This window comes from Cellulomonas sp. NPDC089187 (genome assembly GCF_040685135.1).
In the GTDB taxonomy this organism is placed as follows: domain Bacteria; phylum Actinomycetota; class Actinomycetes; order Actinomycetales; family Cellulomonadaceae; genus Cellulomonas.
The window spans coordinates 454,251-510,794 of record NZ_JBFBHI010000001.1 but is presented as its reverse complement, the minus strand read 5'-3'; the positions used below and the strand labels follow the sequence as shown (position 1 = coordinate 510,794).

At 71.0% G+C, this 56,544-nt stretch carries 53 protein-coding genes (1 of these 53 cut by a window edge); 27 read left to right on the top strand and 26 right to left on the bottom strand.

The genetic code is table 11. The annotated features are described in order from the left end of the window. The first annotated feature begins 129 nt into the window (after positions 1 to 129). Entirely contained in the window at positions 130 to 528 is a 399-nt protein-coding gene (locus AB0N78_RS02455; RefSeq protein ID WP_363385376.1) for a universal stress protein, read from the top strand. A gap of 210 nt (positions 529 to 738) precedes the next feature. After that, positions 739 to 2,319 (top strand): RNA polymerase sigma factor, encoded by a 1,581-nt coding sequence (locus AB0N78_RS02450; protein WP_363385373.1) that lies wholly within the window; start codon positions 739 to 741, stop codon positions 2,317 to 2,319. Between the two features lie 60 nt (positions 2,320 to 2,379). Here AB0N78_RS02450 and AB0N78_RS02445 read toward each other — a convergent pair whose 3' ends face one another. After that, a complete protein-coding gene (locus AB0N78_RS02445; RefSeq protein ID WP_363385371.1) occupies positions 2,380 to 3,018 on the bottom strand; it encodes a TetR/AcrR family transcriptional regulator C-terminal domain-containing protein in 639 nt (212 codons plus the stop codon). A gap of 76 nt (positions 3,019 to 3,094) precedes the next feature. On the opposite strand from AB0N78_RS02445, the gene AB0N78_RS02440 reads away from it, so the two are divergent. Beyond that, positions 3,095 to 3,739 (top strand): DUF4386 domain-containing protein, encoded by a 645-nt coding sequence (locus AB0N78_RS02440; RefSeq protein WP_363385368.1) that lies wholly within the window; start codon positions 3,095 to 3,097, stop codon positions 3,737 to 3,739. A gap of 70 nt (positions 3,740 to 3,809) precedes the next feature. On the opposite strand, the gene AB0N78_RS02435 is transcribed toward AB0N78_RS02440, so the two are convergent. Next, positions 3,810 to 4,559: an SDR family oxidoreductase gene (locus tag AB0N78_RS02435; RefSeq protein ID WP_363385366.1), complete on the bottom strand. Its 750-nt coding sequence runs from the start codon at positions 4,557 to 4,559 to the stop codon at positions 3,810 to 3,812. Between the two features lie 246 nt (positions 4,560 to 4,805). Then, on the bottom strand, positions 4,806 to 5,030 hold the full coding sequence (locus tag AB0N78_RS02430) for a hypothetical protein (RefSeq protein ID WP_168630516.1): 225 nt from the start codon (positions 5,028 to 5,030) through the stop codon (positions 4,806 to 4,808). Between the two features lie 141 nt (positions 5,031 to 5,171). On the opposite strand from AB0N78_RS02430, the gene AB0N78_RS02425 reads away from it, so the two are divergent. From AB0N78_RS02425 to AB0N78_RS02415, 3 genes are read left to right on the top strand one after another with little or no spacing between them, the layout of a single operon-like run. Beyond that, the gene (locus tag AB0N78_RS02425; protein ID WP_363385363.1) at positions 5,172 to 7,310 is read left to right on the top strand and encodes a DNA topoisomerase IV subunit B; all 2,139 of its coding nucleotides are present in this window, start codon (positions 5,172 to 5,174) and stop codon (positions 7,308 to 7,310) included. A gap of 49 nt (positions 7,311 to 7,359) precedes the next feature. Next, positions 7,360 to 8,367, top strand: a complete 1,008-nt coding sequence (locus AB0N78_RS02420; RefSeq protein ID WP_363385361.1) for a GNAT family N-acetyltransferase — start codon at positions 7,360 to 7,362, stop codon at positions 8,365 to 8,367. A gap of 44 nt (positions 8,368 to 8,411) precedes the next feature. Beyond that, the gene (locus tag AB0N78_RS02415; RefSeq protein WP_363385359.1) at positions 8,412 to 8,885 is read left to right on the top strand and encodes a MarR family transcriptional regulator; all 474 of its coding nucleotides are present in this window, start codon (positions 8,412 to 8,414) and stop codon (positions 8,883 to 8,885) included. A 131-nt stretch (positions 8,886 to 9,016) separates the two neighbouring features. Here the strand turns inward: AB0N78_RS02415 and AB0N78_RS02410 are convergent, their stop codons facing one another. Continuing rightward, complete coding sequence (locus tag AB0N78_RS02410) at positions 9,017 to 9,403, bottom strand: hypothetical protein (RefSeq protein WP_363385355.1); 387 nt, start codon at positions 9,401 to 9,403, stop codon at positions 9,017 to 9,019. 59 nt (positions 9,404 to 9,462) lie between these two features. Continuing rightward, positions 9,463 to 11,949, bottom strand: coding sequence for a DNA topoisomerase IV subunit A (locus tag AB0N78_RS02405; RefSeq protein ID WP_363385353.1), 2,487 nt, complete (start codon positions 11,947 to 11,949; stop codon positions 9,463 to 9,465). Positions 11,950 to 12,061: 112 nt separating this feature from the next. Here AB0N78_RS02405 and AB0N78_RS02400 point away from each other — a divergent pair, with 112 nt between their 5' ends. The 4 genes from AB0N78_RS02400 to AB0N78_RS02385 are packed head-to-tail and all read left to right on the top strand — an operon-like array spanning position 12,062 to position 17,295. Then, positions 12,062 to 14,842, top strand: a complete 2,781-nt coding sequence (locus AB0N78_RS02400) for a GNAT family N-acetyltransferase (protein WP_363385350.1) — start codon at positions 12,062 to 12,064, stop codon at positions 14,840 to 14,842. Between the two features lie 38 nt (positions 14,843 to 14,880). Beyond that, a complete protein-coding gene (locus AB0N78_RS02395; RefSeq protein WP_363385348.1) occupies positions 14,881 to 15,453 on the top strand; it encodes a DUF5998 family protein in 573 nt (190 codons plus the stop codon). Further along, positions 15,450 to 16,622 (top strand): nucleotide pyrophosphatase/phosphodiesterase family protein, encoded by a 1,173-nt coding sequence (locus AB0N78_RS02390; protein WP_363385345.1) that lies wholly within the window; start codon positions 15,450 to 15,452, stop codon positions 16,620 to 16,622. The genes AB0N78_RS02395 and AB0N78_RS02390 overlap by 4 nt, the downstream gene beginning before the upstream one ends. A gap of 1 nt (position 16,623) precedes the next feature. Continuing rightward, positions 16,624 to 17,295: a thymidine kinase gene (locus tag AB0N78_RS02385; protein WP_363385342.1), complete on the top strand. Its 672-nt coding sequence runs from the start codon at positions 16,624 to 16,626 to the stop codon at positions 17,293 to 17,295. Positions 17,296 to 17,331: 36 nt separating this feature from the next. Here the strand turns inward: AB0N78_RS02385 and sepH are convergent, their stop codons facing one another. Beyond that, on the bottom strand, positions 17,332 to 18,417 hold the full coding sequence (sepH, locus tag AB0N78_RS02380) for a septation protein SepH (protein ID WP_363385339.1): 1,086 nt from the start codon (positions 18,415 to 18,417) through the stop codon (positions 17,332 to 17,334). Positions 18,418 to 18,538: 121 nt separating this feature from the next. On the opposite strand from sepH, the gene AB0N78_RS02375 reads away from it, so the two are divergent. The 3 genes from AB0N78_RS02375 (at position 18,539) to AB0N78_RS02365 (ending at position 20,693) form a co-directional block, all read left to right on the top strand. Beyond that, complete coding sequence (locus AB0N78_RS02375) at positions 18,539 to 19,393, top strand: TRIC cation channel family protein (protein ID WP_363385336.1); 855 nt, start codon at positions 18,539 to 18,541, stop codon at positions 19,391 to 19,393. Then, positions 19,390 to 20,235, top strand: a complete 846-nt coding sequence (locus AB0N78_RS02370) for an inositol monophosphatase family protein (protein WP_363385333.1) — start codon at positions 19,390 to 19,392, stop codon at positions 20,233 to 20,235. Before AB0N78_RS02375 ends, AB0N78_RS02370 begins: the two co-directional genes overlap by 4 nt. Before the next feature lie 158 nt (positions 20,236 to 20,393). Further along, positions 20,394 to 20,693: a DUF4193 domain-containing protein gene (locus AB0N78_RS02365; RefSeq protein ID WP_363386221.1), complete on the top strand. Its 300-nt coding sequence runs from the start codon at positions 20,394 to 20,396 to the stop codon at positions 20,691 to 20,693. A 73-nt stretch (positions 20,694 to 20,766) separates the two neighbouring features. Here AB0N78_RS02365 and AB0N78_RS02360 read toward each other — a convergent pair whose 3' ends face one another. Then, positions 20,767 to 21,237 carry a DUF3093 domain-containing protein gene (locus tag AB0N78_RS02360; protein ID WP_363385331.1) on the bottom strand — a complete coding sequence of 157 codons (471 nt, stop codon included), beginning with the start codon at positions 21,235 to 21,237 and terminating at the stop codon, positions 20,767 to 20,769. Between the two features lie 49 nt (positions 21,238 to 21,286). On the opposite strand from AB0N78_RS02360, the gene dut reads away from it, so the two are divergent. From dut to AB0N78_RS02340, 4 genes are all read left to right on the top strand, one after another. After that, a complete protein-coding gene (dut, locus tag AB0N78_RS02355; protein WP_363385328.1) occupies positions 21,287 to 21,772 on the top strand; it encodes a dUTP diphosphatase in 486 nt (161 codons plus the stop codon). A gap of 66 nt (positions 21,773 to 21,838) precedes the next feature. Next, positions 21,839 to 22,633 carry a DUF3710 domain-containing protein gene (locus AB0N78_RS02350; RefSeq protein ID WP_363385325.1) on the top strand — a complete coding sequence of 265 codons (795 nt, stop codon included), beginning with the start codon at positions 21,839 to 21,841 and terminating at the stop codon, positions 22,631 to 22,633. A gap of 1 nt (position 22,634) precedes the next feature. Continuing rightward, positions 22,635 to 23,003 (top strand): OB-fold nucleic acid binding domain-containing protein, encoded by a 369-nt coding sequence (locus AB0N78_RS02345; RefSeq protein WP_363385322.1) that lies wholly within the window; start codon positions 22,635 to 22,637, stop codon positions 23,001 to 23,003. Continuing rightward, positions 23,000 to 23,698 (top strand): DUF3159 domain-containing protein, encoded by a 699-nt coding sequence (locus tag AB0N78_RS02340; protein ID WP_363385319.1) that lies wholly within the window; start codon positions 23,000 to 23,002, stop codon positions 23,696 to 23,698. Before AB0N78_RS02345 ends, AB0N78_RS02340 begins: the two co-directional genes overlap by 4 nt. Here the strand turns inward: AB0N78_RS02340 and AB0N78_RS02335 are convergent. Continuing rightward, positions 23,628 to 24,305 carry a TrkA family potassium uptake protein gene (locus AB0N78_RS02335; protein ID WP_363385317.1) on the bottom strand — a complete coding sequence of 226 codons (678 nt, stop codon included), beginning with the start codon at positions 24,303 to 24,305 and terminating at the stop codon, positions 23,628 to 23,630. The genes AB0N78_RS02340 and AB0N78_RS02335 overlap by 71 nt on opposite strands. Continuing rightward, positions 24,302 to 24,952, bottom strand: coding sequence for a TrkA family potassium uptake protein (locus AB0N78_RS02330; protein ID WP_363386219.1), 651 nt, complete (start codon positions 24,950 to 24,952; stop codon positions 24,302 to 24,304). The genes AB0N78_RS02335 and AB0N78_RS02330 overlap by 4 nt, the downstream gene beginning before the upstream one ends. A 129-nt stretch (positions 24,953 to 25,081) precedes the next feature. Here AB0N78_RS02330 and AB0N78_RS02325 point away from each other — a divergent pair, with 129 nt between their 5' ends. The 4 genes from AB0N78_RS02325 to AB0N78_RS02310 all read left to right on the top strand — a co-directional run bounded on the left by AB0N78_RS02325 (position 25,082) and on the right by AB0N78_RS02310 (position 31,543). Then, positions 25,082 to 27,085, top strand: a complete 2,004-nt coding sequence (locus AB0N78_RS02325; RefSeq protein ID WP_363385314.1) for an APC family permease — start codon at positions 25,082 to 25,084, stop codon at positions 27,083 to 27,085. Continuing rightward, the gene (locus AB0N78_RS02320; RefSeq protein WP_363385311.1) at positions 27,054 to 28,328 is read left to right on the top strand and encodes a TRAM domain-containing protein; all 1,275 of its coding nucleotides are present in this window, start codon (positions 27,054 to 27,056) and stop codon (positions 28,326 to 28,328) included. Before AB0N78_RS02325 ends, AB0N78_RS02320 begins: the two co-directional genes overlap by 32 nt. Positions 28,329 to 28,397: 69 nt before the next feature. Continuing rightward, the gene (locus tag AB0N78_RS02315) at positions 28,398 to 28,574 is read left to right on the top strand and encodes a translation initiation factor 2 (protein ID WP_363385308.1); all 177 of its coding nucleotides are present in this window, start codon (positions 28,398 to 28,400) and stop codon (positions 28,572 to 28,574) included. A gap of 152 nt (positions 28,575 to 28,726) precedes the next feature. Then, positions 28,727 to 31,543 (top strand): aconitate hydratase, encoded by a 2,817-nt coding sequence (locus AB0N78_RS02310; protein ID WP_363385305.1) that lies wholly within the window; start codon positions 28,727 to 28,729, stop codon positions 31,541 to 31,543. A 57-nt stretch (positions 31,544 to 31,600) separates the two neighbouring features. Here AB0N78_RS02310 and AB0N78_RS02305 read toward each other — a convergent pair whose 3' ends face one another. Then, a complete protein-coding gene (locus AB0N78_RS02305; protein WP_363385302.1) occupies positions 31,601 to 31,765 on the bottom strand; it encodes a hypothetical protein in 165 nt (54 codons plus the stop codon). Positions 31,766 to 31,770: 5 nt separating this feature from the next. Further along, positions 31,771 to 32,478, bottom strand: a complete 708-nt coding sequence (locus tag AB0N78_RS02300) for a helix-turn-helix domain-containing protein (protein ID WP_363385299.1) — start codon at positions 32,476 to 32,478, stop codon at positions 31,771 to 31,773. 65 nt (positions 32,479 to 32,543) lie between these two features. Here AB0N78_RS02300 and AB0N78_RS02295 point away from each other — a divergent pair, with 65 nt between their 5' ends. Next, positions 32,544 to 33,254 (top strand): flavin reductase family protein, encoded by a 711-nt coding sequence (locus tag AB0N78_RS02295; RefSeq protein WP_363385296.1) that lies wholly within the window; start codon positions 32,544 to 32,546, stop codon positions 33,252 to 33,254. Here AB0N78_RS02295 and AB0N78_RS02290 read toward each other — a convergent pair. The 6 genes from AB0N78_RS02290 to AB0N78_RS02265 form a co-directional block, all read right to left on the bottom strand. Further along, positions 33,152 to 34,504 (bottom strand): hypothetical protein, encoded by a 1,353-nt coding sequence (locus tag AB0N78_RS02290; protein WP_363385293.1) that lies wholly within the window; start codon positions 34,502 to 34,504, stop codon positions 33,152 to 33,154. The genes AB0N78_RS02295 and AB0N78_RS02290 overlap by 103 nt on opposite strands. A 19-nt stretch (positions 34,505 to 34,523) precedes the next feature. Continuing rightward, positions 34,524 to 35,399, bottom strand: coding sequence for an aminoglycoside phosphotransferase family protein (locus AB0N78_RS02285; protein ID WP_363385291.1), 876 nt, complete (start codon positions 35,397 to 35,399; stop codon positions 34,524 to 34,526). A 235-nt stretch (positions 35,400 to 35,634) separates the two neighbouring features. Further along, a complete protein-coding gene (locus tag AB0N78_RS02280) occupies positions 35,635 to 36,441 on the bottom strand; it encodes a CoA pyrophosphatase (RefSeq protein WP_363385288.1) in 807 nt (268 codons plus the stop codon). Further along, positions 36,438 to 37,142, bottom strand: coding sequence for a type 1 glutamine amidotransferase (locus AB0N78_RS02275; protein ID WP_363385285.1), 705 nt, complete (start codon positions 37,140 to 37,142; stop codon positions 36,438 to 36,440). The genes AB0N78_RS02280 and AB0N78_RS02275 overlap by 4 nt, the downstream gene beginning before the upstream one ends. Before the next feature lie 24 nt (positions 37,143 to 37,166). After that, entirely contained in the window at positions 37,167 to 38,210 is a 1,044-nt protein-coding gene (locus AB0N78_RS02270) for an ankyrin repeat domain-containing protein (RefSeq protein ID WP_363385282.1), read from the bottom strand. Between the two features lie 52 nt (positions 38,211 to 38,262). Further along, a complete protein-coding gene (locus AB0N78_RS02265) occupies positions 38,263 to 39,708 on the bottom strand; it encodes a GuaB1 family IMP dehydrogenase-related protein (RefSeq protein ID WP_363385280.1) in 1,446 nt (481 codons plus the stop codon). Between the two features lie 105 nt (positions 39,709 to 39,813). Here AB0N78_RS02265 and AB0N78_RS02260 point away from each other — a divergent pair, with 105 nt between their 5' ends. Next, the gene (locus AB0N78_RS02260) at positions 39,814 to 41,514 is read left to right on the top strand and encodes a 1-deoxy-D-xylulose-5-phosphate synthase (protein ID WP_363385277.1); all 1,701 of its coding nucleotides are present in this window, start codon (positions 39,814 to 39,816) and stop codon (positions 41,512 to 41,514) included. 67 nt (positions 41,515 to 41,581) lie between these two features. On the opposite strand, the gene AB0N78_RS02255 is transcribed toward AB0N78_RS02260, so the two are convergent. Continuing rightward, positions 41,582 to 42,256, bottom strand: coding sequence for a leucine-rich repeat domain-containing protein (locus AB0N78_RS02255; protein ID WP_363385274.1), 675 nt, complete (start codon positions 42,254 to 42,256; stop codon positions 41,582 to 41,584). Continuing rightward, positions 42,253 to 42,441 (bottom strand): hypothetical protein, encoded by a 189-nt coding sequence (locus AB0N78_RS02250; protein ID WP_363385272.1) that lies wholly within the window; start codon positions 42,439 to 42,441, stop codon positions 42,253 to 42,255. The genes AB0N78_RS02255 and AB0N78_RS02250 overlap by 4 nt, the downstream gene beginning before the upstream one ends. A 1,173-nt stretch (positions 42,442 to 43,614) precedes the next feature. On the opposite strand from AB0N78_RS02250, the gene pflB reads away from it, so the two are divergent. Both pflB and pflA read left to right on the top strand, forming a co-directional pair. Then, on the top strand, positions 43,615 to 45,882 hold the full coding sequence (gene pflB, locus AB0N78_RS02245; protein ID WP_363385270.1) for a formate C-acetyltransferase: 2,268 nt from the start codon (positions 43,615 to 43,617) through the stop codon (positions 45,880 to 45,882). Between the two features lie 107 nt (positions 45,883 to 45,989). Continuing rightward, the gene (gene pflA / locus AB0N78_RS02240) at positions 45,990 to 46,865 is read left to right on the top strand and encodes a pyruvate formate-lyase-activating protein (protein ID WP_363385268.1); all 876 of its coding nucleotides are present in this window, start codon (positions 45,990 to 45,992) and stop codon (positions 46,863 to 46,865) included. A 54-nt stretch (positions 46,866 to 46,919) separates the two neighbouring features. Here pflA and AB0N78_RS02235 read toward each other — a convergent pair whose 3' ends face one another. The 5 genes from AB0N78_RS02235 to AB0N78_RS02215 form a co-directional block, all read right to left on the bottom strand. Then, positions 46,920 to 49,214 (bottom strand): 3-hydroxyacyl-CoA dehydrogenase NAD-binding domain-containing protein, encoded by a 2,295-nt coding sequence (locus tag AB0N78_RS02235; protein WP_363385266.1) that lies wholly within the window; start codon positions 49,212 to 49,214, stop codon positions 46,920 to 46,922. Positions 49,215 to 49,295: 81 nt separating this feature from the next. Further along, positions 49,296 to 50,573 (bottom strand): HRDC domain-containing protein, encoded by a 1,278-nt coding sequence (locus AB0N78_RS02230; RefSeq protein WP_363385264.1) that lies wholly within the window; start codon positions 50,571 to 50,573, stop codon positions 49,296 to 49,298. Next, positions 50,467 to 51,219 carry a DUF998 domain-containing protein gene (locus AB0N78_RS02225; protein WP_363385261.1) on the bottom strand — a complete coding sequence of 251 codons (753 nt, stop codon included), beginning with the start codon at positions 51,217 to 51,219 and terminating at the stop codon, positions 50,467 to 50,469. Before AB0N78_RS02225 ends, AB0N78_RS02230 begins: the two co-directional genes overlap by 107 nt. Before the next feature lie 11 nt (positions 51,220 to 51,230). Beyond that, on the bottom strand, positions 51,231 to 51,746 hold the full coding sequence (locus AB0N78_RS02220; protein WP_363385259.1) for a LuxR C-terminal-related transcriptional regulator: 516 nt from the start codon (positions 51,744 to 51,746) through the stop codon (positions 51,231 to 51,233). 83 nt (positions 51,747 to 51,829) lie between these two features. Then, entirely contained in the window at positions 51,830 to 52,411 is a 582-nt protein-coding gene (locus AB0N78_RS02215; RefSeq protein ID WP_363385257.1) for a DUF3000 domain-containing protein, read from the bottom strand. 143 nt (positions 52,412 to 52,554) lie between these two features. On the opposite strand from AB0N78_RS02215, the gene gndA reads away from it, so the two are divergent. Next, positions 52,555 to 53,988, top strand: coding sequence for an NADP-dependent phosphogluconate dehydrogenase (gene gndA / locus AB0N78_RS02210; protein WP_363385254.1), 1,434 nt, complete (start codon positions 52,555 to 52,557; stop codon positions 53,986 to 53,988). Then, positions 53,985 to 55,232 carry a hypothetical protein gene (locus AB0N78_RS02205; protein ID WP_363385252.1) on the top strand — a complete coding sequence of 416 codons (1,248 nt, stop codon included), beginning with the start codon at positions 53,985 to 53,987 and terminating at the stop codon, positions 55,230 to 55,232. The genes gndA and AB0N78_RS02205 overlap by 4 nt, the downstream gene beginning before the upstream one ends. A gap of 57 nt (positions 55,233 to 55,289) precedes the next feature. Here AB0N78_RS02205 and AB0N78_RS02200 read toward each other — a convergent pair whose 3' ends face one another. Next, the gene (locus tag AB0N78_RS02200) at positions 55,290 to 55,775 is read right to left on the bottom strand and encodes a hypothetical protein (protein WP_363385250.1); all 486 of its coding nucleotides are present in this window, start codon (positions 55,773 to 55,775) and stop codon (positions 55,290 to 55,292) included. After that, positions 55,772 to 56,544: the 3' portion of a dihydrofolate reductase family protein gene (locus AB0N78_RS02195; RefSeq protein WP_363385246.1), read on the bottom strand. It continues 16 nt past the right edge of the window; 773 of the gene's 789 nt are visible here — the last part of the coding sequence; its start codon lies beyond the right edge, outside the window — the gene reads right to left on this strand; the stop codon is at positions 55,772 to 55,774. Before AB0N78_RS02195 ends, AB0N78_RS02200 begins: the two co-directional genes overlap by 4 nt.

The window sequence follows — 56,544 nt, the reverse complement described above, 5'->3', positions numbered from 1 at the left end:
TCGCCAGGTGTGAGCGTTCGTGCTGGCCGGACGCTTCCGGTACGGTCGGGGCACGGTTCGGCGGTGCGGCGCGAAGGTGTGCGGCCGCGGCCGCGAACAGACGCAGCGACACTCGTGCGAGGAGCACCGATGAGCATCGTGGTCGGCTATCTGGCGACGGTCGAGGGGCGTGCCGCCCTGGACACCGCGGGATTCGAGGCGGAGCGCCGGGGGGAGCCCCTGGTCGTGGTCGTCAACGAGCGGCTGGACGAGGCCCCCGAGCAGCGCCAGGAGACCGAGGCTGCGCTGGAGCAGGTACGCGCCGGGCTCACCGAGCGGGGCATCGCGCACGAGATCCGGGTGATCGCTGCCGGGCGGGATGTGGCCGAGGAGCTGATCGGTGCCGCGGAGGACACCGAGGCCTCGTTGATCGTGATCGGGCTGCGCCGTCGCAGCCCGGTGGGCAAGCTCATCCTCGGGGCGAATGCCCAGCGCATCCTGCTCGACGCCCCCTGTCCGGTGCTGGCGGTCAAGCCCGACCCGAGCTGATCGGGTCGGCGCACACCGCTGCCCGACCAGGCGAGATGTCCGATCCGGGAATCTTCAGCCCGCTTCGGGCGTTGGTCACACCGTCAGATTCGCCATACCCGCCCGGCGTCGGGCGTGTGCCTGATCGGCGCGCTCAGCCGTGGATGTGGCCGGTACAATAGAAGGGTCCCGTCTCGCCGAACCGGGTCCCTCGCTGCCGAAAGGTCATTCGTGACGTCCCAGAATTCCCCCACGCTGCCGCGCGAGTTCGAGCACCCGGCTCTGCAGGACCTGGTCCGCCGGGGTGCCGCCGCCGGGAGCATTGACGCCGTCGCTCTGCGGGCCGCCTGCGAGGCCGCCCAGGTGGAGGACGCTCGTCGTCTGAAGGCCGTCGTGCGCGGCCTGGCGAACGCCGGCATCGTGGTGTCCGAGCCGGCTCCGGCCGCCGCTCCGAAGAAGCGTGCCGCCGCACCCAAGAAGGTCGCGGCTGCCACCACTACCAAGACGCGGACCTCCACCAAGGCCGTCGTCGCCGACGAGGGCGGCGAGACCTCCGAGGCGACCGGGTCGCGCGCCAAGAAGTCCACGACGGCCAAGCCGGCGACCAAGAAGGCCGCCGCGGCCAAGACCGCCGCCAAGCCGGTCAAGGCCAAGGCCACCAAGGCCACGGCGAAGTCCGAAGATGAGCCGGTCGAGGACGAGGACATCGAGATCGACGAGGCGGAGCTGACCGCCGACGCCGAGCTGGAGACCGCGGAGGACGGCGAGGCAACGGCCGAGGGCGCTGAGGGTGCCGACGCCAAGTCGACCACCAAGTCGGAGGAGACTGAGGACACCGGGTTCGTGGTGTCCGACGCCGACGACGACGACCAGCCCGCACAGCAGGTGGTCACCGCCGGTGCCACCGCCGACCCGGTCAAGGACTACCTCAAGCAGATCGGTAAGGTCGCGCTGCTGAACGCGGAGCAGGAGGTCGAGCTCGCCAAGCGGATCGAGGCCGGCCTGTTCGCGGAGGAGCGCCTCACCCAGCTCGGCAACGACGTCGAGCCCAAGGCTCGCCGTGAGCTGCAGTGGATCGCCCAGGACGGTCGCCGCGCCAAGAACCACCTGCTGGAGGCCAACCTCCGTCTGGTCGTCTCGCTGGCCAAGCGCTACACCGGCCGCGGCATGCTGTTCCTGGACCTGATCCAGGAGGGCAACCTCGGTCTGATCCGTGCGGTCGAGAAGTTCGACTACACCAAGGGCTACAAGTTCTCCACCTACGCCACCTGGTGGATCCGGCAGGCGATCACCCGCGCGATGGCCGACCAGGCCCGCACCATCCGTATCCCGGTGCACATGGTCGAGGTCATCAACAAGCTGGCCCGCGTGCAGCGTCAGATGCTCCAGGACCTGGGCCGTGAGCCCACCCCGGAGGAACTGGCCAAGGAGCTGGACATGACCCCGGAGAAGGTGGTCGAGGTCCAGAAGTACGGGCGGGAGCCGATCTCGCTGCACACCCCGCTGGGTGAGGACGGTGACTCGGAGTTCGGTGACCTGATCGAGGACTCCGAGGCGGTCGTCCCCGCCGACGCGGTGAGCTTCACGCTGTTGCAGGAGCAGCTGCACCAGGTGCTGGACACCCTCTCCGAGCGGGAGGCCGGTGTGGTCTCAATGCGCTTCGGTCTGACTGACGGGCAGCCCAAGACCCTGGACGAGATCGGCAAGGTCTACGGCGTGACCCGTGAGCGGATCCGCCAGATCGAGTCCAAGACCATGTCGAAGCTGCGGCACCCGTCGCGGTCGCAGGTGCTGCGCGACTACCTGGACTGAGTTGCTACTCGGACGGCCCCGTTCTCCATCCGGAGAGCGGGGCCGTCCGTCGTGTTCGGGTCAGAATGTGCTGGCGAGCCCGACCAGCAGGATCTCCAGCCCCCGGTCGAACTCGGCGCGGTGGTCGTAGTCGGGGGTCAGCACGTGTTCGGTGAGGAACTGTGCGAAGTGCGGCGTCTCGCTCAGGGGGAGCTGCGCGAGCATCTCCGCGCCGAGGGAGGCCGATTCCTCCGGGGTCTCGAAGGGGAGGTCCTGTTGAGTCTGCGCGAAGCCGAGCACATAGGCGTCGACCACGGAGATCGCGCTGGCCACCGTGCCCCAGGGCAGTCCGTCGCCGTGGAGGGCACCGAGTAGCGCGTCATGCCGGGCAAGGGTCACTGCGCCTGGGTTCTCGCGCGAGTTGAGGAGTGCGGCGGCCCAGGGGTGGCGCGACAGCATCAGTCGAGTCTGCGCCGCGTGGCTGCGCAGGGTGTCGCGCCACGGGCCGGGTGTCGCCAGCGGGGTCTCGGCGAGGGCGGCCTCGATCATGGCGTCGAGCAGTCGCTCCTTGTTCTGGATGTGGTGGTAGAGCGACATCGCCTCGACGCCGACGGCTTGCCCGACCTTGCGCATGGACACCGCGTCCAGTCCGTTCTCGTCGGCGAGGGCGATGGCGGCACCGATGATCTGGTCGCGATCGAGCAGGTTGCGGGTGGTCACGGGCTCAGATTAGCCGAATCGGCGCGGTGTGCCTTACGGTGTAAGCATTGACCTTACGGCGTAAGAAGGAGAGATCATGGCTCGGCGAGCATGGTGGGTAGGAGCGGCGCTCCTGGCGATGGCGATCGCCTCGGCGACGGGGATTCTGGGGGCGCTGGGGTCGGTGGTGGGCCCGAACCGAGCCGAGACCCTGGCGCAGCTGGTGGACGCTCAGGGCCCGTTGACCACGGCACTGGCCTGCGTCGTCCTGGTCATCGTGCTCGACCTGGTGGTCGCGTTCGGGTTCTTCGGGCTGCTGCGCTCGGTGTCGACCGACCTCGCGGCGGCGGCGACCGCACTGCGGGTCGGCTACGCGATGGTCTTCCTGACCGCGGCGGGACACCTGGCGGTAGCGCGGGACGCTGCGCCGGTGCGCCCGGAGGACGCGGTGCGGGCGGTGGACGCCTTCCAGTCGACCTGGGATCTGGGGCTAGTGGTCTTCGGTCTGCATCTGATCCTGCTCGGCGTGCTGATCTGGCGTTCGGTGATCCTGCCGCGCTGGCTGGGTGCCCTGGTGATCGTCGCCGGAGCGGGATACGTGGTGGACGCGCTGGTCATCGTGTTCGGTGCCGATCTTTCGAAGGTCGGCACGGTGACCTTCGTCGGAGAGTTCGCGCTGGCGTTGTGGCTGGTGTTCGCCCACCGTCGGATCGGCCGCCGCGCGGATCAGATCGCGGCCTGAGCCATTGAGCGGGAGCGAAGAAGCGAGTGGCCCGCCCGTGCTCCGGGCGGGCCACTCGTCGATTCCGGGGTCAGATCGCGGACCAGCCGCCGTCGCAGACCACGGTGGTGCCGTTGACATTGGAGGCGTCATCCGAGGCCAGCCAGACGATCGCCTGGGAGAGCTCCTCCGGCTCGGCAGCCCCGGTGAGCATCGCGCCCATGATCGGTCCGATCCGCGCGGCCATGTGCGCCGACTTCATCGACCCCTCGATGGAGGTCTTGACCGGGCCGGGGGCGACGGCGTTCACCCGGATGCCCTGCGGTCCATAGGCGAAGGCGGTCTGCTTGGTCATCCCGGCCACCGCGTGCTTGGAAGCGGTGTACGCCAGTCCGGCCGCTGCTCCACGCAGTGCCGCCTCGGAGGACACATTCACGATGGAGCCCTTACCCGCCTCGATCATTCCGGGAAGGACGGCGCGCATCAGCCGCATCACGGAGGTGACGTTGACGGCGAGCACGCGGTCCCAGGTGGCGTCGTCGATCTCCACCGCGGGCAGGAAGCCGTCCATGATCCCGGCGACGTTGCACAGCACATCCACCCGCCCATCGGCGGCGGCGAGCAGGGCATCGGCACCGTCCTGGGTGGCGACATCGGCGACCACCGGGACCAGCGCGGCACCGGGGTTCGCGGAGACCAGATCCTCGAGTCGGTCGGCGGCGATGTCACCGGCGATCACGCGGGCGCCCTCGGCGAGCAGCTGCTCGGCGGTGGAGCGACCGATCCCGGCTCCAGCGGCGGTGACGACGGCGGTCCGACCGTCGAATCGGGTGCGGGACATGGGGGGCCTCCTCGTGGTGCGCGGGGCCGCGTTGCCCCGGTGCTCCGACGATAGGTGCCGTCCACGTCGCCGAGGGCTCGAACCGGAGGGATGAGGGGAGTCGCGGGCCAAACCAGGCAGGCCTGGTGGACCTCACCAGGTGCGAAAGTCCTGGCCCCGGCGGTGCACTGCCGGTCGTTCGGGGCCACAGACGCAGAACGGCCCGCCCGGGCGGTGAGCCGGGCGGGCCGTTCGGTGGTCGAGTTGTCAGCGGGCGGCGCCGGCTCCTGCACCGTGTTCGGCGAGCAGCTTGTCGGTCTCGTCCTGCACGTGCGTGGCGATCGCCTCGTACTTGGGCGCGTGCTCACGGGCGTGGTGCGCGCAGAACAGCAGTTCGCCGACCGGGAGCAGCACGCGGACGTAGGCCTGGGCGCCGCAGCGGTCGCAACGGTCTGCCGCGGTCAGCGGGGCCGGTGCGTTCTCGGTTTCCATCATCTCCGTCACGCTGACATACAACCATCCGCAGCCGTGGATCATCCCCTCGGGAGGGGGTGGTTCGCTGTGCGCGTACCCCGCCATCACCCTCCGGCGGGCCTGCGCGGGATTGTCAGCGCCGCCGATTACCCTCATGCCGTGTCCACCGACTCTGCCTACACCGCGCGCCACCTCTCGGTCCTGGAGGGCCTGGAGGCGGTGCGCAAGCGCCCCGGCATGTACATCGGCACCACGGACAGCCGTGGGTTGATGCACTGCCTGTGGGAGATCATCGACAACTCCGTCGACGAGGCGCTGGGCGGGTATGGCGACCGGATCGAGATCATCCTGCACGCCGACTCCTCGGTGGAGGTGCGTGACCACGGCCGTGGCATCCCGGTGGATGTGGAGCCGCGGACCGGGCTGACCGGTGTCGAGGTGGTGCTGACCAAGCTGCACGCCGGTGGCAAATTCGGCGGCGGCTCCTATGCGGCCTCCGGTGGCCTGCACGGTGTGGGTGCCTCCGTGGTGAACGCGCTGTCCTCCCGGTTGGACGTGGAGGTCGACCGTGGCGGCAAGACGCACCGGATGACCTTCCGTCGCGGTGAGCCGGGTGTGTTCGACGACCGGGGCGGAGTGTCGCCGGACGCACCATTCGAGCCCTTCACCTCCGGGTCGGAGCTCGCGGTGGTGGGCAAGGTCGCCAAGGCGCGCACCGGCACCCGGACCCGCTACTGGGCGGACCGCAGCATCTTCCCCAAGACCGCGGTGTTCAGCTACGACGAGCTGGTCACCCGCGCCCGGCAGACCAGCTTCCTGGTGCCGGGGCTGACCATCGTGGTGCGGGACGAGCGGGGCCTGCCCGGCACCCCGGGTGCAGACGGCCCGCATGAGGAGGTGTTCCGGCACGACGGTGGGACGGTGGACTTCGCCGACTTCCTCGCCCCGGACGCCGCCGTGACCGACACCTGGCAGCTGACCGGCTCGGGCAGCTTCACCGAGACGGTGCCGGTGCTGGACAGCCGAGGGCACATGACTTCCCAGGAGGTGCAGCGCGAGTGCGAGGTGGACGTCGCCCTGCGTTGGGGCACCGGCTACGACACCGAGGTGCGCAGCTTCGTCAACATCATCGCCACCCCCAAGGGTGGCACCCACCTGGCCGGATTCGATGCCGCGCTGCTCAAGACGCTGCGCAAGCAGATCGAGGCGAACGCCCGCAAGCTCAAGATCTCCGCCAAGGACGGTGGCGACAAGATCGAGAAGGACGACGTGATGGCCGGGTTGACCGCCGTGGTCACCGTCCGGCTGGCCGAGCCGCAGTTCGAGGGTCAGACCAAGGAGGTGCTGGGCACCGGACCGGTGCGCGGCATCGTCTCCAAGGTGGTCGACCAGCGTCTGACCGAGATCCTCACCTCCACCAAGCGTGAGCAGAAGGCCCAGGCCGCCGCGCTGCTGGAGAAGGTCGTGGGGGAGATGCGCGCCCGGGTCTCGGCCCGCAAGCAGAAGGAGATCTCCCGCCGGAAGAACGCGCTGGAGTCATCCTCCCTGCCGGCCAAGCTCGCGGACTGCCGCAGCAATGACGTGGAGCGCTCTGAGCTGTTCATCGTGGAGGGCGACTCCGCGCTCGGCACCGCCAAGCTGGCCCGGTCCAGCGACTTCCAGGCGTTGCTGCCGATCCGCGGCAAGATCCTTAACGTCCAGAAGGCGTCCATCGCGGACATGCTGCGCAATGCCGAGTGTGCGGCGATCATCCAGGTGATCGGGGCCGGGTCGGGTCGCACCTTCGACCTGGACGCGGCGCGCTACGGGAAGATCGTGCTGATGACCGACGCCGACGTCGACGGCGCTCACATCCGCACCCTGCTGCTCACGCTGTTCTTCCGGTACATGCGCCCGCTGGTCGAGGCCGGCCGGGTGTACGCCGCGGTGCCGCCGCTGCACCGGATCGAGGTGATCGGGGCGGGCTCCAAGAAGAACGAGTACGTCTACACCTACTCCGAGGCCGAGCTCACCGCCACGCTGAAGAAGCTCGACAAGGCCGGTAAGCGCTACAAGGAGGACATCCAGCGCTACAAGGGTCTGGGCGAGATGGACGCCGATCAGCTGTCCGAGACCACGATGGACCCCCGGCACCGCACCCTGCGCCGGGTGACCCTGCCCGCCGCGGCCGCAGCGGATGAGCAGATGCGCCGGATCGAGGAGGTCTTCGAGCTGCTGATGGGCTCGGAGGTCGCGCCGCGCAAGGACTTCATCATCGACAACGCCGCCACGCTGGACGCCTCCAAGATCGACGCCTGAGCACGATTGCAGGTGACAGCCACCGCGCCGGTCGTGCACCGTGAGTGCCATGACGACCCTTGCCGCACGTGTCGCCGCGCCACGTGACCTGCCCGAACCCCGGATCGAGGGGCTGACCTTCGCCCCGGTGACGGTCGCCGACACTCCGGAGCTGACCGCGCTGATCGCCCGGGTGGAGGAGGCGGACCGGTCGCCTGTGCGAACCATCGAGTCCGAGGTCGCCGAGCAGTTCGCGGGTAGCTGGTGGCAACTGGACCGGGACACCCGGATCGGTCGCGACGTGGATGGAACGCCCCGGGCCTGGATCGTCAGCGAGTGCCAGCCGTCGGATCAGCGGACGCTGCGCGCGTTGTCCTCCGGGGGTGTGGACCCGCTGTGGCGTGGGCGCGGTGTCGGCACCGCCCTGGTGCGGTGGGCGCAGGCCCGCGGTCGGCAACAGTTGGCTGACGACGGTCGTGACATGCTCGGGCGGGTGGCCGCCTACCTGCTCGACACCCAGACCGAGGCCGCCCGACTGTACGAGCGAGTGGGATACGGCCCGCTGCGGTACTACCGGGACATGCGCCGACCGCTGGACCGGCCACTGCCCGAACCCCCGCTGACACCGGACGTGCAGATCGTCCCGTGGACGCCGGCGCTGGACGAGGCGGTGCGGGTGGCCCACAACGAGGCGTTCCGGGACCACTGGGGCAGCGAACCGCGCAGCGCGGAGGCCTGGCAGCAGCACCAGGCGATGTTCGCCCCGCAGTGGAGTGTGCTGGCCGTGTCCGAGGGCCAGGTCGTCGGCTATGCGCTCTGCGGGCGGTACGAGCAGGACTGGCCGGTCAAGGGTTACCGCTCCGGTTATGCCGACCTGATCGGTGTGCTCCGTCCGTGGCGCGGACAGGGGATCGCGGTGGCACTGCTGACCGCCGTGATGGCAGCCTGCCGGGCGGACGGGATGGAGTACGTCGAGTTGGAGGTCGACACGGCCAATCCGTCCGGCGCGCACGGCCTGTACACCTCACTGGGCTTCGAGCCGACCACCGGCACGGTGCAGTGGGGGATCGAGATCTGAGCGGTGGCGCGCGCACTGACCTGCCCCGCCGTACTCTGTGCGCCATGACGGCGGTGGAAGGGCGCACCCTCGCGGACGAGGACGCCACGTGGCGAGTGTTCCTGGGCATGTCCCGGGACTGGTTCATCGTGATGGAACGGGCGCTCGGGCAGGCCGCCGATGCGTCGGTGGCGGATCTGGAGCTGCTGGAACCATTGCTGGACGCGGGGGAGTGCGGGCTGCGCGCCAAGGATCTCGCGGCGGCGGCCGAGTGGCAGGACAGCCGAGTGTCGCATCAGCTGCGCCGGATGGAGCAGCGCGGTCTGGTGGCGCGGGCCCGGGACCGGGAGGACGCGCGGGGCACTGTGGTCCGGTTGACCGAGGCCGGGGTGCGCAGTGCTCAGGTGGCCCGGGAGACCCGGCGCCGGGTGGTCCGGCGGATCATCCTGGATGTGCTGTCCCCGCAGGAGCTGGAGACTCTGATCGAGGCGGCGGACCGGATCCGTGGGGCCGTGGCCGAGGTCGCCGCGCAGAGCTGACGGTCGGCGGCGACACTCGCCCCAGGGCGGGAACGCTGGCCTCGGCGGATGGCCGCGGACTCCGGGTCGCCGGGCGGGAAGCGGCCGAGGTCTACCGGTCCCTCAGATTCAGGGCCACCCCGGGTGGACGGTCACTCCAGGGCGGAGGGCTCTGCCGTGGGGATCGCAGCCGCGTGCGCCCCCGCAAGCAACTGAGGATCGGCGGTGACCAAGACATCCGCCTGGAGCTGCGCCACGGCCAGGTACTCGGCCGGGCGCGGATCGGACCAGCCCAGCTCGCGGGCGATCCGCCAGGCGACCGCGCGCGATACCCGGTCGCCGAGCAGGCGGAGGCGCAGCGCGGCCAGCTCGTCCAGCAGGGCGCGTCCGGTGTCATCGGGCAGGGCGTAGAGCAGCACCAGGACATCCGAACGCAACACCGCCGGGCCGACCAGGGAGTCACCGGCGGGCAGCGAGCGGCCCGACCCATGGCGGATGAGCTCCAACGCGACCGGAGCGTCGATGGCGTAGCGGGTCACCGGGGCCTCACCTCCGAGCGTTGTCTCGGTGAAACGGTGCCGCCGAACCGGTGGACGACTCAGCCGATCGCGGTGGGCGGGGCGCTCAGCATCGCACCCGACCCGTCACGTCGCTCGTCGACCTCCGGCAGCTCCACAGGCTGACCGGCGGACCCGGTGGCCCGGGCCGGAGCTCGACCGACCCAGGCGAGGAACAACCCGTCCTCGCCCTTGAGGAACCGGTGTGAGCGCACGCCACCGGTGGCCCGACCCTTGCCCGGGTACTGGCTGAACGGGGTGACCTTGGCCGAGCCGGCCTGGGTGCCGGGCAGCGCATCGGAGGAGCCGGAGATGGTGACGACCAGCGCGTCCTCGGTATCCGGTGCCAACGCGCCGAAGAACACCACCCGGGCACCGTCGCCGAGCTTGATCCCGGCCATACCACCGGCCGGACGGCCCTGCGGACGCACGGCGGAGGCGGAGTAGTGCAGCAGGTTGGAGTCGGAGGAGATGAAGACCAGCTCGTCGTCGTCGGTGACCGCGGCGGCACCGACCACCTCGTCGCCGTCGCGCAGGCCGATGATCTCCCAGAAGTCCCGGTTGGCTGGGGGCTCACCGGAGACCACACGCTTGACCACGCCCTGCGCGGTGCCCAGCGCCAGGGTCGGGGCATCCGGGGCCAGCGAGCACAGGCCGATCACCCGCTCGCCCTTGTCCAGCTCGATCAACTCGCCGAGCGGCAACCCGCCACCGAGTGCGGGCACGCCGTCGGTGGGTGGCAATCCGGGCAGGTCCAGCACGGAGATCTTGCGGACCACACCGCGGCTGGTGACGACACCGATGTCGCCGCGGGCCGAGGTGGTGACCGCTCCGGCGAGCACGTCGTGCTTGGCCCGGGGGGTGTCTTCATCTGGATGCAGCTGGACGTCGACCCCGGCGGTGCGCGCGACCAGGCCGGTGGCCGAGAGCAGCGCCACGCAGGGGGTGTCCTCGATCTCCAACGAGAGGGTGGCCACAGTCCGCTTCTTGGCGACTGGGGCACCCTCGGCCGCAGTAGCGACCCCACCGGCGGACTCCAGCAGGATCGTGCGGCGCGGGGTGCCGTAGGTGGCGGCGACCTCGGCCATCTCGTCCGAGACCGCCCCGCGCAGCAGGGCGTCATCGGCGAGCAGGGCCCGCAGCGCCTCGATGTCGCTGGTGAGCTCGTCCCGCTCCTTCTCCAGCTCGATCCGGCTGAACTTGGTCAGGCGGCGCAGACGCAGCTCGAGGATGTACTCGGCCTGCGGCTCGGACAGGTCGAAGACCGTTCGCAGTCGGCTGCGGGCGGCCTCGGAATCGTCCGAGCTGCGGATGACCTGGATGACCTCGTCGATGTCCAGGATCGCGATCAGCAGACCCTCGACCAGGTGCAGGCGTTCCAGCTTGCGGTCCAGACGGTACTGGCTGCGGCGGCGCACCACGGTGAGCCGGTGATCGACCCAGACGGTCAGCAGCTCGCGCAGTCCGAGGGTGCGGGGCTGGCCGTCGACCAGGGCGACGTTGTTGATCGAGAACGAGTCCTCGAGCGGGGTGTAACGGAACAGCTGCTCCAACACGGCATCGGGGTTGAAGCCGGTCTTGACCTCGATCACCAGGCGCAGGCCGTGCTCACGGTCGGTCAGGTCCAGCACATCGGAGATGCCGGAGAGCTTCTTGTTCTGCACGCCCTCCTTGATCTTCTCGATCACCTTCTCCGGGCCGACGCCGTAGGGCAGCTCGGTGACGACGATGCCCTTGCGGCGCGGGGTGACGTTCTCGATCCGGGTGGTGGCGCGGGTCTTGAAGGCGCCACGGCCGGTGCGGTAGGCGTCCCGGACGCCCTCCAACCCGACGATCTTGCCGCCCGAAGGCAGGTCCGGTCCGGGCACGAACCGCATCAGCTCGTCCAGGTCGGCCTCGGGGTGCTGCACCAGGTGCCGGGCGGCGGCGATCACCTCGACCAGGTTGTGCGGGGCCATGTTGGTGGCCATGCCGACCGCGATGCCCGCCGCGCCGTTGACCAGCAGATTCGGGATCGCCGAGGGCAGCACCGCCGGCTGGGTCAGCTTGTTGTCGTAATTCGGGACGAAGTCGACGACGTCCTCGTCCAACCCGGCGTTCATCGCCAGGGCGACCGGTGCCATCCGGACCTCGGTGTACCGGGGTGCTGCGGGGCCGTCGTCCAGTGAACCGAAGTTGCCGTGTCCGTCGACCAGCGGCAGCCGCAGGGAGAACGGCTGGGCCAGGCGGACCATCGCGTCGTAGATCGCGCTGTCACCGTGCGGGTGCAGCTTGCCCATCACCTCGCCGACCACGCGGGCCGACTTCACATAGGGCCGGTCCGGGCGCAGCCCCATCTGCGACATCTGGAACAGGATGCGCCGCTGCACCGGCTTGAGGCCGTCACGGGCGTCCGGCAGCGCACGGGAGTAGATCACCGAGTACGCGTACTCGAGGAAGGAGCCCTCCATCTCGGAGGCCACGTCGATGTCGACGATCCGCTCGACAAAGTCCTCGGGCGGCGTGCTGGGGGCAGTGCGGCGCGCCATGTGCGGTGCGGGCTCCTGAACTCGTGATGACAGCGGACATCTCATTGTCCTCCGCCGGGTCGGGGGAATGGTGTCACGACTCGCCAGAGGCGGGCCCAGTAGGCTCCTGGGCATGGCCGGGAGCGACGACGAGGTGCGACCCGACCCGCGCGGCCCGGCGTACCCGGAGGCGTGGGAGGCGGACGTCGTGCTGCGGGACGGCAGCACCACGCACATCCGCCCGATTCGGCCCGAGGACGCCGACGCGCTGCAAACCTTCCACGTGGCGCAGTCGGAGCAATCGATCTACTTGCGGTTCTTCGCCCCGCTTGAGCGGCTGCCCGACCGCGACCTGGCCCGGTTCACCCAGGTTGACCACCGGGACCGGGTGGCGCTGGTGGCGGTCACCCAGGACGACGCGATCATCGGGGTGGCCCGCTACGACAAGGTCGGCCCGGACGAGGCCGAGGTCGCCTTCAACATCGCGGATGCGCACAGTGGGCGCGGGCTGGGCTCGGTGCTGCTGGAACACCTGGCGGCGGCTGCCCGCGAGCGCGGGATCAAGCGGTTCGTGGCGGAGGTGCTGCCGCAGAACGGGCGGATGATCGCGGTGTTCCGGGAGGCCGGGTACACACTGCGGCAGCGGCTCGAGGACGGGGTGGTCCAGGTCGGCTTCGACATCGACCCCACCGAGCGGTCGATGGCGGTGCTGCGGGGCCGGGAGCGATCCGCGGAGGCGCGCAGTGTGCAGCGGTTGCTGACCGCGCGCCGGGTGCTGCTGCTGGCCGCCGATGACGCGGACCCGCAGTCGTTGGACGCACGTCGGGCCGGACGGGTGCTGGCCTCGCTGCTGGCCGGGGAGCGTCGACCGCCGATCGGGGCGCGGACCGCCGCGGTGCAGGCACCGATCCTGGGTGAGCCGGTGGAGGTGCACGTGGTGGGCGCGGTGCCCGGCGCTGACGACCCGGCCGTGCGGCGCTGGGAGCGGCTGGCGCAGGTGCCCGGTGGGGTTGAGCTGGCTGTGCTCGCGCTGCCCGCCGCCGAGTCGGTGCCGGCAGTGCGGGCCTTGGGCCGGGTCGGGGTGCGCGCCGTCGTCGTGCTCTCCGGTGGCTACGCCGAGGAGGGGGAGGCCGGGCTGGCGCTGCACCGTGCGCTGCTACGGACCGCCCACGCCGCCGGGATGCGGGTGATCGGACCGGTGTCCTACGGCCTGATCAGCCACACCCCGGCCGGACTGGTGAACGCGTCGCTGGCCGAGGAACCACCGCCGCCGGGTCGGATCGGACTGTTCTGCCAGTCGGCCGCCACCGCGGTGTCGATCCTGGCATCGGTCCGCCGCCGTGGCCTGGGGCTGGCGCATCTGGTGTCCGCCGGGAATCGCGCGGATGTCTCCGGCAACGACCTGATGCAGTTCTGGCAGGAGGACGAGGCCACCGATGTGGTGGCGCTGTACCTGGAATCGATCGGCAACCCCCGCAAGTTCGCCCGGGTGGCCCGGCGGCTCGCCCGGCGCAAGCCCGTGGTGGTGGTCACCGCCGGCAGCACCGGTCATGTCGCCCCACCGGGCCACGCGGTGCGCCAGACGATGGCCTTGCGTCGGACCCTGGATGAGGTGGTGCAGCGCTCGGGGGTGACCCTGGTGGAGAACACCCACCAGATGCTGGAGGCCGCGCAGCTCTTCGCCCTGCAACCGTTGCCGACCGGACGGCGGGTGGCCGTGGTGGCCTCCTCCAGTTCGCTGGCGGCACTGGTCGCCGAGGCGGCGGTGTCCGCTGGATTGCAGGTGACCGTCGAGCCGGTGATCGTGCCGGAGGCAGCCGAGGATGAGCTGATCGCCCAGGCTGTCGCCGGGGTGTACGCCGACCCACAGGTGGATGCGGTGATCACGGTGCATGTGCCCACCGTGGGGCCCCGGGATGACCGAGTGGCCCGCGCGGTGGCCAGCGCGGCTGCGGCGCACCGGAAGACATCGGTGGCTTGCTTGCCCGGGTTGCACGGTGCCGCCGAGGTGCTCACCGCGCCCACTGCGGAGCAGGTGCTGCGCACCGTCCCGGCCTACACCACACCCGAGGACGCTGTGCTGGCTCTGGGGCAGGCCGTGCGGTACGCCGCCTGGCGTTCAGCCGAGCGCGGCACGGTGGTACACCCGGAGCCGATGGACACCCGCCGGGCGCGGCGCATGGTCCAGTCGTGGATCGCCCAGGCCGGGCACCCGGAGCGGCTGGAGCTGGAACGCGGTCAGATCGCCGAGTTGCTGTCCTACGCCGGGCTGTCCCTGATCCCGTCGGTGCCGGTGCGGTCCGCGGAGGAGGCGGTGGCGGCCGCCGAGCGGATGGGCTGGCCGGTGGCGTTGAAGACCACCGTGCCGACTCTGCGACACCGGGCGGATCTGGGTGGGGTACGGCTGGACGTGCACGATGCGGCCGAGCTGCGCGCCGATGTGCGCCAGGTGCTCGACCTGGCCGCCGAGTACGGCACCCCCGCCACACCGCACACTCCGCCGCTGGAGGTGCAGCCGATGGCCCCGCACGGGGTGGCCTGCGTGATCCGTTCCGCCGAGGACCCGCTCTATGGCCCGGTGATCGGCTTCGGGCTCGCCGGGGACACCACGGACCTGCTGGGCGACTATGCCTTCGCGGTGCCGCCGCTGACCGATGTGGATGTGGCCGATGTGGTGCGCGCCCCGCGGTCGGCCCCCCGGCTGTTCGGCTACCGCGGCTTACCGGTGCTGGACGTGGCCGCGGTGGAGGATGTGCTGGCCCGCGTCGGGGTGCTCGCCGACGATCTGCCGGAGCTGGTGTCGGTCGAGCTGAACCCGGTGGTGGTGGCCGAGCGGGGTGCCTATGTGCTCGGTGCGGCGGTGACGGTCGGGCCCGGAGCGGCCCGCACCGACGGGGTACGTCGATCGCTCTGAGTGTGACTGCGCACCCGCGGCAGTGGGAGGATGCGCGGGTGCCTGCCCTGTCTACCGAGCTCCGCCGCGACCTGGACCGCGCGGGGTACTACCCGGATCTGGTCGCCGACGTGCTGGATGTCGCACTCGCCGATGAGCCCGTCCTCGCCCACCTGGTCCACCCCGAGACCACCTTCGACGCGGCCGAGGTCCGCCGCCACGTCACCGTGCTTGCGCTGACCGCGACCCGCCTGATCGTGGCGCATGTGGACGACCACCCCGCGGACTCCGAGCACCCCTCCGCCAGTGCGGCCGCCACCACCGAATCGGTGCCGCTGGCCGAACTGCGCTCGGTGGCGCTGACCCACCTGATCGGTGCCCCCGAGTCCTACCGCGGCGGCGAAGGCCCGGCGGAGCTGACCCTGGCGATCGGCTGGGGCGCGGTCTCCCGGGTCGACCTGGAACCCGCGCACTGCGCCGACCCGAACTGCGAGGCCGACCACGGCATGACCGGCTCGATCACCCCCGATGACGTGGTGGTCCGGGTGAGTGCGGTCGCCGAGGGTGCGGAGGCGGTGCGCGAGGCGGTGAGCTTCGCCCGACGCCTGTCCGCCGCCAGCGGCCACCGATGAGCTTGCGCGATCAGGTCCGCGGCCGACTGGAGCGCTCCGGACTGATGCTGCCGGACTACCGGGGGCGCTCGCTGTCCGGTGTGCTGCCCGCTGCGGCGGCTGTGCTCGGCGTCGAGGTGGCCGACGGTGCCCGGCGACGGGATCAGTTCGGCCTGCCGCGCGCCGAGCGGGTCTGTGTGGTGCTGGTGGACGGCTTGGGGCAGGAGAACCTGGCCGAACGCTCCGGGCACGCGCCCTTCCTGCGGTCACTGCTGGCCGGGTCCAAGGCGATCCAGGTCGGCTACCCGTCCACCACCGCGGCCTCGATGGGCTCCTTCGGCACCGGCACCGTCCCCGGGCGTACCGCGATGCTCGGCTACACCGTGCGCAATCCGAACAGTGGCGGGCTGGGCAACCTGGTGTCCTGGACCGGCCTGCCGGCCGCCGCGCAGTGGCAGCGTGAGCCCACCGTGTTCCAGGCCCTGGTCGACGCCGGGGTAGCGGTCACCTCGGTGGGGCCACGCAAATTCCACGGGTCGGGGCTGACCGAGGCCGCGTTGCGCGGGGGTGAGCACCACGCCGCCGAGCAGCTCTCCGAGCGGGTGGACGCCGCCGCGCGCCTGCTGCGTCAACCCGGGCTGGTCTACCTGTACTGGGGCGATGTCGACAAGACCGGGCACCACCACGGCTGGGGCTCCTGGCAGTGGGGTGATGCGCTGTCCGCCCTGGACGGCGAGCTGGCCCGGTTGGCCCGGATTGTGCCCCCGGACACCACCCTGCTGATCACCGCCGATCACGGCATGGTGGATGTCGACCCGGATCTGCGCTGGGATGTGGCCAACGACCCCGCCCTGTCCGCCGGGGTGCCGTTGACCTCCGGCGAGCCGCGGGCGCTGCACCTGCACCTGGACCCCGACGCCGACCCTGAGGCCGTGCAGAGCCGGTGGCAGGAGACCCTGGGCCGCCACGGCGTGGTGCTCACCCGGGACGAGGCGGTGGGAGCCGGGCTGTTCGGCACCGTCGCCGACCACGTCCTGCCGGTGATCGGCGATCTGGTGGTCGCCACCGCGGGCCGCGCCACTGTGGCCGACTCCCGCACCCAGACCCCTGCCTCGCTGGAGCTGATCGGCGTGCACGGGTCGTTAACGTCCACCGAGCTGCGCGTGCCGCTCCTGATCTGGCAGGGCTGAGATGGCCGAACTCGTCTTCTTCTGCGGGACCATGGACTGCGGCAAGTCCACGCTGGCGTTGCAGATGCACCACAACCATGAGGCCCGCGGCCGCGACGGCGTGCTCTGGGTGCGCAACGACCGTGCGGGGGAAGCCCGACTGTCCTCCCGGCTCGGCCTGTCCGTGGCCGCCAATGAGGTGCACGACGACACCGACTTCTGGGCCGAGGTGGTCGACCGCCGCACCCGGGGACGGGCGGTGGACTTCTTGATCTGCGACGAGGCTCAGTTCTACTCCGCGCAGCAGGTCGACCAGTTGGCCGATGTGGTCGACGAGCTCAAGGTCGACGTCTACGCCTTCGGGATCACCACGGACTTCCGGGCGCAGCTGTTCCCGGGATCGGCACGGATGCTGGAACTCGCCGACCGGGTGGAGTCATTGCAGGTCCAGGCCCTGTGCTGGTGCGGTGCCCGGGCCACCCACAACGCCCGCACCGTGCACGGGGTGATGGTGGTGGAGGGCGAGCAGGTGGTGATCGGGGACATTACCGGCAGCGACGACGACCCGGTGCAGGAGCCGGACGCGGTCAGCTATGAGGTGCTGTGCCGTCGCCACCACCGGCAGCGGATCACTGCCACCGTCTCCGGTGCGGCGGCGATCTCACCGCAGACGCTGGGCTTGCTGAACGACTGAACCGCTGGGCTACTCGGAACAGCTGGGCTGCGGGGGCTACTCCGGCTTCGCGCCGAAGACGATCTCGTCCCAGCTCGGCACCTTGGCCCGGCCACGACGCGACTTGGGCTTGGACTCGTCCTTGGCGGGGGCACCCTGCGCCGGGTGCTCCGCGATGGCCTCGGGTCGGGTCTGCGTCGCGGACGCGGGCACCGGGTAGATCCGAGCCTGCGCCTCGTGGTCGGCGTCCTCCGGGTGCGCGCCGGGGGCCTCGGAGTGCTCCGGCTGCGCCGGTGCGGCCGGCTCGGTCAGCCCGAAGTCGAAGGCGGTCTGCGGGCCGAAGCCGTCAAATCCGTCCTCGTCCTCCTCCTCGACATCCAGGGTCTGACGCTGGCCCCGGCGGGCACGCAGATCGTCCAACAGATCCTGGGTCGGGTCGGCGGGTTCCGGCTCCGGTTCCGGGTCGCGGGGTCCGTCCACGGCGGCCAGCACCGGGCGGATCGACTCGTCGGCGTCCACCTCGAAGGCCACATCCCGGACCGCGGACAGGTGACGGCGACGATTGAGCGGGCCCTCATCGATCTCGGTCTCGGACAGCCAACGCGCCTCGTCCTCCTCGGCGCGCACGGAGCGGGCGGTCGGGTCGAAGCTCCACCGCGCCTCTCGGCGGTCGCCGTCCAGGTCGAAGCGCACCAGCACGGTCCACTCCGCACCCGGGGAACGGAAGGCGTCCCAGACGATGCTCTCGGCGTCGACCCCGCGCGAGGCGAGGCGGTCGACCACCAGGTCACCCAACTCCGGTGCCCCGGCATCGCGTCCGACCCGGGTGGACCGGGCCTGCTGCGCCAGGTACTCGCGCTCGGCGATCACCGGGCCCTCGAACCGGCGCACATGCTCCACCGACAGACCGGACTCGTCGGCGATCTGCTCCGCCGACTGCCCGGCACGGACCCGCGCCTGGATCTCCCGGGGGCTGGGTGCACCCGAGCGTTCGGCTCGGATCTGCTCCAGCTGCGGCCGATCCCGACGGACCGCCGCGCGCAGCGGGTCGTCGATGGGCAGGAGGTAGCGCTGTCCGTCGGCCGCCGCCAGGACCAGGTGTTCCCCGTCCTCGTGCAGCCCGACCAGCTCCAGCTCAGCCATCACATCTCCCATCCTCGCCGACGAGGGTGCCATCCGGAGTCCACGATGCCCGGGAGGCGCGCCCGGATCGTGACGACACGCCCGGTCCGGATCGAGCCGGCCGACTGGAAGAATGCGGGTTGTGGACCTTGCACTGCCCGGCCAGATGCCCCTCGAGCTGTTGGGTGTCTTCCTGTGTGCGCTGTCCGGCGGGCTGGCCGCGGTCCGCAAGAGCTTCGACATCTTCGGGATCATCGTGCTGGCCTGGGTGGCCGGGCTCGGCGGCGGTTTGATGCGTGACGTGCTGATCGGGGCGATCCCGCCGGTGGGCATCTCGTCCTGGCCCTATGTGGCCACGGCGTGCGCGGCCGGACTGGTGACCTGGGCGCTGCACTTCGGGATGAGCAAGGTGCGACGTCCGGTGCTGGTGCTCGATGCGGCGGCGCTCGGTCTGTTCACCGCCGCGGGCACGGTCAAGGCGCTGCAGTACGGCGTCGGGCCGATGGCGGCGGTCTTCGCCGGGGTGATCACGGGGATCGGGGGTGGCATCCTGCGCGACCTGCTCACCGGTGACGTGCCGATCGTCTTCAGTCATCGTGAGCTCTACGCGGTGCCCAGTGTGCTGGGTGCGGCGGCACTGACCCTGGCGTCGATGACTGGTGCCCTGAATGTGGCGGTGGAGGTCACCGTGGCGGTGGCCATCGCCGTGGTGCGGCTGGTGTCCCTGCGGTTCCGGTTGGAGGCCCCCACGGCGCTGGCCGCCCCGGACCGGTCCAACCGGCCGCGGCCCAGTCGCGCACCGTCGCTGTCCGCCTCCCGTGCGCTGCGCCTGGGGCGTGGTGGCGGCGACGGATCCAGCGGTGGGCGTCGCCGGGTCGCGGGGGAGAAGCGCGCAGTGGAGCAGACCCCCGTGCGGGAACCCAGCGAGGCGGCCACCAGCCAGCTGCGCCGCTGGCTGCACGCGATGCGCGGTGGCCGGGGCAAGATGGACGGGTGACCTCCACCGCTGCTGTTCTGCCCGACCCCGACCAGATCGCCGCGCTGCGTGCCTTCGCCGAACGTCTGGCCCGCTCCGCCGGGGCGCTGGTCCGTGACGGGCGTCCGGACCGGGTGGATGTGGCCGCCACCAAATCCAGCGAGGTCGACCCGGTCACCGCGATGGACCTGGCTTCCGAGGCGCACTTGCGCGCCCTGATCGCCGAGCACCGCCCGCAGGACGGCATCCTCGGCGAGGAGGACGGTCTGCTGCCGGGCAGCTCCGGACTGACCTGGGTGCTGGACCCGATCGACGGCACCGTCAACTACCTCTACGGCATCCCGGCCTACGCGATCTCGGTCGGGCTGGTCGCCGGTGAACCGGACCCGGCGCACTGGACCCCGGTGGCCGGGGCGGTGCACGCGGTGTCCTCGGGGGTCACCTACACCGCCGGGCACGGTCTTGGCGCGACCCGTGACGGGCAGCCACTGCGGGTGAACGCCGCGCGGCCGCTGGCCACCAGCCTGGTCGGCACCGGCTTCGGGTACACCGTCGAGCGCCGGACCGCGCAGGCCCGGGTGCTGGCCGAGTTGCTGCCCCGGGTGCGCGATATCCGGCGGATCGGGTCGGCGGCGCTCGATCTGTGCCGGATCGCCGAGGGCTCACTGGATGTCTACTTCGAGCGGGGGCTCAACCCGTGGGACCTCGCGGCCGGGCAGCTGATCGTGCGCGAGGCCGGCGGTGTGGTCACCGGTCTGCGCGGTGCGGCGGCGGGACTGGCGATGACAGTGGCCGGTCCGGCGCGGACGGTGGACGAGCTGTCCGACGCGCTCGCGGGCTGGCATGCGGACCAGGACGGCTGACCTGAGGATCAGCCCTGAGCGGACACGACCCTGAACAGGGGTGCGTTCGCACCTGAAATGAGGCACAATCCAGCGCCGTCGGGAACAAACAGAACCCTCGGTTGCTTGATCCCGCATCACCCCCTGACACCTCGACCATTCGGAGCGTGACTCACCCCATGGCAACCGACTACGACGCCCCGCGCAAGACCGAGGAGGACCTCAGCGAGGACTCGCTGCAGGAACTCCAGGCTCGGCGCACCGACAAGAACTCGGGCGTGGTGGACGAGGACGAGACCGAAGCGGCGGAGGGATTCGAACTCCCCGGTGCGGACCTGTCCGGCGAGGAGCTCTCGGTTCGGGTGCTGCCGCGCCAGGCCGACGAGTTCACCTGCACCAAGTGCTTCCTGGTCCACCACCGCAGCCAGCTGGCCTACGAGAAGAACGGTCAGCCGGTCTGCACCGAGTGCGCCGCCTGACCGACACGACCCACGACGCCGGCCGTTCCCCTCGCGGGAGTGGTCGGCGTCGTCGTGTGCGGGCCGCGCTCGGCTACGGCAGCTCAGCGTGGGGCGCATCCGGGGACACCGGCAACCCCAGCGCCTCGACCAGGGCGTGCGGACGCCGGGTCGAGACCACCCAGAACGGTGTCGGGTCGGCCGGGTCGGTGACCCGCACCCGCACAGCGGTTCGCACCCACCCGCGCAGGCAGAGGTAGGTCCGGGCGTCCAGCTCGGTGCCGAGCGCGGCCCGGGTGGCGGTGGGATCAAGCGCCTCGGCGTCGGCCAGGAACTCCACCGGAATGTGCGCCGACCCGGCGTGCAGCTCCCCATCGACGACGCTCACCCGGGTGGCGGCGACCAGCACCATGCTCACCGCCGCGACCAGTGCGACCGCCGCCGCGACCCCGCCTGCGACCGGGGACACCGGGACGAAGGCGATCCCGAACATCGCCGCCAGACCGAGCGCGACGATCCAGCCCACCGGGCCGGGCCACAGGCGCTCGGTGAAGCGAGGGGTCACAGGGGAGGGCGTCGAGGGCTGCACCCGACCAGGGTAGGGTCCGGTGCCCGTGAGCGAACCCACCGTGGACATCCTGCTGCGCCGCCTGGACGAGGAGGTGCCGCTCCCGTCCTACGCCAAACCCGGTGATGCGGGTGCCGATCTGGTCACCCGGATCGACTTGATCCTGGAACCGGGGGAGCGCGCGACTGTCCCCACCGGGATTGCCATCGCCCTGCCGGAGGGGTACGCCGCCTTCGTGCACCCGCGCTCCGGCATGGCCGCCAAACACGGCCTGACCATCGTGAACGCCCCGGGCACCGTCGACGCCGGGTACCGCGGAGAGATCCAGGTGACGCTGCTGAACACCGATCCGCGCACCTCCATCGTGCTGCATCGTGGGGACCGGATCGCCCAGCTGGTGATTCAGCGGGTGGAGCTGGCGGCCTTCCAGGAGGTGGACGAGCTGCCCGAGTCGGTGCGCGGCACCGGGGGATTCGGGTCCTCCGGTGGGCACCGGGCCAGCGAACCGGTGCTGGACACCCCGGCGGACTAGGCCCGCAGGACCGACCGGACTACTGTGAGACGTGATCGTGCCGTGATCTGCGGACGGTCGACGGACATGGCGGGGGACCGCCGGGAAAGGTACGCACAGGTGGCGCTATTCCGGCGCGGTGCGAAGGATCGCACCGCCGAGCAGGAGATCGAGCCGACCGAGGCGACCGACGAGGTCACCGAGGACAGCACGACCGTCGAGGGTGACGAGGACACCGGCATTGTCGTCCCCGACCGTGCCGCCGGCCCCTGGGACTCCACCGAGGATGTGCCCGCCGGTCCGCGGATCGACCTTGGTGCGCTGCGTCTGCCCGGCATCCCCGGGATGGCGCTGCGGATGGAGATCGACAAGAAGACCAACACCGTGACCGGGGTGGCGGTGACCCTGGGCGAGTCGACGTTGCAGATGCAGGCCTTCGCCGCGCCGCGCACCGACGGCATCTGGGACGAGATCCGCGAGGAGATCGCCGCCTCCGTCACCAAACAGGGCGGCTCGGTGGACGACCTACCGGGCCCCTTCGGTCGGGAGCTGCTCGCCCGACTGCCCGTGCGCACCCCGGAGGGCCGCACCGGGCACCGTCCGGCCCGGTTCATCGGGGTGGACGGTCCGCGCTGGTTCCTGCGCGGTGTGGTCACCGGCCGCGCCGCCGTCGACCCTGAGGCCGCCACCGCCGTCGAGGACCTGTACCGCCGCACCGTGGTGGTCCGTGACGGTCAGGCCCGCCCGCCCCGCGACCTGCTCGCCCTCACCCTGCCCAATCAGGCCGACGGGGTGCAGAAGGCGCAGCCCGCTGACGGTGCTGAGGAGACCCCCTCGTTCGACCCGCTGACCCGGGGCCCGGAGATCACGGAGATCCGTTGACATGACGCTGCGCGATGCCCTGCGCAAGGCGGTCGCCTCGCAGGACGAGATCGAGGCGGATGAGGAACGCGCCGACGCGGTGCGCGCAGCCGGGTGCACCCCGGTGGGTAACGCCCCCGAGCGCACCCGGGTCAAGATGGCTGGTGTGCTGCGCTCAGTGGTGCTCCGCCCGCGTGAGGGCGTGCCCGCGCTGGAGGCCGAGCTCTACGACGGCTCCGGCACCGTCCAGCTGGTCTGGCTCGGACGGCGGGAGATCGCCGGGGTCGAGCCGGGACGGCGGATGAAGGTCGAGGGCATGGTCTGCACCCGCGAGGGTCGGCGGTCCATGTTCAACCCCCGCTACGAGCTGCGTCCCCGGCCGGGCGAGTGAGCGAGGAGACCCGCTCGGGCATCCGGGCCATCTCAGGGGAGACGTTCTCGCTGGAAGACGCCGTCGGTGGGTGGCGCGGTGCCATCGAGTCGGTCGCGCCGGGCCTGCTGTTCGTGGTGGTCTTTGTGGCGAGCGGTCAACGGCTGACACCCGCACTGATCGCAGCGGCGGCCTGTGCCGTCCTGGCCGTGATCATCCGGCTGATCCAGCGCAGTCCGCTCACCCAGGCGTTCTCCGGCGTGCTCGGGGTCGGCATCGGTGTGATCTGGGCGTGGCGCACCGGCGAGGCCAGCGACTACTTCGCCTGGGGCCTACTGGTGAACGTCGGGTATCTCGCCGCGTTCCTGGTGTCGATCGTGATCGGCTGGCCGCTGGTCGGTCTGGTGCTCGGACTGTTCCGGCCCGAGGGCCCCCTCAACGAGGGCGGGTCGTGGGCCGGGGCGGTCGCGTGGCGCACGGACCGGGTGCTGCGTCGGCGATTCGCCATCGCCAGCTGGGTGTGGGTCGGGATGTTCGCCGCCCGCCTGCTGGTGCAGGCACCGCTCTACTGGGCCGATCAGGTCGGTTGGCTGGGCACCGCGAAACTCGTCATGGGCGTGCCCTTGACCGCCCTGGTGCTCTGGCTCAGTTGGATCCTGGTGCGCGGGACGACAGCAGCGCGGCCAACTCCTGCTCCGACCCGTCAGGACCCGTGACGAACAGCAGCTCGTCCCGCCCCTCCAAGGTGTCATCCGCAGTCGGCGTGAACGGCCGGGTGTCCCGCACGATGCAGGACAGCACCGTGTCCGCCGGCCAACCGATCTGACCCACCAGCGACCCCACCAGCGGCGAATCCTCCGGCAGGGTCAGCTCCAGGATGTCCGCCCCGGACTGGTGGAACGTGAAGATCCGCACCAGGTCACCGACCGACACGGCCTCCTCGATCATCGCCGTCATGATCCGCGGCGTGGACACCGCCACGTCGACGCCCCACGCCTCGTCGAACATCCACTCGTTCTTCGGGTTGTTCACCCGGGCCACCGTGCGCGGCACGCCGTACTCAGTCTTGGCCAGCAGCGAGATCACCAGATTGGCCTTGTCATCACCGGTGGCGGCGACCACCACGTCGCACTCGTCCACCCGCGCCTCGGACAGCGTCGACAGCTCACAGGCGTCCGCCAGGATCCAGTCCGCGTCCGCCACCTGCGCGACCCGCATCGCCGTTGGCTGACGGTCGATCAGGGTGACCTCGTTGTCATTGGCCAACAGCTCCTTGGCGATCGACCGGCCCACCGACCCCGCGCCCGCGATTACGACCCTCATGCCGACACCTCCGGCGCCGCAGTGATCGCACGCTCCACAGCGGCCTGATCGTCGGTCCGCATCAGCAGATGCACGATGTCGTTCTCCTGCAACACAGTCTGGGCGTCCGGCAGCAGACCGTCGCCATAGCGGGTCAGATACGCCACCCGGGCACCGGTGGCCTCCTCCAGCACCCGCAACGGCTTGCCCCGCCACTCCGGGTGCACATCCATCTCGGCCAGCACGATCTGCCCGGAGGCGTCGGAGAACTGGTTGGTGGCACCCATCGGCAGCAGACGGCGCAGCACCTGATCGGCGGTCCAGCGCACGGTCGCCACGGTCGGGATGCCCAACCGCTGGTAGATCTCCGCGCGGTGCGGGTCGTAGATCCGGGCCACCACGTTGTCCACCCCGAAGGTCTCCCGGGCCACCCGGGCGGCCAGGATGTTCGAGTTGTCCCCGTCGGCCACCGCCGCGAAGCCGAAGGCGTCGTCGATCCCGGCCTGCCGCAGCACATCGCGGTCGAAGCCCAACCCGGTCACCTTGGACCCGCCGAAGTCGGCGTCCAACCGGCGGAACGAATCCGGGTTCTGATCGATCACGGCGACTGAGTGGCCGTGGCTCTCCAACGACTGCGCGAGGGTGGCACCGGCGCGGCCACAGCCCATGATGACGAAGTGCACGAGGCAGGACGCTATACCGTCCGGGCCGGGTGCGGTGGGTCCGGGCGTCGTATGCACGCCGAGTCCCGAAGGTCCGTGCGCGGTAGCCCCCGCACGGGCCTAGCATGAACCCTCGTGCCGGACCTCGCTGATGCCGCCAAACGCTTGCTGCTGGGCCGACCGGTCCGCAGCGAGAACCTGGGGCACACCCTGCTGCCCAAGCGGATCGCTCTGCCGATCTTCGCGTCGGACGCCCTGTCGTCGGTGGCCTATGCCCCGGATGAGGTGCTGCTGACCCTGGCGCTGGCCGGCGTCGGGGCGACGGTGATCTCGCCGTGGGTGGGGTTGGCGGTGGTCGTGGTCATGGTGACCGTGATCGCGTCGTATCGGCAGAACGTGCACGCCTACCCGAGCGGCGGTGGCGACTACGAGGTCGCCACGGTGAACCTCGGGCCGAAGGCAGGGGTGACGGTCGCGTCCGCGTTGCTGGTGGACTACGTGCTGACGGTGGCGGTGTCGGTGTCGTCGGGGACGCAGTACGCGGCGGCGGCGATCCCGGCGTTGCGCGGGCATGAGGCGCTGTTCGCGGTGTGCATCGTGGTGCTGCTGACGATTGCGAATCTCCGCGGGGTGCGGGAGTCGGGCCGGGCGTTCGCGCTGCCGGTGTACCTGTACATGCTGGCGGTGGGTGGCACGGCGGTCTTCGGCTTCGTGCAGTACCTGACTGGCAAGCTGCAGATGGCGGAGAGCGCGGACCTGACCATCGTGCCGCAGGACGGGATGGAGCAGGGGCTGGTCGGGGTCGCGGGGGCGTTCCTGGTGTTGCGGGCGTTCGCGTCCGGGTCGGCAGCGCTGACCGGTGTGGAGGCGATCAGCAACGGGGTGCCCTCGTTCAAGAAGCCGAAGTCGAAGAACGCGGCGACGACGCTGCTGATGCTCGGCTGCCTGTCGGTGTTCCTGATGATGTCGATCCTGATGCTGGCCCGGGTGACCGGCGTGCACTACGTGGAGGATCCACACACCCAGCTGATGGGCCCGGACGGGCAACTGGTCGGCGAGGACTATGTGCAGGACCCGGTGATCGGGCAGCTGGCGCAGACGATCTTCCACAGCTTCCCGCCGGCGTTCTATCTGGTGGCGGTGGTGACCGGTCTGATCCTGGTGCTGGCAGCGAACACCGCGTTCAACGGGTTCCCGGTGCTGGGGTCGATCCTGGCCAAGGACGGGTTCCTGCCCCGGCAGCTGCACACGCGCGGTGACCGGTTGGCGTTCAGCAACGGCATCATCACGTTGGCCGCCGGTGCGATCGCACTGATTGTGGCCTTCGATGCGCAGGTCACCCGGCTGATCCAGCTGTACATCGTCGGGGTGTTCGTGTCCTTCACGCTGTCCCAGTTGGGGATGATCAAGCACTGGACCCGTGAACTGCGCACCGAGCCGGACCCGAAGCGGCGCAAGCAGATGACTCGGTCGCGGGTGATCAACGCGATCGGCTTCGGGATGACGGCGACGGTGCTGCTGATCGTGCTGCTGACCAAGTTCACCCACGGTGCCTGGATCGCGATCCTGGCGATGGTCATCGTGTTCATCGTGATGCGGGCGATCCGCAAGCACTACGACACGGTGCGCGATGAGCTGGCCCTGGACGACGAGGCCGCCGCGAAGGCGCTGCCCAGCCGGGTGCATGCCATCGTGTTGGTGTCGCATCTGCACCGCCCGACCATGCGGGCCATCGCCTACGCCCGGGCCTCGCGCCCGCAGGTGTTGGAGGCGCTGACCGTGGCCGTGGATGGGGAGGATGCGACCGAGCTGCGCGAGCAGTGGGAGAAGATGGACCTGCCGGTGCCCTTGCGGGTGCTGGATTCGCCGTTCCGGGAGATCACTCGGCCGGTGATCACCTATGTGCGATCGATCCGTCGGGAGAGCCCGCGGGATCTGGTTGTCGTGTACATCCCCGAGTACGTCGTCGGGCACTGGTGGGAGCAGCTGCTGCACAACCAGAGTGCCCTGCGGTTGAAGGGTCGCCTGCTGTTCACCCCCGGTGTGGTGGTGGCGTCGGTGCCCTGGCAACTGTCGTCGACTCAGGGGCAGACCGGGATGGAGGAGCATGTCCGCAGGACGACGAGCCGGGGTCTCTAGGCGCACGCAGCCCACGAGGCGCAAGGTCGCCACCGAGCCGCTGCCGACCGAGCTGATCGAGCTGGAGGTCGGGCCGGTCGCCCACGGCGGGCACTGTGTGGCGCGGATGGCCGACGGGCGGGTGGTCTTTGTCCGGCACACGTTGCCCGGCGAACGGGTGCGGGCGCGGGTGACCGAGACCGGTCCGAAGTTCTGGCGCGCGGACGCGGTCGAGGTGCTGGACGCCTCCGCGGACCGGGTGGAGTCGGTGTGGCCGGAGGCCGGTCCGGGCGGGGTCGGCGGTGGTGAGTTGGCGCATGTCCGACTGGATGCGCAGCGGGCGTGGAAGTCCGCGGTGCTCACCGAGCAGCTGTCCCGGTTGGCGCGGATCGATCGGGAGGTGCCGGTGGACGGCATGCCCGGTGACGACGGTCTGGGGTGGCGCACCCGGGTGTCCTTCGTGGCGGATGCCGAGGGGCGACTGGGCATGCGGAAATTCCGCTCGCACCAGGTGCTGGCGTTGGACTCGATGCCGTTGATGAGCGAGGAGCTGGCCGGGCTGGGTCTGTTGGACCGGCGCTGGTCGGCGGGGGTGACCGTGGACGCGGTGGCCCCGGCTGGTGGTGATGCGCCGCTGGTGTTGGTGGAGGGGCAGCCCTTCGACCTGCGCAAGGGCAAGGCCGACCCGCGGCCGAACGCACGCAACGCGGTGCGTGAGGTGGTGGGGGACTGGCAGTACCGGGTGGCCGCCGAGGGTTTCTGGCAGGTGCACCGGCAGGCACCGGGTGCGCTGGTCGACGCGGTGCTGTCCGGGGTCGGCGAGGCCTCGACGGTGCTGGACCTGTTCTCCGGCGCGGGACTGTTCAGCCTGCCTTTGGCTGACCGGGTGGGGACCTCTGGCCGGGTGGTCGCGGTCGAGGGTGATGCCCGCGCGGTGAAGGACGCCCGTCGCAACGCGCACGACCGGCCGCAGATCGAGCTGCACCAGGGCGATGTGGGCGCGGTGCTCGGGTCGCTCGGTGTGCTGGACGGGGTGGACGCGGTGGTCCTGGACCCGCCGCGGGTCGGTGCCGGACGGGAGGTCGTGCAGGCGGTCGCGGCGCTGGACCCGGGCCGGATCGTCTACGTGGCCTGTGACCCGGCGGCGCTCGCCCGGGATGTGGCCTACCTGGGCGAGGAGGGGTATCAGCTCCAGGATGTGCGGGGCTATGACCTGTTCCCGATGACCCACCATGTGGAGGCGGTGGCGGTGCTCGCGCGCTGAGCTGCGGCGCGGTCTAGCGTGGTCGGACCGGCCGGGGTGGGCCCTGGCCACGAGTCCGAGGAGCGCGCCATGACCGATCAGCACGAGTCCGCCGCCGAGGCCACCCGTCGCGTGGCGGAGGCCAGCCGCCGGGCGACCGAGGAGCTGCACAAGCAGGGCACCCCCGACTACGACCCCCGCCAGCACGCCAAGGCGGTCGAACGCGAGCGCCGCGCCGCCGAGACTCGCGAGGGCGCCGCCGAGTAACCCACCGAGATGACAGAAACCGACGCTGAGTGCCCGCAGGTGCGTCGGTTTCTGTCATCTCGATGCGGCGCGCCGTCAGGGTAGGATGTATCTTGACGTCAAGATATTCGGGTCGCCCCCCAGCGGACCCACTCGCCATGTGAGGAGTCACTGTGTCCAGTGTCGACAGCTTTGGGTCGAGGGCCCGGCTTCAGGTCGCGGACGACACGTACGAGATCTTCCGGCTCGATGCCGTCGAGGGTGTCGAGCGGTTGCCGTACAGCCTGAAGATCCTCGCGGAGAACCTGCTGCGCACCGAAGACGGTGCCAACATCACCGCCGACCACATCCGGGCGCTGGCCGCCTGGGACCCGCAGGCCGAGCCGGACACCGAGATCCAGTTCACCCCGGCCCGCGTGATCATGCAGGACTTCACCGGCGTGCCCTGCGTCGTCGACCTGGCCACCATGCGCGAGGCGATGGCCGACCTGGGCGGCGACCCGACCCGCATCAACCCGCTGGCTCCCGCCGAGCTGGTGATCGACCACTCGGTGCAGATCGACGTCTTCGGTCGGCGGGACGCCTTCGCGCGCAACGTGGAGATCGAGTACCAGCGCAACCACGAGCGCTACCAGTTCCTGCGCTGGGGCCAGACCGCCTTCGACGACTTCAAGGTGGTTCCGCCCGGCACCGGCATCGTGCACCAGGTCAACATCGAGTACCTGGCCCGCGGCATCATGACCCGTGAGGTGGACGGCGTGCTGCGCGCCTACCCGGACACCTGTGTGGGCACCGACTCGCACACCACCATGGTCAACGGCCTGGGTGTGCTGGGCTGGGGCGTCGGCGGCATCGAGGCCGAGGCGGCCATGCTCGGTCAGCCGGTGTCGATGCTGATCCCCCGGGTGGTCGGCTTCAAGCTGACCGGCCAGATCCCCTCCTGCGTGACCGCCACCGACGTGGTGCTCACCATCACCGAGCAGCTGCGCCAGCACGGTGTGGTCGGCAAGTTCGTCGAGTTCTACGGCGACGGGGTGGCGGCGGTGCCGCTGGCCAACCGCGCCACCATCGGCAACATGTCCCCGGAGTTCGGCTCCACCTGTGCGATCTTCCCGATCGACGACGTGACCATCGACTACCTGCGGCTGACCGGACGCTCCGAGCAGCAGCTGGCGCTGGTCGAGGCTTACGCCAAGGAGCAGGGCCTGTGGCACGACGCCTCCCGCGAGCCGGTGTACTCCGAGTACCTGGAGCTGGACCTGTCGACGGTGGTGCCGTCCATCGCCGGCCCGAAGCGCCCGCAGGACCGGATCGAGCTTTCCGACGCCAAGGAGTCCTTCGCCGGGACGATCCTGGACTACGTGTCGGACTCCGAGGCCGCGCCGTTCAAGCAGCTGACCGGTCTGGACGAGTCGGTGGACGAGACCTTCCCGGCCTCCGACCCGATCGCCGCCGGTGAGCACACCGATGAGTCGGATGCCCCGGTGCACGTGCACGGTGACTCCGCCCGTCGTCCGCACAAGCGGGTGCCGGTGACCCTCGCCTCCGGCACCCAGACCGAGCTGGACCACGGCGCGGTCGTGATCGCCTCGATCACCTCCTGCACCAACACCTCCAACCCGTCGGTGATGCTGGCCGCGGCCCTGCTGGCCAAGAAGGCCGTCGAGCGCGGACTGTCCTCGCAGCCGTGGGTCAAGACCTCGATGGCCCCCGGGTCGCAGGTCGTCACCAACTACTACGAGAAGGCCGGGCTCTGGCCGTACCTGGAGAAGCTCGGCTTCCACCTGGTCGGCTACGGCTGCGCCACCTGCATCGGCAACTCCGGTCCGCTGCCACAGGAGGTCTCCGACGTCGTCAACGAGCACGACCTGTCCGTGGTGTCCGTGCTCTCCGGCAACCGGAACTTCGAGGGCCGGATCAACCCGGACGTGAAGATGAACTACCTCGCCTCGCCGCCGCTGGTGATCGCCTACGCGCTGGCCGGGACGATGGACTTCGACTTCGAGACCCAGCCGCTGGGCACCGACGACGCGGGCACCGAGGTGTTCCTGCGGGACATCTGGCCCACGCCGGAGGAGGTGCAGGCCACCATCGACGCCAGCATCGACCGGTCGATGTTCGAGGCCGACTACGCCGACGTCTTCGCCGGGGACGACCGGTGGCGCGCACTGGACACCCCGGAGGGCGACACCTTCGCCTGGGACGGCGAGTCGACCTACGTTCGCAAGCCCCCGTACTTCGACGGGATGGCCGCCGAGCCGTCGCCGGTGTCCGACGTGACCGGTGCCCGGGTGCTGGCCAAGCTCGGCGACTCGGTCACCACCGACCACATCAGCCCCGCCGGGTCGATCAAGGCCGACAGCCCCGCCGGTGTCTACCTGGCCGAGCACGGGGTCGAGCGCCGGGACTTCAACTCCTACGGTTCCCGTCGTGGCAATCACGAGGTGATGATCCGCGGCACCTTCGCCAACATCCGGCTGCGCAACCAGCTGGTGCCCGGCGTCGAGGGCGGCTACACCGTCAACCACCTGACCGGCGAGCAGACCTCGATCTACGACGCCGCACAGGCCTACGCCGAGGCGTCCGTGCCGCTGGTCATCCTCGGTGGCAAGGAGTACGGCTCTGGCTCGTCCCGCGACTGGGCGGCCAAGGGCACCGCGCTGCTGGGCGTGAAGGCGGTCATCACCGAGTCCTTCGAGCGGATCCACCGCTCAAACCTGATCGGCATGGGCGTGCTCCCGTTGCAGTTCCCGGCCGGGGAGTCCGCGGACTCGCTGGGTCTGGACGGCACCGAGACCTTCGACATCACCGGCATTGAGGCGCTGAACTCCGGCGCGACCCCGCGCACGGTCGCGGTGAAGGCCACCAAGGCGGATGGGTCGACGGTGGAGTTCGACGCGGTGGTCCGGATCGACACCCCGGGCGAGGCGGACTACTACCGCAACGGCGGGATCCTGCAGTACGTGCTGCGGTCGCTGGTCGCGGCCTGACGCGCTGACGGGCGACGCCCCGGTCCTCCCCGGTGGGGGCCGGGGCGTCGTCATGTGTCAGGCGGTGGCGGCCCGCCAGGACGCGGCGATGATCCGCTCCATCAGGTCGAGGACCCGTTCGGCGTCGTGTCGGCGGCGGTCCGGGGTGACCGTGGCGAGGAACGCGTGCGGGGTCCGCGTCGGTGGGCGTGGTCTTGGGGGCGTCGGCCATGCGGACAGCATGCCGGTCAGTCGTGCCGGGTGCCCAGGTCGTCGGGGTCGATGCCGTACACCCGGTGCAGGCCGTCGTGGCCGGTGCGGGTGACCACAAGTCGTCGCCCCTCGCGTCGCGCCAGCCAGGAGTGGTCGCAGGCGTGCCGGAGCAGCGCGGCACCGAGTGATCCGGCCAGATGCGGTCGCCGTTCGGTCCAGTCCACGCAGGCACGGGCTTCGGGTCGGGAGCCGGTGGGTAGGTCGATGCCGAGGGTGTCGAGCCAGTCGCGGCCTGCGGCGGTCAGTGTCGGGCCGTCCACGGAGAGTCGGCCGGCCTGGAGCAGTGCCCGGTGCAGGCTGACACCGAGGCGGCCGGCCAGGTGGTCGTAGCAGGTGCGGGCGTGCTCCCAGCCGGGAGGGGCGCGGTGTGTGCTCGCGAGTTCGGGTGTGGGGGACCAGCCGCACAGGGTCTCGATCAGGGCGGCGGCATCGGGTCCGGACAGTCGCACGTAGCGGTGGCGTCCCTGGTGCTCCTCGGTCAGTAGACCGGAGTCGACCAGGCGGTGCAGGTGCTCGGTCATGGTGGAGCGGGCGACGTCCGTGCGGCGGGCCAGCTCCGATGCGGTCCAGGCTCGACCATCCATCAGGAGCATGCACACCGCGGCGCGGGTGCGGTCGGCCAGAGCTCCGGCGACGACGGTCGGGTCGGGGCCCGGCGCGCAGGCGGTCCAGGTGGTGAGCACCCGATCATGGTGCCCGATGTCGGTTCGGTCCGGGCCGAACATCGACCTGCCTACCGTCCGATGCCATGACGACGACAGACACGATTGAGACCCGACCGGATGTGCTCTACCTCGGCAACCCGGTGCTGTTCGTCACCACGCGCTCCCCGGAGGGCCAGGTCAATCTGGCGCCGTTCTCCTCCATGTGGACGCTCGGGGACACGATGGTGCTCGGGGTGTCCTGCGGCTCGCGCACCGGGATGAACCTGGCAGCGGGCGGCGACGTGGTGGTGAACGTCGCGGGGGAGTCGCTGTGGCCGGCTGCCGAGGCGATGGCCGAGAGCACCGGCCTGCACCCCGATCTGGACACGCGTGCGGTGCGACCGGACTACGACCCGGACAAGTTCGCCACGACCGGGTTGACCGAGGTGCCGAGCCTGGATGTGGACGTACCGCGGATCGCGGAGTGCCCGATGCAGATCGAGGGACGGGTGCTGCGGGAGACCCGGGCGCAGGCGGGACACTTCTGGATCGTCGAGGCCAAGGTGCTGCATGTGCACGTCCACTCCGAGCTGGTCGACCCGGAGACCGCACGGTTCCTCCCCGAGCAGTGGCGTCCGCTGCTGTACACCTTCCGGCACTATCGCGCGGCCAGCCGGACGTTGGCGGTCAGTAAGCGAGCGCGGCTGGCCGCTCAGTCCAGGAGCTCGGCGAACACCGTCTCCGGCTCGTCCGACAGAGACCAGCTGAGGTCGCACAGCCAGATGACGCGGGCGGGAATGCCAAGGCGGGCGTAGGCGGCGAGCTTGTGGTGCCCGTCCACGATCAGTGCGGTGACGGACCGCTCGTCGCGGTCCTCATACTGGCCCCACCCGATGATCGTGCGGGTGGCAGCGTGCGCGGCGGCCACCACGGCGGGACGTTCCCCGGAGGCGATGCGCTCGGCGTAGGCCCGCACGGTGTCGGGGTCGAGGACGTCGTCGGGTTGGGTGGGGGCGAGGATCAGCGGACGGTGGGCGTCGAGGACGTAGTACGTGGCGTCGAGCGGGCCGGAGGGTGCGTCCGGGTCTGGGGCGGGGCGGGTGGTGGTGAACCAGGTGTCCTCCCAGGTGCGGACCGGACGCAGGGGAGTGTCGCGTAGCCGCAGGTGGACCTGCCCGGACGCGAGCCCGCCGAGCACGGGGATGAGAGCGTCGATCAGCCCATCGGTGACCGCGGGGACGTCAGTCACGGCGGTGGCGACGGTGCGCGCGAGCTGGACGGCCTGCTCCGGTGCCCAACCGGTGCGTTCCAGGAAGACCTCGCACGTCCCGCAGACGCTGCCCACGTGGTAGATCTCCTCGCCGGACATGGTCCAGGCGAAGGTCCAGATCGGCCAGGGGGAGCTCGGTCCCGGATCGGTGGTGTCCAGGGCGAAGGCAGCCCGCCCATCGGTGATCACCAGGTCCGCGTCGCGGTCGTTGTGGATCGAGCGATCCACCTGGGGGGCGGGTACGGTGTCGAGATCCGCCTCAGCCCACCACCGGCGGAGTGTGTCCATGTCGTCGGTGGGTACCGGGCTGCGTCCGGTGAGTCGGAACAGGGCCGTGTTCAGGTGGAACAGCAGGGCGGGGCTAGCTGTGGCGACCAGATCCCGCAGCGCGGGAGCAGCGCTCCGGTCACCCCACCGGCCGAGGGCGGTGATCAGACTGGCGAGCTGCCCGGTCTGAGTCGGTGACGGATGGCGCAGCAGCTCCAGCGCGCGCGGGGTCGCCGTGCGGTCGCCGCGGCGCAAGGCCACGCAAAGCAGGGTCGGGTGGGTCTCGGCCGGTGCCCGGGTCAGAAGGTCGTGGATCAGGTCGTCCGCGCCGGGGTCCGTGCTCGTCGCGAGGAGGCCGCAGGCCGCGTCGATGGTCCCGGGCAGGACCAGCCACCGGGCGAGCTCGTCGACCGGGACGTTGGCGGACTGGCTCGACAGCTCCTTCAGCAGCCGCATGGCCGTGGATGTGTCCCGGTCGGTCAGCGCGGTCAACTCGGCACGCAGTCGCAAATCCTCGGGTGCATCCATCTGGCCAGCCTAAACGGGATCAGTCCAACAGCTGGGCGATTGCATGCCGCCCGATCGGACCGATGACCGGGTCGTCCTCGGAGTGGGCGCACATCGCCGACGCCATGACCAGCGCCCAGCCTGCGGCCCGGGTCCACAGCGCCGGGTCGTCGTGGTCACCGATCCGGTCGCGGAATGCGGCCCGGCCCTCGGCGTCGAAGGTCAGCCAGGCGGTGGCGAGGTCACAGGCCGGATCGCCACCGGTCATGTCACCGAAGTCGAGCAGGGCGGCGAGCCTGCCGTCGCGGACCAGCAGGTTCGCCGGGTGTGGGTCGCCGTGCAGCCACCGCGGGGCGTGCGGCCAGGCGGGTGCGGTGACGGCCCGCTGCCAGAGAGCCAGCACCGGCTCGGGGTCGACCGGCACGTGGGTCAGCCGGTCGAGCAGCGCGGACTCCCGGGCGCGGAGCTCTCCGCCGCGCACCGGGTTGAGCGGGGCGTCGGCGGGGGCGTCCATGGCGTGCAGACCGGAGAGGGCATCGGCCAGCGCGGTGGCCCAGGAGGTTCGCTCGGCAACCGGCTGCTCGGCGGCGATCTGACCGGTGAACCACGGGACGATGCTCCACGGCCAGGGGTAGGTGTCGGTGGGCGATCCGGTGCGCAGTGGGGTCGGGATCGGCAGCGGGCAGTGCGCGGCCAGGACCGGGAGCCAGCGCTGCTCGTGGCGGATCGGGTCGACGCCCTGCACGCGCCGGGGGAGCCGCACCGCGAGCTCGTCACCCAGCGGCATGGTCACGTTGTCCCATCCGTCCACAGCGGGACCGAGTGCGAGTCCGGCCAAATCCGGGTGCTGCGCGCGCAGCAGGTCGCGCACCAGATCCGGGGTGATCTCGACTTCTGCGGCGGGGCGGGTGGGCACGGGACCTCCATCGATGTGTCAGTTGTTGAGGCGAAACGGGCGAAATGCGGCTCAGAAAGTGCACCCTCGGTGGGCGGTGGGCGGTCCGCAGGTCAGTGTGGGCGCTGAGCGGGCGGTGCGCCGGTGGGCCGGTGTGGGGCGGGCGGGCGTGCGGGGCCGGGGCGCTGGGGCGCTGGGCGGGCGGTCGCGCGCGGTCGCGCGCGGGTGCGTGTGGTGGGACGCGCGGGTCGGGCGGTCAGATCGGTGCGGGCACGGTGCGCTCGGGGTCCCAGGCAACCGCCCAGCCGAGCGCATCAAGCAGCCGGTCCAGCACGAAGGCGGTGAACCCCCACACCAGGATGCCGCGCTCGACCTCGAATGCCGGTCCGCGGTACTCCCGGCCCTGGTGCTCGATCACCGCGGTCACCCGGCGGCCCGGATCGATCAGGTCGGCCACCGGCACCCGGAAGACATCCACGGTCTCGGCCGGGTCGGCGGCGGCGACCCGGTGCGGGCGGTCCCACCAACCGAGCACGGGGGTGACCAGGTTGTTGGACGCGGTCACCGGCAGCTCCGGCAGGGTGCCGAGCACGCGGACACCAGAGGGCTCGACACCGGCCTCTTCGGCGGATTCGCGCAGGGCGGCCGCCTCGGGTCCGGCGTCCTCCGGGTCGATGCCGCCGCCGGGGAACGCGACCTGCCCGGGGTGGTGGCTGAGGGTGGGGGAGCGGCGGGTGAGCAGCACATCCAGATCGGCGGCCACCACCGGGTGCGGGGTGTCCGCCGGGCGGGCGTCGAGGACCCCGAACAGCACCAGAACGGCGGATCGGCGGATGGTGGCGTTGCTCCCGAAGGCGCTCCGGGGTTCGGGCGACCAGATCGGGCGGCGGTCGCAGAGCGCGAGCAGGTCGTCCAGGGCAGCGGCTGGTGGGCGGTGGGCAGCCGCCTCGGGGCCGGGAGGGCTTGCGGAGGCCGTGGACCAGATCGGGCCGGGAGCACGGGGGTGCATCGGCTCGGGGGCGTCGGCTCCGTAGCCGGGGGCAGCCGCATCGGTGCTGCTCACACCCGCTCCCGCACTTGAGCCGCGAAGGCCGCCAGCCCCAGGTCCGCCCCGGGCCGCAATGTCGCCAGATGCTGCCGCGATCCCAGCCGGATCGCCGCCGCCTCCTCCGGCTCCAACTCGCCGACCATCACCGGGGTGTTCAACCACAGGTCAAGCAGGGTGGTTTCGACCTCCAGGTGGAACTGCAACCCCACCGCCGACCCGACGCGGAACGCCTGTACCGGGGTCACCTCGTCCCGGGCCAGCAGTGTCGCGCCCGCGGGCAGGTCCACCGCGTCGGAGTGCCAGTGCAGCACCACGGGGCGGGGACCGAGGGCAGCCAGCACCGGGTCTGATCCGACGGTCTCGACCGCGCCGAAGCCGATCTGGGTGCCGTGCCGCCGATGCAGCGTGGAGCCGAGTGCCATCGCCAGCAGCTGCATGCCCAGGCAGATGCCGAGCACGGGCAGGTCGGCGTCCACCGCCTCGGACAGCAGGCGACGCTCCGCTGTCAGCCCCGGGTGTCCCAGGTCGTCGTCGGCATCCATCGGGCCACCCATCACCACCAGCCCGGCCAGGTCGTCGACGGCGGGCAGTGCGGGGGACGGGTCGTCGACGATGGTGCGGGTGGTCAGCGGCACCCCGTCGAGCGCCCGGGCGATCAGTCCCGGACCCTCATGCGCGGCATGGGTCAGGACGAGGACGGGACGCGGCTGAGTCACAGCGGTGACCCTATGCCCCGGCGGTCAGCGACGGTACGTGCGCTCCGGGGTCGGGATCGGCTGACTGTTGCGCTCCACCCAGGCGACTGCGAGGGCGCACATCCGATCCAGCTCGTCCCCGGTGCCGAGGTCCGCGGCGGGGATCGCGCCGAGGCGAGCCAGCTCCTCGATCTGCTCGTCCGCCAACGGTGTCCCCATCGCTGCGTAGCGCGGCAGTGCCTCGCGCATGCTGCGGTAGTCACGGTCCCAGTTACCGCCACCGTTGCGCAGGATCTCGTCACGGATCCGTCCGGCGACCCGGATGATCTCGCCCTGCAGGGTGGCGGCTGCGCCGGTGCCCGGCACGAGCAGCGACCACAGATCGTCGAATCGCTCCTGGCAGGTGTCGCCCTGCGCGACGATCGCAGCGGTGCCGTCGTGCACCAGGCGTCGGGGCACGGGGGTGACCCCGGTGAGCTGGTAGATCTCGGCCATGGCGGCATCGTCCTCGGCGTCCACATTCGCCGGATCGTCGGCGCGGGAGAACTCGAGCTGCTCGCCCAGGTCGGTCACCATGGCGCGGGCCTGATCGGTGAGGGTGACGCCAGAGTCGATCATGGCGCGCAGAAAGGGCGCGAGGCGGGTCAGACCGGCCATGGTCGTGCGCTGGATCGCCCGGGTCAGGGCGGCGCTCCACCCGGTCGGGTCCGCCCCGGCGGCCATCAGCAGTCGGCTGTTGTCGATGTTGTGGGCGGCCATCGCCGACGCCAGCGGGCTGGGCTTGCCGTACTTCACTGGTGGATTCACCTCGGCTCCGGCGGCGAGCAGCGCCTCGATGCTGCCCCGTCCCGCTCGGTGCATCAGCGGTGTCTTCCCGGTCCGGTCCGGTGCGTCGACGTCGGCACCGTGCTCGATCAGCCACCGGGTCAACTCCTCGGAGCAGTCCGGGAAGGCGAGGGCGGGCTGCCGGTCGAACCCGTCGTACGCGTCGATCCGGCAGCGGTCGAAGACCGCGATCTGTTCGGCCAGGTCACCGCGGCGCAGGATCTCGGCGAAGTCCTTCGGGAGCGTCTTGCGCAGGGTCGCCACGGTCGGGCCTTTCAGGAGGGACGGTCGACGCGGCTGTCCAGGAGGGTACCCCTCACCACCCGTCCGGCAGTGGCCGCCCCTCGTCGTACCCGGCAGCGGACTGGATGCCGACCACCGCGCGCTCGTGGAACTCCTCCAACGAGGTCGCCCCGACATACGTGCAGGCCGAGCGCACGCCGGAGGTGATCCGGTCCACGAGATCCTCGACGCCGGGCAGCTTCGGGTCCAGGTACATCCGGGAGGTGCTGATTCCCTCCTCGTAGAGCGACTTGCGGGCCCGATCGAATGCCGATCCGCCACGGGTCCGGGCGGCGACCGCGCGGGCCGACGCCATCCCGAAGGACTCCTTGTACAGCCTGCCCTCGCCGTCCTCGTGCAGGTCGCCGGGGGACTCGTGCGTCCCGGCGAACCAGGAGCCGACCATCACCTGCGAGGCACCGGCGGCCAACGCCAGGGCGACATCGCGGGGGTGTCGGACTCCACCGTCGGCCCAGACATGCTTGCCCAGACGGCGGGCCTCGGCGGCGCACTCCAGCACGGCGGAGAACTGCGGACGACCGACGGCGGTCATCATCCGGGTGGTGCACATCGCACCGGGGCCGACGCCAACCTTGACGATGTCCGCACCGGCGTCGATCAGGTCGCGGGTGCCCTCGGAGGTGACGACATTCCCGGCGACGATCGGCACCCGCGGGTCGAGCGACTTCACCGCCGCCAGGGCATCCAGCATCTTGCGTTGGTGACCGTGCGCGGTGTCGACCACCAGCACGTCCACCCCAGCGTCCAGCAGCGCGGCAGCCTTGGCTCGGACATCGCCGTTGATCCCGACCGCGGCGGCCACCCGCAGCCGCCCGGAGTCGTCGATTGCGGGCCGGTAGATCGAGGAGCGCAGCGCCCCAACCTGGGTGACAGCGCCGACCAACTCGCCGCCGGAGACGACGGGGGAGAACTTGCGCCGGGCGGTGTGCAGTCGCTCGAACACGCCCGCCAGGTCGCCGGATTCAATCTCCGACAGCTCGACGGTGGTCGGGTCGGGGGTCATCACCTCGGACACCTGCGTGAAACGGTCGACGCCCTGGCAGTCAGCGGGGGTGACCACACCGACCGGCCGGTTGCCGTCCACCACCACAGCGGCACCGTGCGAGCGCTTGCCGATGAGCGTCAACGCGGTGTGCACGGTGTCATGCGGGCCGACGGTCACCGGGGACTCGACCACGGTGTGCTTGGCCTTCACCGAGGCGATCACATCGGCGACCACCTCCACCGGCACGTCCTGCGGGATGACCGCGATGCCACCCCGTCGGGCGACGGTCTCGGCCATCCGACGTCCAGCAACCGCGGTCATGTTGGCGACCACGATGGGGACGGTGGTGCCGGTGCCGTCCGCGGCGGACAGGTCGACGTCGAATCGGCTGGCGACCTCGGACCTCGACGGAACCAGGAAGACATCGCCGTAGGTCAGGTCGGAGCTGGGCTGGTGCCCGGGCAGCAAGCGCATGAGGAATACCCCTTTCCGCCTGAGCCTAACCATCTCGCCCCGAGCCGTCCTGCGCGGGGCGGTCTTCGGTGGGCGAGGCAGGCCCCAGCCACCTACCGTTCTCCCATGACCCTGCTGGACGCCATCGGCGGCCCCGACGACCTGCGCGCGCTGCCGGGATCGCAGCTGGACGCGCTGGCCGCCGAGATCCGGGCGTTCCTGGTCGACCGGGTATCGCGTACCGGGGGTCACCTGGGACCGAACCTCGGGGTGGTGGAGCTGACCCTGGCCCTGCACCGGGTCTTCGACTCGCCCCGGGACACCCTGGTCTTCGACACCGGACACCAGGCATATGTACACAAGCTGCTGACCGGTCGGCAGGACTTCGACCGGCTACGCCACCGGGACGGGCTGTCCGGCTACCCCGCGCGGGGCGAGTCGGTGCACGACGTGGTGGAGAACTCGCATGCCTCCACGTCGTTGTCCTGGGCGGACGGGATCGCGCATGCCCGGGCACTGGCCGGCGAGGGTGACCGCACGGTGGTGGCGGTGATCGGTGACGGGGCGCTCACCGGTGGGATGGCCTGGGAGGCGCTGAACAACATCGCCGACGGCACCCCCCGTCGGCTGGTCATCGTGGTCAATGACAACGGCCGCTCCTATGCGCCCACCGTCGGCGGGATGATGCGCCGCGGGGTCGAGGGGATCATCAAGGAGCTCGGGCTGAGCTACATCGGCCCGGTGGACGGCCACGATGTCGCCGAGGTCGAGGTGGCCCTGCGCGGTGCCCGGGCAGCCGGGGGACCGGTGGTGGTGCACGCGCTGACCGAGAAGGGTCGCGGTTACGCTCCCGCCGAGCAGGACGTCACCGACCGGTTCCACGCCGTCGGCCGGATCCACCCGGAGACCGGTCTGCCGGTGGTGCCGAGCCGCTTCGGTTGGACCGGGGTCTTCGCCGAGGAGATCGTCCGGCTCGGCCACAACCGCCCAGACCTGGTGGCGATCACCGCCGCCATGCGCGAACCCGTCGGTCTGGCACCCTTCGCCGCCGCCTTCCCGGACCGGATCCTCGACGTCGGCATTGCCGAGCAGCACGCCCTGACCACCGCCGCCGGGATGGCCTACGCCGGACTGCACCCGGTGGTGGCGCTCTACGCGACGTTCCTCAACCGGGCCTTCGATCAACTGCTGATGGACGCCGCCCTGCACCGTGCCGGGATCACGGTCGTGCTGGACCGGGCGGGCATCACCGGCGACGACGGCCCGAGCCACTACGGCATGTGGGATCTGGCCATGCTCGGCCTGGTGCCCGGTCTGCGATTGGCCGCGCCCCGGGACGGCGACACCCTGCGCCGAGCCCTGACCGAGGCGGTGTCGGTCGATGACGCCCCCACCGTGCTGCGCTACCCCAAGGGTGCTCTGCCCGAGCCGGTGCCCGCCGTCGACACGGTGGACGGCCTGGACATCCTGTTCCGACGCCCCGGGCCCGACCCGCTGTTGATCGTCGCCGTCGGTGCGCTGGCGCCGATGGCGCTGGAGGTCGCGGCGGAGCTGGACCGGGGTGTGACGGTGGTCGACCCGCGCTGGGTGCTGCCGGTGCCCGACACGCTGGTGCGGCTGGCGGGGGAGCACGCCGAGGTCGCGGTGATCGAGGACGGGCTGCGGGACGGCGGGATCGGGTCGGCGGTGGCGCTCGCCGTGCGCGATGTGCCGGTGCGGGCCTTCGGGCTGCCGAAGGAGTTCCTGGCGCACGGGACGCGGGCGCAGGTGTTGGCGGCGGCGGGCCTGACCGCTCCTTCGATCCTCGGGGCGCTGCGCCGCCGATGATCGCCGTGACCCACCCGGACGAGAGGTCGGGGCGCGACACCGGATGCGGCGGTCACGATGAGGACGGTCAGCGAGACACCTGGAGGTCGGTCAAGCCGGCCAGGGGGCGCAGGTCGGTCACCGGGGTGTCGATCAGTCCGAGGTGGCGTAGCTCGCGCAGTCCGGACAGCGGACGGAGATCCGTGACCGCGGTGCCGTGCAGGGTGAGACAACGCAGCTCGGTCAGCCCCGCGAGCGGTGCGAGATCATCGACGCGGGTGTCCTCTAACGACAGACGGCGCAGTCGGCTCAGCCCGGCGAGCGGGGTCAGATCGCGGACACCGGTCCGGTCTGCCCGGAGCTCGGTCAGGGCGGCCGATCCGGACAGTGGTGACAAGTCGTCGACTGCGGTGTCCTCGATCAGCAGGGTGCGCAACTGCGGGAGGTGGGCCACCGGCGCGAGATCACGGATGTTCGTCCGCTCCAGCCACAGCACCTCCAGCTGACGCAGGCCGATGATCGGACTCAGGTCCGCGACCCGGCTGCCCATCAGCTGGAGGCTGCGGAGTCGATGCAGGGCGGCCACCGGTGCGATGTCCTCGACCGCAGTCTCGATCACCGACAACGTCTCGAGTCCGATGAGCGGCTGGATGCCGTCCAGCGTCGTGACCGGTCCGTAGTCGGCGATCAGAGTCCGGACATCGGATGGAGTCCCGGCCTCCGCCACGGCGCGGGCGATCCGTTCGTCGAGGAAGGTGCTCATGGCCGCGGCCACTCCTGCCCGGTCAGTCGCGCGCTGTCGCTGTTGAGTCGATGCGGCGTGTCCACCGACTCCCGCGTCTCGCCCGGAGACCGGTCCGCCAGCACGTTCGCGGTGCCGACTGTGGAGGTGTCCAGCCCGAACACGTCGGAGAGTGCGGCGGTCAGCTCGTCGTGGTGGTCGCTCACGCCGCCATCCCGCCCTACCCTTCACCGGGATCCTGGCGTCGCTGAGGCAGACGCTGATCGTCGGGTCGGTGCTGTGCGCGGTGGCGACCAGCTTGCCGGTGATGGTGGTCGTCCGCGGACCGGAAGTGCTGTCCAGCGCGATGCTCCCGCTCGGGATCGGTCTGCTCCGGCGGGAGTGGCGGTAGGCCGACGGTCGGGAACCGTCGGTGCGATGGCGCTGGCGGCGGCGGATCTGGACCGGGGTGTGACGGTGGTCGACCCGCGCTGGGTGCTCCCGGTGCCCGACGCGCTGGTGCGGCTGGGCGGCCGGACTGACCGCGGACGCGATCGGCCACGCGCTGCGCCTATGACATCATCCCCGGCGTGACAGCGTTCGAGTCTCTGGACGCCACGATTCCGCTCCTGGTCGCCGCTGCGCCGTCGAGCACACTGGTGGGCAAGCGGGTGCTCCGATGGGGCCCGGCGGAGGACGGATCGGCTGCGAGCTCAGCTTCCAGCTCTACCAGCGAGGGACCGGGACCAGGTCGGTACCCGTCATCCCGAACGTGGCGATCATCTCGAAGGACCTGGCCTCCTGGCGGCGTGCGGCGGGGTTGCCCCCGCGCAGAGGGCTTGTGCTCGGTTGCCCGCTGGGGCTGCTGTCCCCGCGCGCCCAGGGCAACGTCTGGGAGATCGGGGAGGCGAACCGCGCGGCATCGGCGGCCGACATCCTCCGCACCATGGACGAGGTCTTCCGACCGTTGGTCGAGCTGCTGCGCGACCCGGGCCGTGCCTGTCAGCGCCTGGCGGAGGGCTTGTGGACCGTCGCGCCGCATGCGCCGGAGTGGTTGGCGAAGCCCCAGTGGAGTATCTGCTCTGCTTCGGGAGGGCAGATCTCCTTCCCGCGCTCGTGGCCCGGGCGGAGCGCGTGCCCCAGTTCCGGCGGGAGTGGCGGCAGGACGACAGTCGGGAACCGTGGGTCCGGTTGGCGCGTCGCGCCTGTTGTCAAGCGCCTGTCGTGCGCGGTGGGTCGTCGCCCCCGGAGCCGCGGATCGTGCGGTGATCGGTCCCTCGCGCGGGTCGGCGTGAGCGGCTTCACAGGGCGGTATGTCGCGCTCGGGACAGAGGTCCCAAGACATCCCATGACCTCGTGAATACGTTCACTAGTACCGACCCAAGCGAGGGAGCTCTCACATGGCCACCACCGCAGTACCCCAGACCGGCGCCGACGCCACCGCGGGCGCCTGGGACGGGTTCGTCACCGGCCCCTGGTGCGACGGCATCGACGTCCGCGACTTCATCCAGCGCAACTACACGCCGTACACCGGCGACGCGTCGTTCCTCGCCGGACCGACCGAGCGCACCACCGGGATCTGGTCGAAGCTGTCCGGGATGTTCCCGGAGGAGCGCGCCAAGGGCGTCTACGACATCGACAACCACACTCCCTCGACCATCACCTCGCACGCCCCGGGCTACATCACCGAGGACCAGGAGCTGATCGTCGGTCTGCAGACCGATGCCCCGCTCAAGCGCGCCATGATCCCCAACGGTGGCTGGCGGATGGTCGTCAAGTCCCTGCAGACCTACGGCTACGACGTGGACCCGCAGGTCGACAAGATCTTCAGCGAGTACCGCAAGACGCACAACGACGGCGTCTTCGACGTGTACCCGCCCAACGTGCGCGCCGCGCGCTCCTCGCACATCATCACCGGTCTGCCGGACGCCTACGGCCGTGGCCGGATCATCGGTGACTACCGTCGCGTCGCCCTGTACGGCGTGGACGCCCTGATCGAGGCCAAGCGCATGGAGCGCCACGAGCTCGACATGGAGCGCTCGGTCGAGGACGTCATCCGCGACCGCGAGGAGAACGCCGAGCAGATCAAGGCGCTCAACGAGCTGAAGCAGATGGCAGCCTCCTACGGCTACGACATCTCCGGCCCGGCCACCACCGCCCGCGAGGCGATCCAGTGGCTGTACTTCGGCTACCTGGCCGCGGTGAAGGAGCAGAACGGCGCCGCGATGTCGCTGGGCCGCACCTCGACCTTCCTGGACGTGTACCTCCAGCGCGACCTGGAGAACGGCACCATCACCGAGGAGTTCGCGCAGGAGCTGATCGACGACTTCGTCATCAAGCTGCGGATCGTGCGCTTCCTGCGGACCCCGGAGTACGACGAGCTGTTCTCCGGCGACCCGACCTGGGTGACCGAGTCCATCGCGGGTATCGGTGAGGACGGGCGGCCGCTGGTCACCAAGTCGTCCTTCCGCTTCCTGCAGACCCTGTACAACATCGGCCCGGCACCGGAGCCGAACCTGACCGTGCTGTGGAGCCACCGCCTGCCCGAGGGCTTCAAGCGGTTCTGCGCGCAGGTCTCGATCGACACCTCGGCGATCCAGTACGAGTCCGACGAGCTCATCCGCACCTCCTGGGGCGACGACGCGGCGATCGCCTGCTGCGTGTCTCCGATGCGGGTCGGCAAGCAGATGCAGTTCTTCGGTGCCCGGGTGAACATCGCCAAGGCCCTGCTGTACGCGATCAACGGTGGCCGCGACGAGGTCTCCGGCAAGCAGGTCGCCCCGGTGACCGCCCCGGTGACCGGTGACGTGCTGGACTACGACGACGTGTACGCGAAGTACGACGTGCTGCTCGACTGGCTGGCCGAGACCTACGTCGACGCGCTGAACTGCGTCCACTACATGCACGACAAGTACGCCTACGAGCGCATCGAGATGGCCCTGCACGACAAGGAGATCCTGCGGACCATGGCCTGCGGCATCGCCGGTCTGTCCGTGGTCGCCGACTCGCTGTCCGCGATCAAGTACGCCAAGGTCACCCCGGTCCGCGACGAGGACGGTCTGGTCACCGACTACGTGGTGGAGGGCGACTTCCCCAAGTACGGCAACGACGACGACCGCGCTGACGACATCGCGGTCAACCTGGTCAAGTCCTTCATGGAGAAGATCCGTCGCCAGAAGACCTACCGGAACGCACTGCACACCCAGTCGGTGCTGACCATCACCTCGAACGTCGTCTACGGCAAGGCCACCGGGAACACCCCGGACGGTCGCCGGGCCGGTGAGCCCTTCGCCCCGGGTGCGAACCCGATGAACGGGCGGGACTCGCACGGCATGCTCGCCTCGGCGATGTCGGTGGCCAAGCTGCCGTACTCCGAGTCGATGGACGGCATCTCGCTGACCAGCACCGTGGTTCCCTCGGGTCTGGGCCGCGACCGCGACGAGCAGATCACCAACCTGGTCGGCCTGATGGACGCCTACAACGTTCAGTCCGGGTACCACCTGAACGTGAACGTGCTGAACCGGGACACCCTTGAGGACGCCATGGAGCACCCCGAGAAGTACCCGCAGCTCACCATCCGGGTCTCCGGCTACGCGGTGAACTTCGTCCGACTGACGCGTGAGCAGCAGCTCGACGTGCTCTCCCGGACGTTCCACGGCGGGCTCTGACCCCTGTCGATGACGAGGTCGGGCCCGCTGGGAGAGAACTTCCGGCGGGCCCGACCTGCATCCACCCCGTACCAGCCGCAGCAGTGCCGCCCGTCAGGAGGGCCGAGATGGACACGCAGACGATGGGCGCCCCGGTGATCGACCTGGGCGTGCCGGTGATCGGTGGATCGAACACCCGCTCCAGCGCCGGCACCGCCGGGATGGCCACCTTCGCCACTGATGACCGCTCGGAGAAGCTGGCCCAGATGCGCGCCGGTGAGCTCGGGTCGCTGCACTCGTGGGAGCTGGTGACCGCGGTCGACGGCCCCGGCACCCGGATGACGACCTTCCTGTCCGGCTGCCCGCTGCGCTGCCTGTACTGCCACAACCCCGACACGATGGAGATGCGTCGGGGCGAGCCGATCACCGCGGAAGAGCTACTCAAGCGGATCGGCCGCTACACGAATGTCTTCGAGGTGACCGGCGGGGGGCTGACCATCTCCGGCGGTGAGCCGCTGATGCAGCCCGCATTCGTGGCGAACATCCTGCGCGGTGCCAAGGAGCTCGGCATCCACACGGCCATCGACACCTCGGGCTACCTGGGCGCGCACTGCTCGGACGCCATGCTCGAGGACATCGACCTGGTGCTGCTGGATGTGAAGTCCGGCATCCCGGAGACCTACAAGAAGACCACCGGCCGGGAGTTGCAGCCGACTCTCGACTTCGGACGGCGGGTGGCCGACTCCGGCACCGAGATCTGGGTCCGGTTCGTGCTGGTGCCCGGGCTGACCGACGCGGAGGAGAACGTCGAGGCGGTGGCGGACTACGTGTCCACCCTGTCGACGGTCAGCCGGGTCGAGGTGCTGCCCTTCCACCAGATGGGCCAGGACAAATGGGCCACCCTGGGCATGGACTACCAGCTGACCGACACCCGGGCACCGTCGCCGGAGCTGGTCGAGCGGGTGCGCGGACAGTTCCGCGCCCGCGGCCTGACCGTGTACTGAGCGAGGCCTCGACCAGGCCCCGGCAGGAGTGATCCCGCCGGGGCTTGGTCATGTCTAGCGTGCCAGGTACCCGCCGCGGACCAGGTACGGGGTGATCCCGCCCAGATGCCACGGCCACCCCGCGCCGAGGATCATCGCCAGATCCACCTGCTCCGGCCCATCGACCACCCGCTCGTCCAACAGCAGGCCGATCTCCTCTCCGAGCCCGGCGAGCACTCGGTCCAGCACCTGCTGCTCCGTGACGTCCCCGGGCTGACCGAAGGCCTCCTGGATTCCCGGATCGACCACCCGGGTGCCCTCCGGTCCGCTGCGGGTCACTGCCCGGCCCTGCTCGGTCAGCGCATCCAACCCGGGGGACAGGCGGTACCGGGGGCCGAGCTCCCGGTGCAGGGTGGTCAGCACATGCCCGCCGACGGCCAGGCCGACCAGGTCGAGCAGCGCGAAGGGGCTCATCGGCAGGCCGAGCGGGTCGAGTGCCCGGTCCGCGACCTGCACCGGAGCGCCGTCCTGCACCGCCGCCAGCACATCCGAGAGCATGCGCAGCAGCACCCGGTTCACCACGAATCCGGGAGCGTCCGCCGTGCGCACCACCGTCTTGCCACAGCGCCGGGCCAGGTCGGCGGCCGTGGTCACCGCCACCGGGTCGGCTCCTGCGGTGGCGACCACCTCCACCAACGGCATCCGGTCCACCGGGTTGAAGAAGTGCAGTCCCACCACCCGCTGGGGATGGTCCAGCCCGCTGGCCATCGCCGTCACCGACAACGCCGAGGTGTTGGTGGCCAGGATCGTGCTGGGCGATACCACCCGCTCCAGCTCGGCGAAGACCTGGCGCTTGACCTCCAGCACCTCGGTCACCGCCTCGATCACCAGATCGGCCTGCGCCAGGGCGGACAGGTCGGTGCCGACGGTGAGCAGATCGCGCACCGCCGGGTCGATCCGGCCCTTGTCCGCCAGCCGGGACACCAGGTCGGTGATCCGGTCCCGACCCGCGGCGGCGCGCTCCTCATCGACCTCCCGCAGCGCGACCGGGACGCCGAGCTTGCCCCCGATCAACACCGCCAGCTGCGCGGCCATCAGCCCGGCTCCCACGATGCCGACCCGGCGGATCTCCCGGGGCAGTGCCTGCGTGGGCCCGGTGGCGCGGGCGGAGCGGTTCACCAGGTCGGAGGCGTAGAGCGCGGCACGGGCCTGATCGGAGACCAGCAGCTCGGCCAGGGCGTCGTCCTCGGCGGCGAACCCGGTGTCCCGATCCCGGCTCCTGGCCGCGCCCAGCAGGGACAGCACCCGGGGGTAGGCCGGGGCGGCCCCGTGCAGGCGGGTGTCCAGGGCCGCAGCGGTCGCCGCGATCAGGGCCGCGTCGTCCGAGTTCGCAGCCGACGTGGAGGCGTGATCCGACGTCGCAGCCGGCTCGGCTGTGTGGTCCTCGGTGCCAGGCGGCTCGGCCTCATCGCCACGCCGGGTCGGGTTTGGAGCGTCCGGCGCTGTCCCGGACGCGGACGGGTGATCGTCAGCCATCGAGGACGTGGCGGCGGCTCCGTGATCCCGGAGCGGTGTGCCGGTGTGTCCGAGCGTCCACTCGATCGCCTTCATCGCGAAGTCTTCGGCGGGCAGCACGGCGTCCACCAGCCCGATCCGCTCGGCGGTGGCCGCATCGACCAACCGATGCTGCGCGGGTCGGTGCACCGCCAGGTCGATGGCGGCGGGCAGACCCACCAGGCGCGGGAGCAGCCAGGTGCCGCCCCAGCCGGGCACGATGCCCAGCGAGGCCTCCGGCAGCCCCAGGGATCGCACGCCGTCGGCGACCACCCGGTAGTCGCAGTGCAGCGCCAGCTCCAGTCCGCCGCCGAGGGCGTGTCCGGTGATCCAGGCGACGGTGGGCACCGGCAGCTCGCCGAAGGGGCGCAGGGCAGCGTGGCCTAGCTCCGCCAGCGTCCGGGCGTCGACGGTGTCCCGCAGTCGACGGGCCACAGTCAGGTCGGCACCGGCCACAAAGCAGCCGGGGCGGCCGGTGACGGCCACCGCCACTAGCTGGTCGGCGCGCGCCGCCACCCCGGTGATCGCCTCGTGCAGCGCGAGCAGGCCGCGGGGTCCCAGCGTGGTCGGTCGGCGTCCATCGGGGGAGTCCACGGTCAGCACCGCCACCCGCCCGGCCGGTGTGCTGACGTCCTCCACGCTCACCTGAGCGACCTGCCGGTCCGGTTCGGCCGGCAGATCCGTCGGACAACCGTGCGGCAGCAGCGCCGCGAGTCGCTCGGTCTGCGCGGCGCTCAACGTCGGCGGCGGACTCGGCTGCTCGGGCGAGGTGGCACCGGTGCTGACGGGGTCGATGGACGTGCGGAGGTGGCGCATGCGGTCTCCCTGGACGACGGTGTCCGGTCGTCGCCGACCCTAACCGCAGGTCCGGGCGCTGTCCTGGCGGAAGTCGACCGGTCAGTCCACTGCGGCGAAGGCCGTGGCCAACCGCTCCGCGATCAAGCCGATCTGCCACTCCCGCGCCCCGCCGGCCCGCAACCGCTCAGCGAGGGCATCGGCATCCGCGGGGGTCGGCGGTGCCCAGCACACCCGGCGCAGCAGATCGGGCTGCACCAGGTTCTCCACCGGCACATGGTGCTGCTCGGACAGTGCGGCGACCAGCTCCTTGGCGGCGGCCAATCGGGCGGCGGCAGCGGGGTCACGGTCGGGCCAGGACCGGGGCGGGGGCGGACCGTCCGAGCGCGGACCACGCGAGGGCGGCAGCTGGTCCTCGGGCAGCGCGAGACCGGCGTCGATGGCGCGCTGCCAGAGCGCGGCCCGTCGACGGGTGCCCTTGCCGGAGAACTGAGGCAGCCCGGTCAGCTGCGGCACCGAACGGGGCAGCGCCTGGGCAGCCGCCAGGATCGCCGCGTCGGGCAACACCCGACCGGGGGAGATGTCCCGCTGACGGGCGTTCTCGTCCCGGGCCTCCCACAGCGAACGGACTACGGCCAACCGGCGCGGGTCGCGGATGGCGTGCACCCCGGAGACCCGCCGCCAGGGATCGACCCGGGGCGCGGGCGGCGGTGCCAGGCGCACGGCCTCGAACTCCTCCGCGGCCCACTGCGCCTTGCCGGCCACCGCCAGCCGCTCGGCCAACACCTCACGCAGATCGACCAGCACCTCGACGTCCAGGGCGGCATAGCGCAGCCACTGCTCGGGCAGCGGACGGGTGGACCAGTCGACGGCCGAGTGCTCCTTGGCCAGGCCGAGTCCGAGCAGTTCGGCGACCACGGCCGCCAACCCCACCCGGTCCAGGCCGAGCAACCGGGCACCGAGTTCGGTGTCGAAGATCCGGCTCGGTCGCATGCCCTGCTCGGCCAGCGGATGCAGATCCTGGGAGGCGGCGTGGAACACCCACTCGACCCCGACCAGCGCGTCAGAGAGCGCGGACAGGTCCGGCAGTGCGGCCGGGTCGATCAGTGCGGTGCCCGCGCCCTCACGGCGCAGCTGCACCAGGTAATTGTGCTGGCCGTAGCGGTAGCCCGAGGCGCGCTCGGCGTCGACCGCCACTGGTCCGGTCCCCGCGCCGAAGGCCCGGACGACCTCGGCGTAGGCCTCGGGGGTGGCGATCACCGGGGGAATGCCGTCAGCGGGCTCGGTCAAGGGGACGACCGTGGGGGTCTGCTCGGTCGGCTCGCCCTCCCGGGCGGTGGGATCGTCGTCGGCCGGGGTACCGGCCGGAGTGCTCTGCATGGGGTTTACCGTAGGGCGTGTCGCCCGGCGTGTTGTGCCGCCGCGCGGGCCGCAGGCACAGGATCGTCACGCCGGCGGCCAGGAACCAGAGCAAGATCGGATAGACGCCGATCCGCTCCACCAGACCGAACAGGTGCCTCGGGAAGGCCACGGTCACCACCAGCGCCGCTAGGCCCACCGTGCCGGTGGCCACCCCCGCCCAGCCCAGCGCGCGCAGCCCCGGACGCTCGCGTACCCCTCTGCCGAGCAGGAGCACCCCGAGTAGTCCGCAGCCGACGGCCATCAGCGCGCAGGGCACGTGCCAGGCGCTCACGTCCTCGGGGAACAGCCCCACGCCGATCTCACCCAGCCCGGACAGCACCAGGAGCCCGGTGCCACTCCGACTGCCGAACACGTGTCGGGTCAGGACGGCACCGGTCGCCAGCGTCGCACCGGCCAGCACCCAGGAGGCCTGAGCCAGCGCATGCCACGGCGAGCAGACCTGGCGGCCGGCGAACTCCCCGCACGTCGCAGCGCCCAGGTCGCTGATCGCGTAGGTCAGCGGGTCGTAGGGCAGCGTCCAGGCGGACCGCACCACCAGCAGCAGCACGAAGTACTGGATGACCGACACCCAGAGCAGGCCACCGATCCGGGTCTGTCGACTCACGGACCCCGAAACTAGCTGAACAGACCGGTCCGAATCGAGATCGCCACGAGTGCGGCCCGGTCGCCGGTGCCGAGTTTGCGGGAGATGCGCGCCAGGTGGCTCTTCACGGTCAGTGCGGACAGGCCCAGCTCCTCGCCGATCGCCCGGTTGGAGAACCCGTCGGCCACCAGTCGCAGCACGCTCAGTTCACGGGAGGTCAGCTCGGGGCGGGTGTGCCCGCCGGGGTGCGTGGTGAAGGGGGCGGCGGCCTCCGCCGGGTCGACAGCATTCGGGTCGGTGGCGACGGCACCGCGCAGCCCACCGGTGAGCAGGGTGACCAGCTCCGGGCGTCCGGCCCGGCGGGCGAGCAGGATCACCCGGCCCGATCCGCGACGGCGCAGGTTGCGCACCAGGATCTGGGAGTCGCCGGGCTTGAGCTCGGTGACGACCACGCACATCTGACCCAGCCCGCGGCGCGGCGGTACGCCCGGTCGGCGGATCTGCACGGCAGCGGCGGATCGGCCTGGATGTACCGGTTCGTAGCTCACTGCACTGTCCCCCTGATGATCGGTTGCACCCCCTATCGGCGGATTTCACCCGCTCCTTGAGGGTTTCGGGCCAACTCGCCCGCTCAGTGCCGGCGGCCCAGCGCCACCACGCCCTCCGGCAGCGGCGGCAGACCTGCCACTGTGCACAGCAGCTCACCCCAGGCGCGCAGGTGGGGGGCCAGATCCTCGTCCGCGGCGGTCCAGGAGGCGCGCATCTCCAGCTCGCACAGTTCGGGCCGCTCGTCCAACGCACCGAAGCTCTGGGACAGCACCCGGGTGACGGTGCCCCCGGCAGCACGGATGTCCACCTCGGCCTCGGCCAGCGCCTCGGACAGCCAACTCCAGGCGACCTCCGCCAACAACGGGTCCTGACCGACCTCCGGTTCGAGCACCGCGCGCACCAGCGTCACCAGGCGGAAGGTGCCCTCCCAGGCGTCCTGCCCTGCGGGGTCGTGCAGGATCACGAACCGGCCCGAGGCCAGCTCATCGGCCTCCGGGTCATGGCGCGTGGTGCGGACCTCGGCGTTGAGCGCGGCGGTGTACGGCGCGATCCGGGCCGGACCGGGCACCTCCTCCAGCGTGACCTCCGGTCGCAGCGTCACCCCGCGCAGCGAGCGCAGCGCCCGCAGGAACTCCGGGGGTGCGGTGCGCGGGCCGGTGGACATGTCAGGGAGGCTAGGGCTGGGGTCGGGCGGGACGGAGCAGGCGCGCCGTGGACGCTCACCGGCGGTGCGGAGCAGGCCGACTAGGGTGAAGCGGCACCACAGCACGCTCAACCTCAGGTAGTCCCCTCGAAGGAGCATCACCGATGTCCGCTGCACAGATCGGCGTCACCGGCCTGGCCGTCATGGGCCGCAATCTGGCCCGCAACCTGGCCCGTCACGGCTACACCGTCGCGGTGCACAACCGCTCCTACGCCAAGACCGAGTCGCTGATCGCCGATCACGGCGACGAGGGCACCTTCGTGCCGTCGGAGTCCGTGCAGGACTTTGTGGCGAGCCTGGAGCAGCCGCGCAAGATCATCGTCATGGTCAAGGCTGGTGCGGCCACCGACGCGGTGATCGACGAGCTGGTGCCGCTGCTGGACGAAGGCGACATCGTGATCGACGCCGGGAACGCGCACTTCCCGGACACCATCCGGCGCGAGGCCGCGCTCAAGGCGCACGGGCTGCACTTTGTCGGCTCCGGCGTCTCCGGCGGCGAGGAGGGTGCCCTGCTCGGCCCGTCGATCATGCCCGGTGGCTCGCGGGAGTCGTATGAGGTGCTCGGCCCGATCCTGGAGGACATCTCCGCCAAGGTCGACGGAGTGCCCTGCTGCACCTACGTCGGTCCGGATGGTGCCGGACACTTCGTCAAGATGGTGCACAACGGCATCGAGTACGCCGACATGCAGCTGATCGCCGAGGCCTACGACCTGCTCAAGCAGGGGCTGGGTGCCTCCGCCGCGGAGATCGCCGAGATCTTCAAGTCCTGGAACGAGGGCGACCTCGAGTCCTTCCTGATCGAGATCACCGCCGAGGTGCTGGCGCACGTCGACGCCGAGACCGGCAGTGCCTTCGTCGACATCGTGCTGGACCAGGCCGAGCAGAAGGGCACCGGGCGCTGGACCGTGCAGAACGGTCTGGACCTGGGGGTGCCGATCACCGGCATCGCCGAGGCGACCTTCGCCCGGGCGCTGTCCGGCTCGGTGCCGCAGCGCGCCGCCGCGGTGTCCACGCTGCCCGCGCTGGCCGAGGACTTCCAGGTCACCGACCGGGAGGCGTTCATCGAGGATGTCCGCTTGGCGCTCTACGCCTCCAAGGTGGTCGCGTACTCCCAGGGCTTCGACCAGATCGCCGCCGCCTCCGCGGAGAACGGCTGGGACATCGACCGTGGGGCGATGGCGCGAATCTGGCGCGGTGGTTGCATTATTCGGGCGCGGTTCCTCAACCGGATCACTGAGGCCTACGAGCGCGATGTGCACCTGCCGTTGCTGCTGTCGGACGAGTACTTCACGAATGCGGTGGCGGGTGGTGTCCCGGCCTGGCGTCGGGTGGTGTCGCAGGCCGCGCTGGCGGGTGTGCCCACCCCGGCGTTCAGCTCCTCGCTGGCCTACTACGACGGGGTCCGTGCCGAGCGGCTGCCCGCCGCGCTGATTCAGGCGCAACGGGACTTCTTCGGGGCGCACACCTACCGGCGCACCGACAAGGACGGGACCTTCCACACCGAGTGGTCCGGCGACCGCAGCGAGCAGAACGCGTGACGCAGGGCAGCATCGTCCGGCCGGTCATCCTGGGCGCCGACATCGGCGTCTACGCACTGGCCCGGGCGTTCCACGAGGAGTACGGCGTCCGCAGCACCGTGATTGCCGGGGCGGCACTGGGCCCCATCGCGGACTCGGCGATCCTGGACGTCCGGCTGGTCGCCGACGGACATGATCCGCGTCAGCTGGTGGACGAGCTGCTGGTGGTCGCCCGCCAGCACACCGGTCCGGAGCGGCTGGTGCTGCTGGCCAACTCGGACTGGTTGGTCCGAGTGGTGGTGCAGCACCGCGCCGAGCTGGAACCGTTCTACGTGGTGCCGTTTCTGTCCGAGGAGCTGTTGGACCGACTGAGCGACAAGGCCACCTTCGCCGAGGAGGCGGTGGCGGCCGGGCTGTCGGTGCCGCGGACCATCGTGCAGGACTTCGCTCGGGCCGGTGAGGACGACTGGGCCCCGGCACCGGTGGACATCACCTTCCCGCTGATCGCCAAGGCGGCCAGCAGCGCCGACTACCAGGAGGTCGAGTTCCCGGGGAAGGCCAAGGTCTTCGAGATCGCGGATGCCGACGAGCTGGCGGCACTATGGGTGTCGCTGCGCGAGGCCGGGTTCCGGGGTCGCTTTGTGGTGCAGGAGCTGATCGGCGGCGACGACACCCAGATGCGGTCGATCACCGCCTACGTCGACTCGCGCGGAGCGATCACCCTGCTCTGCTCGGCACATGTCCTGCTGGAGGAGCACACCCCCTCCGGGCTGGGCAATCCGGCGGCGATGATCGTCACCCGGGAGCAGGAGATGCTCGACCAGGCGGCGGCCTTCCTCCGGCAGGTGGGGTACGTCGGCTTCGCGAACTTTGATGTGAAGGTTGACCCGCGGGACGGCAGCTTCCGGTTCTTCGAGGTCAACCCGCGGATCGGGCGGAACAACTACTACGTCACCGCGGCCGGGGCGAATGTGGCCCGGTTCCTGGTGGAGGACCGGGTGCTGGACCACGCGCTGGACCCGGTGGTGGTGGACGGCTCGGTGCTGTACTCGATCCTGCCGCACCGCCTGCTGCTGAAGTACGTGCTCGACCCGGCGCTGGCGGCCCGGGTCCGCGGGCTGATCAAGGCCGGACGGGTGGCACACCCGCTGCGCTACCGGGCGGACGCCGGTGTGAAGCGCCGCTGGTACGCATTCGTCGCCGGGATCAACCAGGTGCGCAAGTTCCGGCGCTGGTACCCGAAGGTCACCGGCACCGGCTTCTGAGACGCAGAAGGAAGGCCCCGACCATCAGCGGTCGGGGGCCTTCCTCCTGTCCGCGGGTCAGCCCAGCTCGGAGGTGCCCAGGTACAGGTGCAGCACGGGGACGTGCAGCTCCTCGCGGGCCCGGGATGCCCAATCCTGGTGGAAGGTGTCCTCCAGGGCGTGCGGGTAGGTCGCCACCACCGCCTCGCGGGCACCGGTCTCACTCAGCGCGGCGCGCAGAGCGGGCAACGGGTCGTCGTCCACCACGGTGCCGGAGGCATGCGCGCCGGCGGCGGCGAAGGCCTCCAGCGACTGCGACAGCTGCTCGGCGGCGTCCGCGGTGGCGCGGTCCGGTGCGGGCTCGCGGCCCAGCACGGTGTCCAGCGCCTCGCGCAGCTCGCCCATGCTCAGCTGGTCCACCAGGGAGACCAGCACATTGCGCTCGGTGTCCGCGGGCACCAGCACCCGGTAGGCCAGCTGCTCGTCGCTGTGCAGGGAGAGGATGTGCGCCACATCCGCCGAGGTCAGGGTGTCCTCTGTCAGGACCAGGATCGTGTCGGTCACAGGTCCGAGCCTAGCTGCCAGCGCCCGAGCAGCATCCCGTTGCTGTGGAACAGATGCGCGGGGGCGGCGGGCACGGTGGGGGACAACCAGTCCTGGGTGTGCACCGGTCGCACACCCGGCCCTCCGGTCAGCATCGGGCTGGTGGACAGGCACAGCTCGTCGACCAGTCCGGCCGCGACCAGATCGCCCAGCAGCCGCGGGCCGCCCTCGGCCAGCACCCGGGTCAGGCCGTGTGCGGCGAGCTGGTCCAACGCAGCGGCCAGGTCAACGGTGGTGTCCCCGGCGATGATCACCCGCGCCGGGTCGAGCTGGTCCAGCCGGGGGTTGGTGGCCACCGTGATCACGTAGGGCCGGTCCTCGGCGGGCACGTCACGCAGCTTCTCCGGCAGGACACCGGTGCGGGTGACCAGGGCCAGCGGCAGTCGCTCATCCTGGCCTCGTTCGGCCCGGGCGGCGCGCAGATCCGCGGGAACCCGCAGCGGGCCGTAGCCCTCGTCCCGGGCGGTCCCGGCACCGACCAGCACCACATCGGCCACCGCGCGCTGCACCCGGAACGCTCGCCAGTCCGCCGGGCCGTTGATGCTGCGCGAGCGTCCGTCCGGACCCTGCGCGGAGCCGTCCAGGGTGCTGATCATGTTGGCGCGCACCGCGGTCGAGCGGCCCGGTCGGGGGGCGGGGTGGGCGTAGAAGGCGTGCAGCACCGGCTCACCGGGGGCGGGGGCCAGGCTCTCACCAGCACGCTCGGCAGGCAGCAGGATGTCCAAAGGGG

Excerpts from the sequence above, each read along its gene's own strand:
- AB0N78_RS02455 (WP_363385376.1), top strand. The coding sequence starts at position 130 with ATGAGCATCGTGGTCGGCTATCTGGCGACGGTCGAGGGGCGTGCCGCC.
- AB0N78_RS02440 (WP_363385368.1), top strand. The coding sequence starts at position 3,095 with ATGGCTCGGCGAGCATGGTGGGTAGGAGCGGCGCTCCTGGCGATGGCG.
- AB0N78_RS02435 (WP_363385366.1), bottom strand. The coding sequence starts at position 4,559 with ATGTCCCGCACCCGATTCGACGGTCGGACCGCCGTCGTCACCGCCGCT.
- AB0N78_RS02430 (WP_168630516.1), bottom strand. The coding sequence starts at position 5,030 with ATGGAAACCGAGAACGCACCGGCCCCGCTGACCGCGGCAGACCGTTGC.
- AB0N78_RS02420 (WP_363385361.1), top strand. The coding sequence starts at position 7,360 with ATGACGACCCTTGCCGCACGTGTCGCCGCGCCACGTGACCTGCCCGAA.
- AB0N78_RS02415 (WP_363385359.1), top strand. The coding sequence starts at position 8,412 with ATGACGGCGGTGGAAGGGCGCACCCTCGCGGACGAGGACGCCACGTGG.
- AB0N78_RS02405 (WP_363385353.1), bottom strand. The coding sequence starts at position 11,949 with ATGGCGCGCCGCACTGCCCCCAGCACGCCGCCCGAGGACTTTGTCGAG.
- AB0N78_RS02400 (WP_363385350.1), top strand. The coding sequence starts at position 12,062 with ATGGCCGGGAGCGACGACGAGGTGCGACCCGACCCGCGCGGCCCGGCG.
- AB0N78_RS02390 (WP_363385345.1), top strand. The coding sequence starts at position 15,450 with ATGAGCTTGCGCGATCAGGTCCGCGGCCGACTGGAGCGCTCCGGACTG.
- AB0N78_RS02385 (WP_363385342.1), top strand. The coding sequence starts at position 16,624 with ATGGCCGAACTCGTCTTCTTCTGCGGGACCATGGACTGCGGCAAGTCC.
- sepH (WP_363385339.1), bottom strand. The coding sequence starts at position 18,417 with ATGGCTGAGCTGGAGCTGGTCGGGCTGCACGAGGACGGGGAACACCTG.
- AB0N78_RS02365 (WP_363386221.1), top strand. The coding sequence starts at position 20,394 with ATGGCAACCGACTACGACGCCCCGCGCAAGACCGAGGAGGACCTCAGC.
- AB0N78_RS02350 (WP_363385325.1), top strand. The coding sequence starts at position 21,839 with ATGGCGGGGGACCGCCGGGAAAGGTACGCACAGGTGGCGCTATTCCGG.
- AB0N78_RS02345 (WP_363385322.1), top strand. The coding sequence starts at position 22,635 with ATGACGCTGCGCGATGCCCTGCGCAAGGCGGTCGCCTCGCAGGACGAG.
- AB0N78_RS02335 (WP_363385317.1), bottom strand. The coding sequence starts at position 24,305 with ATGAGGGTCGTAATCGCGGGCGCGGGGTCGGTGGGCCGGTCGATCGCC.
- AB0N78_RS02330 (WP_363386219.1), bottom strand. The coding sequence starts at position 24,952 with ATGGGCTGTGGCCGCGCCGGTGCCACCCTCGCGCAGTCGTTGGAGAGC.
- AB0N78_RS02320 (WP_363385311.1), top strand. The coding sequence starts at position 27,054 with ATGTCCGCAGGACGACGAGCCGGGGTCTCTAGGCGCACGCAGCCCACG.
- AB0N78_RS02315 (WP_363385308.1), top strand. The coding sequence starts at position 28,398 with ATGACCGATCAGCACGAGTCCGCCGCCGAGGCCACCCGTCGCGTGGCG.
- AB0N78_RS02305 (WP_363385302.1), bottom strand. The coding sequence starts at position 31,765 with ATGCTGTCCGCATGGCCGACGCCCCCAAGACCACGCCCACCGACGCGG.
- AB0N78_RS02295 (WP_363385296.1), top strand. The coding sequence starts at position 32,544 with ATGACGACGACAGACACGATTGAGACCCGACCGGATGTGCTCTACCTC.
- AB0N78_RS02290 (WP_363385293.1), bottom strand. The coding sequence starts at position 34,504 with ATGGATGCACCCGAGGATTTGCGACTGCGTGCCGAGTTGACCGCGCTG.
- AB0N78_RS02265 (WP_363385280.1), bottom strand. The coding sequence starts at position 39,708 with ATGCGCTTGCTGCCCGGGCACCAGCCCAGCTCCGACCTGACCTACGGC.
- AB0N78_RS02260 (WP_363385277.1), top strand. The coding sequence starts at position 39,814 with ATGACCCTGCTGGACGCCATCGGCGGCCCCGACGACCTGCGCGCGCTG.
- AB0N78_RS02255 (WP_363385274.1), bottom strand. The coding sequence starts at position 42,256 with ATGAGCACCTTCCTCGACGAACGGATCGCCCGCGCCGTGGCGGAGGCC.
- pflB (WP_363385270.1), top strand. The coding sequence starts at position 43,615 with ATGGCCACCACCGCAGTACCCCAGACCGGCGCCGACGCCACCGCGGGC.
- pflA (WP_363385268.1), top strand. The coding sequence starts at position 45,990 with ATGGACACGCAGACGATGGGCGCCCCGGTGATCGACCTGGGCGTGCCG.
- AB0N78_RS02235 (WP_363385266.1), bottom strand. The coding sequence starts at position 49,214 with ATGCGCCACCTCCGCACGTCCATCGACCCCGTCAGCACCGGTGCCACC.
- AB0N78_RS02230 (WP_363385264.1), bottom strand. The coding sequence starts at position 50,573 with ATGCAGAGCACTCCGGCCGGTACCCCGGCCGACGACGATCCCACCGCC.
- AB0N78_RS02215 (WP_363385257.1), bottom strand. The coding sequence starts at position 52,411 with ATGTCCACCGGCCCGCGCACCGCACCCCCGGAGTTCCTGCGGGCGCTG.
- gndA (WP_363385254.1), top strand. The coding sequence starts at position 52,555 with ATGTCCGCTGCACAGATCGGCGTCACCGGCCTGGCCGTCATGGGCCGC.